The following is a 57,671-nucleotide window of genomic DNA, read 5'->3' as shown; positions in this document are numbered from 1 at the left end:
GCACGGGCACGGTGATGCCCACCGCGAGGGCGATCCTCGTGGCGAGCCTCATGACGCGCGTCCGCCCGGCGTCGGGGCGTCCTGGCCCTCCCGCAGGACGAAGCCGACGCCGCGCACCGTGTGCAGCATCCGGGGCCGCCCGTCCGCCTCCAGCTTGCGCCGCAGATAGCTGACGAACGTGTCGACGGCGTCCGTCCGCACCTCGAAGTCGTAGCCCCAGACCCGGTCCAGCAACTGGTCACGGGTGAGGACGAGCCCGGCGTTGCGGGCCAGCACCGCCAGCAGCTCGAACTCGCGCCGGGTGAGCCGGAGCGGCGTGCCGTCCAGCAGCGCCTCGTGCGCTTCCGGGCGGATCTCCAGCGCGCCCACCCGTACCCGGTCGGTGGCAGCCGGGGGACGGCGCCGCAGCAGGGCGTGCAGCCGCAGGACCAGCTCCTGCAGGGCGAAGGGCTTGACGAGGTAGTCGTCGCCGCCGGCCTGCAGTCCCGCGACCCGGTCGGAGACCTCGTCGAGGGCCGAGAGCATCAGCACGGGTATGTCGTTGCCGTCCGCGCGCAGCGCGCGGCACACCTCGATCCCACTCAGGTCCGGCATCGAGATGTCCAGGACCACCACGTCGGGGACATCCGCGCGCAGCTCGGCGAGTGCGGCGTGCCCGCCGTCCGCCAGGCTCACGGCGAAGCCGTTGAGCCGCAGCCCGCGCTCCAGGGAACGCCGGATGGCCGCGTCGTCATCGATCACCAGCACCTGGCCGCCACTTGCGGTCCTCATGGGCACACCACCTCCGGCGGCGCATCGTACGTGCCGGGCTTCAGGCCGGGTGGCGGTGCGGCGGAGCTGCAGTCGGACTTCCGGTGGTGTGACCGGCCGGCCGGACAGCGCTCGCGCCCGGCCGGGTCGGTGGCCGCCCGCGCCGTTCCGCGGCCGTCGGGGCCTGTGCGGCATGCGGTCGTGCCGTCGTCACTGTTGCCGTCGTTCGTCATCCCGGTCCTGGTCCCGACCCGAAGCGGGGGCCGGGGTGCGGCTGCCCGGCACATGCTCTCGCCGTGCGCGCGGCGGCCGGGAACTACCGCTGGAACACGCTCGGACCGGCCTCGGTGGCCTGGGGGTCGTTCTGTATGTCCATCGGGCCCGACCAGTCTCGCAGCGGGGGCCGGCCGACGAACCGGCCGAAGAACAGCGCGGCGGCCGTGGCGGCGAGCACCCCGGGCACCATCTCGTAGATGCCGGTCCGCAACGGGCCCAGCAGCGGGTCGATCTGCTTCCACAGCACGACGGTGAGCGCGCCCGTCACGATGCCCGCCATCGCCCCGGCCCGGGTCATCCGGGGCCAGTACAGCGACAGCAGGATCACCGGGCCGAAGGCCGAGCCGAAGCCCGCCCAGGCGTACGCGACGATGTCGAGCACGGCGCCGCCGCTGAGGGCGATGGCGTAGGCGACGACGGCCACGACCACCACCGTGGCCCGGCCCACCAGCAGCAGCGACGCCTCGGAGGCCCGCCGGTTGAAGAACGCCCGGTAGAAGTCCTCGGTGAGCGTGGTCGCGGAGACCAGCAGCTGGCTGTCCGCGGTGGACTTGATCGCGGCGAGCACCGCCACCAGCAGCAGGCCCGCGATCCACGGGTTGACCAGCTGGGCGGTGAGCGCAATGAAGATCGTCTCGGGGTTGTCCAGCGGCTCGTCCAGCGCCGCGATGCCCACCAGCCCGACCAGTGACGCGCCGGCCAGCGTGACGACCACCCAGGTCACCCCGATGCGCCGGGCCCGCGGGATGTCCCGGGTGCTGCGGATGCTCATGAAGCGGACCAGGATGTGGGGCTGCCCGAAGTAGCCGAGCCCCCAGGCCAGCAGCGAGATCACGGCGACCGCGCCGAGCGGTTGGCCGGACGTCCACAGGCCGTCCTCGAAGCCCGCCTTGGCACTCATGTCCAGCAGGGACGGGCTCCGGCCGGCCACCGCGTCACGGACGGCGTCGTAGCCGCCGAGCGCACCGATGGCGATCACCGGCAGGGCGATCGCCGCCAGGCACATCCAGGTGGCCTGCACCGAGTGCGTGACACTCACCGCCCGGAAGCCGCCGAGGAAGGTGTAGGCCACGATCACCACGGCGAAGGTGGTGAGCGCGACTTCGAAACCGCCGCCGAAGATCTCCTCGAACAGCACGCCCCCGGCGAGCAGTCCGCTCGCCACATAGACGGTGAAGAACACCACCACGACGGTCGCCGAGAGGAGACGCAGCATCCGGCTGCCGTCCTCGAACCGCTCCTCCAGATACGCCGACAGGGTCACCGAGTCGGCGGCCCGTTCGGTGTAGGTGCGCAGCCGCGGGGCGACGAGCCGCCAGTTGAGATAGGTGCCGAGGGCCAGGCCGACGGCGATCCAGGTGGCACCGACGCCCGTCGCGTACACGGCCCCGGGCAGCCCCAGGAACAGCCAGCCGGACATGTCGCTGGCCCCCGCGGAGAGAGCGGCCACCGGTGCGGGCAGGCGGCGCCCGCCGAGAGCGAACTCGGAGAAACTGCTCGTCTCCTGGTACGTCCAGATGCCCACCATGACCATGGCGAGGAGGAAGATTCCAAAGGTGAGCATGACCGGTATGGTCAGAGATGTCATCCGGGTTCTCCGTCGTACGGGCGCCGCCGTGTGGATGGATCGGGTTCTCCGGGTGGAGATCTCGCGGACAGTAGAGGCTTCATGGGGCCCGGACAAGAGTTCTGGCCAGTAGCCCGGCGTCCGTGACCGGACCGGGACCCGAGGCCGGAACGGAGCCCTCCGCGGCCCTCCGCCGGACGCTGCAATTGGCGGAAGCCACAGGACCCGGCGAGCGGGCGAGCGGCGCCGCTGGGGGAAGGTACAGAGAACGGTGCGGATGTTCGCCTCGGCCGGGTGCCATCAGCGATGATGGTCGAGGAGCCGCAGCCCGGTCCGCTCCGGATACGGTCCTGACTCCCCACCGGCCAAGCACGTAACATCGCAGGTGAGAGAGTTAGCATGCGTTTCCTCAATGATCAGAAGCCGCCGTACGACCTGACGTACGACGACGTCTTCATGGTGCCGAGCCGCTCCTCCGTGGGGTCCCGCCAGGCCGTGGACCTGTCCGCGCCCGACGGCACCGGGACCACCATTCCGCTCGTGGTCGCCAACATGACCGCGATCGCCGGCCGCCGGATGGCCGAGACCGTCGCCCGGCGCGGCGGGCTCGTGGTGATCCCGCAGGACATCCCGCTCGATGTCGTCACCGACGTCATCGGCTGGGTCAAGCAGCGCCATCACGTGCTGGACACCCCGATCGTGCTCGCTCCGACCGCGACCGTCGCCGACGGCCTGGCCCTGCTCCCCAAGCGGGCGCACGGCGCGGGCGTCGTCGTCGAGGACGGCCGGCCCGTCGGCGTGGTGACCGAGTCGGACCTCACCGGCGTCGACCGCTTCACCCAGCTGTCCGAGGTCATGTCCCGGGAACTGCTGGTACTCGACGCGGACATCGACCCGCGCGAGGCGTTCAACCGTCTCGATGCCGCGCACCGCAAGCTCGCGCCCGCCGTCGACCGGGACGGCCGGCTCGTCGGCATCCTCACCCGCAAGGGCGCGCTCCGGGCCACCCTGTACACCCCGGCCACGGACGCCGACGGCAAGCTGCGGATCGCCGCCGCGGTCGGCGTGAACGGCGATGTCGCCGGGCGTGCCAAGGCGCTGCTCGAGGCCGGGGTGGACACGCTCGTCGTCGACACCGCCCACGGCCACCAGGAGTCGATGATCGCCGCGCTGAAGGCGGTGCGCGGCCTCGACCCGCAGGTGCCGGTCGTGGCGGGCAACGTCGTGGCCGCCGAGGGCGTCCGCGACCTGGTCGCGGCCGGCGCGGACATCGTCAAGGTCGGGGTCGGACCGGGCGCCATGTGCACCACCCGGATGATGACCGGCGTCGGCCGGCCGCAGTTCTCCGCCGTGCTGGAGTGCGCCGCCGAGGCGCGGCGGCTCGGCAAGCACGTCTGGGCGGACGGCGGGGTCCGGCACCCGAGGGACGTCGCGATGGCGCTGGCCGCGGGCGCGTCCAACGTGATGGTCGGTTCCTGGTTCGCCGGGACCTACGAGTCGCCCGGCGACCTCCAGCACACCGCCGACGGCCGCCCGTACAAGGAGAGCTTCGGCATGGCCTCCGCGCGCGCCGTCCGGAACCGCACCAGCGAGGAGTCCTCCTACGACCGGGCGCGCAAGGGCCTGTTCGAGGAGGGCATCTCGACGTCCCGGATGTTCCTGGACCCGGCGCGTCCCGGGGTCGAGGACCTCATCGACTCGATCATCGCCGGCGTCCGCAGCTCCTGCACCTACGCGGGCGCGGACTCGCTGGAGGAGTTCCACGAGCGCGCCGTCGTGGGCGTCCAGAGCGCTGCGGGCTACGCCGAGGGCAAGCCGCTGCACGCCAGCTGGAGCTGACACTCCGTTCCGCTGCCCGAAGGGCGGGTGGCCTGCCGACCGGCAGGCCACCCGCCCTTCGGGCGTCCGTGGGCGGTGTGTCCGGTCCTCCCGCCGCGGGCCGCCGGGCCGGGCGGGGAGGAGACAGCCCCGCCCGACCCGGCGGCACTGCTGCCGGTCGCCGGTCGCCGGCCCGGGACGACGGCCGGTCGTGGCGGAACGTCAGCGCTGGATCGGCAGGGGCGGATCAGTGGACGGCGGCGCCGGTGTCCACCGGACGGTCCGGGGCCGGCAGCCCCGTCATGCCCGGTGGCAGCGCCGCCGTGTGCACGACGCCCAGCCGCTGGGTCGCCCGGGTGAGCGCGACGTACAGGTCGTTCACCCCGAACTCGGCCGGCTCCGCCACGATCACCGTGTCGAACTCCAGCCCCTTGGCCTGCCGCGGGTCGAGCAGGACGACCGGGCTGGTCAGATCGGGCACCGGGCCCGACGACGCGTCCGGCAGGGCGGCCGCCAGCGCGGCGATCCGGTCCGCCGGTGCGATCACGGCGGTCCGTCCCTCGGCGCGGCGCTCCCGCGCCACGGCCTCGGCGGCCGCGCGCGGCAGGTCCTCCGCGTGCACCGCCCAGGGGCGGGCGTCCGTGGACCGGATGGAGCGCGGCGGCTCGAAGGACGGGTCCGCCGCCCGGGCCACCTCGGCCGCGACCTCCATGACCCGGGCGGGCGTACGGTAGTTGACGCCCAGCCGGACGTGCTCCCAGCGGTCACCCACATACGGTGCGAGGATCGCCTCCCAGGACCCGCAGCCACCGGGCTCCGCGGTCTGCGCCGGGTCGCCGACCAGCGTCATCGAACGGGTCGGGCAGCGCCGCATCAGCAGCCGCCACATCATCGCGGACAGCTCCTGTGCCTCGTCGACGATGATGTGGCCGAACGCCCAGGTCCGGTCGGCGGCGGCGCGCTCGGCGGCGCTGCGGTGGTCGGCCTCCTCGTGGCGCTCGGCGAGCCGCTCCGCGTCGACCAGGTCGTGCGCGGCCAGCACCTCCGAGTCCTCGTCGTCGCGGTCCTCGAACTCCTGGGTGCGGGAGCCGTACGACAGGTCGAGCACCCCCTGGGCGTACGCGATCCGCTCCTGCCGCTCCGCCTCGGCCAGCGCCCGCGCCGCGGAGTCGTCCTCGCCCAGCAGCTCCGCCGCCTCGTCGAGCAGCGGGACGTCCGCCGGGGTCCAGGCGCCGCCCGTGCGGCGGATCGCGTCCGCGTCGGCCTCCGGGAGGTGGACCGGATCGGCGAGGAAGTCCGCGACCAGCTGCTGCGGGGTGATCATGGGCCACAGCTCGGCGATGGCGGCCCGGACGCCGGCGCTCGCGGCGATCGCCTTGCCCAGCTGGGCGATGTCGTCCGGACCGAGGAGGTTGGGACCGCCGAAGGGGTCGGCGCCGATCCGCTCGGTCAGCTGCGCCGTCAGTGCGTCGATGACGCGGAACGCGAAGTGCGGGCGGGCGAGATTGTGCGGCAGCCGGGTCGCACGCGCCGCCTCCCGTGCCCGGGACACCAGTTCGGCGTCGAGCCGGAGTTCGCCGTCGTCGTGCTCGATCACGATCTCCGGGTCGGGGAGCAGCTGCCGGTCCGCGACGAAGCGCGCCAGCGCGTCGGCCATCGCGGTGCCGCCCTTCACCGCGGCGGCCCCGGGGGAGTCGGTCCCGGTCGCGGTCACCCCGGGGAACAGCTCACCCGGCGTGGCCATCAGGACGCCCGTCTCGCCGAGCGAGGGCAGCACGGCCGCGATGTAGCCCAGGAACGTCGGGTTGGGGCCGACGACCAGCACGGCGCGCCGGGCCAGCAGCTCCCGGTGCGCGTACAGCAGGAAGGCGGCGCGGTGCAGCGCGACCGCGGTCTTCCCGGTGCCGGGGCCGCCCTCGACGACGAGGGCGCCGTGGTGCGGGGCCCGGATGATCCGGTCCTGCTCGGCCTGGATGGTCTGCACGATGTCCTGCATCCGGCCGGTGCGCGCCGCGCCCAGGGCCGCGAACAGCACGGCGTCGTCGTCGCCCTCGTGTCCGGTGCGCTCGGGGTCGGCGAGGTCCAGGATCTCGTCGTGCAGACCGGTGACCCGCCGCCCTTCGGTGGTGATGTGACGGCGGCGGCGCAGCCCCATCGGGGTGTGCCCGGTGGCGAGGTAGAACGGGCGCGCCACGTCGGCCCGCCAGTCGAGGACGAGCGGGGTGCGGTCCGCGTCGTCGCGCCGGATGCCGATCCGGCCGATGTGGTGGTCCGGGCCGTCACGGAAGGCGAGCCGGCCGAAGCAGAGCCCGTGCTCACCGGAGTTGAAGGCGGCCAGCAGCCCGGACTGCTCGGCCACCAGCACATCGCGCTCGATCCGCGCCTGGAACGTGCTGCCGGTCGGGGCCAGCGCTTCCCGCACCGCCGACTCGGCCCCGTCGCGCAGCTCGGCGAGGCGTTCATGAAGCAGATTCAGGAATTCCTGCTCGTCCTGCAATTCCGCGTTTGACAATTCAGCTCCCGCCCGGATATGATGACTTCATCAAGCTTTTCCATGTCCTTCTGTTCTGAGGGCATGGAATCCCTTAATATCGCAGAGAAAAGCCCCGGCCGTCAAATGCGGTCCGGGGCTTTTGTGGTGGTGGGTGCGGTGCACGGTTCCGCTGTGTCCGGTCGCCGCCAGGCCTTTCGTCCGCGGATTCCGGGATTCCGGGGTTCCGGGGTTCCGACGCCGGTGCATTCGGTGGTCCGCCCGATTTCCGGGGGGCCGGCGACCCGGTGCGCGACCGGCCGCCGGCTGCGGTGCGGAGCGGACGCCCCGGCACGTACTCCTCCGCCGGGTATCTGCGCGTCCTTTCCGCGCCCGTCCCTTCCATGCCGCGCCTTCCGTGCCGCGCCTTCCGTGGCGGACGAGGTATCACACCGGTGGTGCGAAGCCCGCGTTCCGCAGGGCGGTGACGACGGCCGCGGCGAGCCGCGCATGCCCGGCGTCGTTCGGATGCACCCCGTCCACCAGGTGGTCCGGTCCCAGCAGCGGGGCGCCCGGCAGGAGCGCCAGGTGCTTGTCGCCGGCCGCGACGCGTTCGCTCACCGCCGACTCCAGGGAGGCGCGGAGTTCGGACAGCGTGGCCCCGGCGTCGTTCGGCCGGTCCTCGGCCTCGGGGCGGAGCACCGGGGACACCACGAGCAGCGGGGTGTCCGGCCGGTGCTCGCGTACCAGCGCCAGGAAGAGCCGGGTCGTCTCGCGGAGCAGGTCCGGCGAGTGCGGGACGGCGGACCAGCAGTTGGTGCCGAAGGCCAGGGTCAGCACCTCGGCGGGCAGCGCCGCCAGCTGTTCGGCGCAGGCCAACTCGCCGCGGCCCGCGCCCGCGTAGCCGAGGTTGGTGTGGTCCAGCTCCAGGGCCTGGGCGGCCACCGCCGTCCAGGCCAGGGAGGGGCGGCTCGCGAACCAGCCCTCGGTGATCGAGTCGCCGTACACCGCCCAGCGGGGCCGCGGCGGCGCCGGGGCGACCGTTCCGGTGGCCGGGCCCGCGGACGGTCCGGCGGCCGGACGGACGCCGAGCAGCCGGGGGGAGAGGGACTCGGGCAGGTGGAGGGTGAAGGGGCCAGCGCCGCCGGGCAGCGGCACGCGCACGGTCGCGTCCGCGCAGGGACGGGCGGGGAACCGGACGAGCGCCTCGCCGGACCGATGGAGTTCGAAGGCCGGAGCCGGGTCGCGCAGCGCCTCCGCCGGGCCCGGTTCCCCTGCCGTGTACCGCACTTCCACGGCGGTCGCCCCGTCCGCCGTGAACTCCAGCCGGACGCCCGCCGGAATCTGCGCCCGCTCCCAGGTGTCCAGCGGCAGCCGCAGCCGGTCCTCGGGGTCGGCGCGCACCACCCGCCCCTCGTATCGCCAGGGGGCACCCCGGAGGAAGGGTTCCGGGTCGAGCCAGCCGTCGTGCATCGGTCACCGCCGTTCATCGGGTCGGAATGTCACCTCTACCCCGGAACGGCCGTCGGGCACCTGTGGCGCCGGCTCGGCTCCCGGTTCCGGTGCTGCGGTGAACTGCCCCCGGAATGCGGGATTTCCGGCTTCCCCGCGGATGGCGCCGGCCCCGGAAATTCAGTGGCCCGGGCCCCTCCCCGGTGGGACTCTGAGTCGATGGATGATGAATCGACCATCGACGATGCCGCTGTGTCCGCATTCGTGGAGCAGGGTTTTCTGCGGGTGGAGGGGGCGTTCTCCCGCGAGGTCGCCGCGGAGTGCCGGGAGATCATGTGGCGGGACATCGCCGGTGAGCCCGACGATCCGGCGACCTGGAAGGAGCCGGTCGTGCGGCTCGGCTTCTACGGGCAGGAGCCCTTCCGGACCGCCGCCGAATCGCCACGGCTCGGCACCGCCTGCGACACCCTCGCCGGAAAGGGGCGCTGGGCGCCGCGCGGTGTCCTCGGCACCTTCCCGGTGCGGTTCCGCAGCGACGACGAGCCGGGCGACGACGGCTGGCACATCGACGCCAGCTTTCCGGGGGACGACCCGGCCGACTACCTGGCGTACCGGGTGAACGTCTCGTCCAAGGGCCGCTGGCTGCTGATGCTGTTCCTCATGTCCGACGTGGGGGAGGACGACGCGCCCACCCGGATCCGCGTCGGCTCCCATCTGGATGTCGCCGCGCTCCTCGAACCCGCTGGTGAGGCCGGACTGCCGTTCATGGACCTCGCCCAGCGCGCGGTGCCCGCCACCGAACACCGGCCCGTCGCCCTGGCCACCGGCCGTGCCGGCGACGTCTACCTCTGCCACCCGTTCCTGGTGCACGCCGCCCAGGCGCACCGGGGCACCGAGCCGCGCTTCATGGCGCAGCCGCCGCTGGTTCCCCGGCCGGGGGAGGACCCGAGCATCGAACGGGCCGACGGGGACCACTCGCCGGTGGAAGCCGCGATCCGCCGGGGGCTCGGACGCTGACGCGGGGGCGGTGCGCAGCGCCGCGGGGCGCCGGCTCCGGCGGGTGCGCGGACCGGTTCCGCCCCGGCGCAGGCAGGTACGGGGACCGCTCCGGGCGCGGTGGCCCCGCCCCGCGTCCGGCCCGGTGGCCCGGCTGCCCGGTGCCCGGCCGCAAGCGGTCGGCAGACCGTCCGCCCCCGGAAGCGGAAGCTCCGGACGGCTTCGCGAAGAGGGCCGAAACCCGGGCGGAATCGCGCACTCCGGAGGTCTCGCGGCACTGTGTGACGGACCGGACGCGGAGCGGTCGAATTTGCTGATTCATGCGATGACCTGCAACGATTCTCCGTGCGTGCGACCTGGGCGCAACGATGGTGCATGAATGCGCAAGGTTCGTGCATTACGGGGCGGAGTACCCGCCTCATAGGGTCGTGCGCTGTACGTGGAGTGGCGGGGACCGCCTGCTCGGCGGTCTCCTCTCAGCTGCGGGCTCCTCTGCCGTGCCCGCACGGACCCGCCGCTGGGTCGCCGCCGCCTGACCGGCAGCGATGAAGGAGCCACCCCAAGTGTTGGACCACGGTTCAGCCCCAACCGCCGCGGACCGCGACCCGTCGCGGCCGGCGCCCGCAGGCTTCGGTGCCCGCCTCGTGCGACGCAAGCCCGTAGAACGTCTGGTGGCCGAGGGCGGCCAGGGCGAGGGCGGCTCGCTGCGGCGCTCGCTCGGCATGTGGCAGCTGACGATGATCAGCATCGGTGCCACCCTGGGCACCGGCATCTTCGTGGTTCTCGGCGAGGCCGTGCCGAAGGCCGGCCCCGCGGTCACCATCTCCTTCATCATCGCGGGGCTCACCGCGCTGTTCTCGGCGCTCTCCTACGCCGAGCTGGCGGGCACGATCCCGGTCTCCGGCTCCTCGTACTCCTACGCCTACGCCACCCTCGGCGAGCTCGTCGCCTGGGTCTGCGGCTGGTGCCTGATCCTCGAGTACGGGGTGTCCGTCGCGGCCGTGGCCGTCGGCTGGGGCGAGTACCTCAACGAACTGCTCAACGGGACGCTCGGCTTCACCATCCCGGACGCGCTCGCCGCCCCGCCCGGCGACGGCGGCATATTCAACCTGCCCGCGCTGCTCGTGGTGCTGCTCTCCATGGCGTTCCTGCTCGGCGGTGCCCGTGAGTCCGCCCGCGCCAACGCGATCATGGTCGCGGTGAAGATCGCCGCGCTGGTGCTCTTCTGCGCCGTGGCCTTCGCCGGCATCCGGGCCGGTAACTACACCCCCTTCATGCCGCTCGGCATGGCGGGCGTCAGCGCCGCGGGCGCCACGCTCTTCTTCTCCTACATCGGCTTCGACGCCGCCTCCACCGCCGGTGAGGAGGCCAAGGACCCCAAGCGCGACCTGCCGCGCGCGATCATGCTGTCGCTGATCATCGTCACCGCGCTGTACGTCCTGGTCGCCGCGGTCGCCGTCGGCGCCCGTCCGTGGAAGAAGTTCGAGGGCTCCGAGGCCGCCCTCGCCGGGATCATGAACGACGTCACCGGGCAGAGCTTCTGGGGCGTCCTGCTCGCCGCGGGCGCCGTCATCGCCATCGCCAGCGTCGTCCTGACCGTGCTCTACGGCCAGACCCGCATCCTGTTCGCGATGTCCCGGGACGGCCTGGTGCCGAAGGTGTTCTCCAAGGTCAACCCGCGGAGCGGCAACCCGCGCGCGAACACCGTGATCGTCTCGCTGTTCTGCGGCGTGCTCGCCGCCGCCATCCCGCTCGGCCAGCTGGCCGACGCCACCAGCATCGGCACCCTCTTCGCCTTCGCCCTGGTGAACATCGCGGTGATCGTGCTGCGCCGCACCCGGCCGGAGATGGACCGCACCTTCCGGGTGCCGCTGTCCCCGCTGCTGCCGCTGATCGGCTTCGGCTTCTGCGTGTACAACATGTTCAGCCTGGACTCCGTGACCTGGGCGGTCTTCGGAGCGTGGATGGCCGCCGGGCTTGTGTTCTACTTCGGATACGGCATGCGCCGTTCCCGATTGGCCACAGCAGAGAAGTGATCCACCCGCAGTGCGACTGAACGAACTCGACGAACGCATCGTCCACGCCCTCGCCGAGGACGCCCGCCGCAGCTACGCCGACATCGGCGCGGAGGTCGGCCTGTCCGCGCCCGCCGTCAAGCGGCGCGTGGACCGGCTGCGGGAGCAAGGAGCCATCACCGGCTTCACGGTGCGCGTCGACCCGGCCGCGCTCGGCTGGGAGACCGAGGGCTTCATCGAGATCTACTGCCGTCGGAACACCTCGCCCGAGTCGATCCACCGCGGCCTGTCGCGCTACCCGGAGGTGGCGTCCGCGTCGACCGTGACCGGTGACGCGGACGCCATCGTCCAGGTCTTCGCCTCCGACATGCGCCACTTCGAGCGGGTGCTGGAACGCATCGCCGGGGAGCCGTACGTGGAGCGGACCAAGTCGGTGCTCGTCCTCTCCCCGCTGCTGCGCCGCTACAGCTCGGGTTCGCCCGCCTGACCGGCCCCCGGCCGGCCCGGCCCCCGGAATCCTTCCCTCCCCGCGTACGCCGCCGTCCCACGGGATACCCGGCGGGTGTGGTGATCCGCCACGGGAATCCGCCGGGAAGGGGCCGCGTCCGTGTACTTCGTCGACACGCTGAGGACCGAGGGGCTGGGCAACCACAGCTATCTGGCGGGCGGGCACCGGACCGCCGTGGCGGTCGATCCACCGCGTGACATCGACCGGGTGATCGCCGCCGCCGCGCGCCGCGGGGTGCGGATCGGCTGGGTCGCCGAGACCCATGTGCACAACGACTACGTCACCGGCGGGCTGGAGCTCGCTCGCACGACGGGCGCCCGCTACCTGGTGCCCGCGGGGGCCGCGGTGGCGTACGCCCGGGAGCCGGTCGCCGACGGGGACACCGTCGCCGTCGACACGGGGCTGGAGCTGCGCGCGCTGGCGACCCCCGGCCACACGCCGCACCACACCGCGTACGTCCTCTCCGAGGACGGCCGGGCGGTGGCCGCGTTCACCGGCGGCTGTCTGCTCATCGGTGCCGTGGGCCGCACCGACCTGGTCGACCCCCGGCTGACCGAGCAGCTGGCCCGCGCGCAGCACGCCTCCGCGCACCGGCTCGCCGACGAACTGGCCGACGAGGTGCCCGTACTGCCGACCCACGGCTTCGGCAGCTTCTGCTCCTCCTCGCCGGTGACCGGCGACGAGACCACCATCGGTGCCGAACGCCGGCGCAACGCCGCGCTGCGGGAGGACGTGGACGGCTTCGTCACCGCCCTGCTGGCAGGCCTGGACGATGTGCCCGCCTACTACGCCCACATGGGCCCGGCCAACGCGGAAGGGCCTCCTCCGGTCGATCTGACACCGCCGCGGCCGGCCGACGCCGCCCTGATCGCGGACCGGCTGGCCGCCGGGGAGTGGGTGGTCGATCTGCGCAACCGGGTGGCGTTCGCCGACGGCCATGTCGCCGGCACGCTGAACTTCGAGGGCGACGGGCAGCTCGCCACCTATCTGGCCTGGCTGATCCCCTGGGGGAAGCCGGTCACCCTGCTCGCCGAGACGCCGGAGCAGATCGCCGGCGCCCAGCGCGAACTGGTCCGCGTCGGCATCGACCGACCCTCGGCGGCCGCCACCGGCGGGCCCGCCGACTGGCTGCGCGACGGCGAGGCGCCACGGTCCTTCCCCCACGCGGGCTTCGCCGATCTGGCCGCGCTCCGGGCGCGCGGGGCGCAGGACGTGGTGGTCCTCGATGTGCGCCGGGCGTCGGAGCGGGCCGAGGGACGGATCGACGGCGCGGTGCACATCCCCGTCCACGAACTCCACGGCCGCCTGGGCGAGGTGCCGCCGGGAACCGTCTGGGTGCACTGTGCGGGCGGCCTGCGCGCGGCGATCGCCGCCTCCCTGCTGGACGCGGCCGGACGGGACGTGGTCGCCGTCGACGACGGCTTCGACGCGGCGGGGGAGGCGGGCCTGCCGGTTCACCGGACGGCACGGTCCTGATCCGTCGTCCGGGCCTCACCCCCGTCTGTTCCGACGGGCTGCCCGCCCTTGCCTGCCCGGGCTTCCCGGGCCGCCGGATCGCTTCGTTCACCCCCGAGGGAGACCGTTCCGGCGCTCGAACCGGCGGCCCGGCACCCGCTTCGGATGCGGCCTCCCGATCGGGCCCGTCGTGAATGGGGCGAATGCCTACAGAGGTGACGGAGTGGCCCCTGGGGTCGCCGGGGCCGGAGTGACGTTCGTCATTTTGGCCGCCACCAGCGCATATTCCCTGCTCCCCGGCCGGATACGGTGCGGGTCCGGGCACGGTGACCCAGTGATCGCCGAGGCCCGGACCCCCTGCCTCCCGCACCCGTACCAGCCCCCGGGGAGATCATGCGCCGGCGTTCTGGCCAACCGACCATCCGCACGCGGATCGTGACCCTGACCCTGATCCCCACGGCCGCGCTGCTCGGTCTGTGGACGTTCGCCATGGTGACGATGACCGGGGACCTGCGGGCGCTGATCCGTCTGCAGGGGGTGTACGAGCAGTTCGGCACCCCGGTGGACACCGCGGTCGGCCAGATCCAGGTCGAACGGCGGCTGTCCGCCGAGTACCTGGGCGCGCGGAACGGCACCATGCGGATGGCCGATCTGACGAAGCAGCAGCGCCGCACCGACGAGGCCGTGCACGCCATGCGGGCCGCCGTGGGGCACCCGGAGCGGGTGGAGGGGCTCACCGAGCGCCAGCGCTCCTCCCTGAGCGCGATGGTGGACGCCGTGGAGGAGCTGCCCGCGCTCCGCGCGCGGGTGATCGACCGCAAGGTGAGCTGGGACCGCGCCGTCGACGGCTACACCGAGATGGTCGAGCCGACCTTCGCCGTCCAGTCCTCGCTGACCGCGCTCCAGGCCGGACACCTCGCCCGGGAGGCGCAGGTCGTCGTCGAGCTCGTCCGGGTGCGGGAGTTCGTCTCCCGGGAGGACGCCCTCGTGGCGGGGGCGAGGGCCGCCGGACGGTTCGACGCCCGGCAGTACCACGAGCTCACCGCCACCATCGAGGACCGGCGGGTGTTCCAGCGGACCTATGTCCCCGCCCTGCCGGAGGACTCCCGCGCGATGTTCGACGCGTTCGAGCGCAGCCGTTCCTACCGGTCCCTCACCGCCGCCGAGGACACCCTGCTGACGGTGGGCCGCGAGCGCGCCGGAAGGGCCGCCGCCGCCGCATCGTGGCGCACCACCACGGACCGCGCGGTCGACCGCTACATGCTGCTGTGCAGCGACGCCGCCCGGAACTCCGCGGCCCGCGGCCGGGGCTTCGCCGTCGAGGAGCTGCTCCGGGCCGGCGTCGCGGGCGGCGTCGGGCTGGCCGCGGTGGGCCTGTCCCTCTGGCTCTCGGTCCGCACCGGCCGCCGGATCGCCCGCCGCCTCGAGGACCTGCGGGACGCCGCCGACGTGCTGGCGACCCGTCAGCTCCCCGATGTGATGGCCCGGTTGAGCGCCGGTGAGGAGGTCGACGCCGCGGCCGCGGCCCCGCCGCTGTCCTACGGCGACGAGACGGCCGGCAGGGACGAGCTCGGCCAGCTCGGCAGCGCGCTGAACACCGCGCGCCGGGCCGCCGTGGAGGCGGCGGTCAAGCAGGCGAGTCTGCGCAAGGGCGTCTTCGCCGTGCTGCTGAACATCGCCCGGCGCAACCAGGCACTGGTGCACCGGCAGTTGAAGCTCGTCGATACCCTGGAGCGCCGGACCAACGACCCCGATGTGCTTCAGGAGCTCTTCCGTATCGACCATCTGACGACCCGGATGCGACGGCATGCCGAAGGCCTGATCATCCTCTCCGGTGCGGCCCCCGGCCGCCGGTGGCGCAAGCCGGTCCCGGTGGTCGATGTGGTCGGCGCGGCGGCCGGCGAGATCGAGGACTACGCGCGGGTGGTCGTGCCGCCCATGCCGGCGGTGGGCGTCGTCGCCGAGGCCGTGGCCGACGTCGTGCACCTGATCGCGGAACTCATCGAGAACGCCACGGTCTTCTCGCCGCCCCACACCCAGGTGACCATGCGGCTCGGGGACGCCCGGCACGGCGTCGTGCTGGAGATCGACGACCGGGGACTCGGCATGGACCTCGCCGAGCTGGAGGAGGCCAACCGCACCCTGGCGCGGGCCGGTGACTTCGACCCGGCGCAGGCCGAGCGGCTGGGGCTGTACGTGGTCGGCCGGCTCGCGGGCCGGCACGGGATCGGGGTCACCCTCTGCCGGTCCCCGTACGGTGGCACCACGGCCGTGGTGCTGCTGCCGCACACGATCCTCGCCGAGCTGCCCGCGGAGGGCCGGGGCGAGCAGCGGGGCGGCCGGAAGGACACGCCCGCGCAGGGGGCCCGGCCCGTGGCGGGGAACGCCTCGGAGGGCGACCGCACGCCGGGCGGCCCTGCCGCCCTGCCGAAGCAGGCCGACGGGGACGACCGCGCTGTGCCGGAGCCGGCCGACGGGGACGACCGGAGCGATGCGGCACCGGCCGCCGGGCCCGCCGCGGCCGCAGGCCCCGGCGCAGCCGCCGAGCCCGTAGCCGCCGGACCGGCATCCGCCGAGCCCGCACCGGACGCGCCCGCCCCTGCCGGGCCGGTGCCCGCCGAGCCGTCCGGAACGGACGGGCCCGGCGCCGCTCCGGCCGTTGAACACCACAGGCTTCCCCGGCGTATGAAGAGGCCGGAGCCCCTCCCGCAACGCGAGGCACCCGCCGCGGAGGCGTCCACGGACGCCGCCCGGACGACGACCGAGCGGACCGGGAGCGCGGGCTCCGGCAAACTGCCCACCCGGATCCGCCAGGCCAGCCTGGCACCCCAGCTGCGCACCGACACCCGGGCGCAGCCGGGGGGATCCCGGGGGGAGAGCACGACGGAAGGCCGGGGCGGAGAGGACAGCGGCGAAGAGGTCTCACCGGAGGAAATGGGCGCGATTTTCGGCGCCTTCCAGCGCGGACTCAGGCGGGGACGCGACAGTGAACCGCAGCAGCCGGACACCGACCACGGGAGCGAACAATGACAGGCGAGAAGCCGAACACCCCTGCCACGGCAGGTGAATTCGACTGGCTGCTCGACGATCTGGTGGCCCGCACCGACCATGTGCGCCAGGCCGTGCTGCTCTCCTCGGACGGGCTCGCCACCAGCTCCTCCGAGGGGATGCCCACCCAGGACATCGAGCACCTCGCCGCGGTCTGCTCCGGCTTCCACAGCCTCGCCAAGGGCGTGAGCGAACGGTTCGGGGCCGGATCGGTGCGGCAGACCATGGTCATGCTGGAGGACGCGTACCTCTTCGTCACCCAGGCCGGTGACAGCAGCTGCCTGGCGGTGCTCGCCGATGTGCAGACCGATGTGGGGCAGCTCGGGTACGAGATGTCGCTGCTCGTCAAGCGGGCCGGCCGCCACATGACCGCTCCCGCGCGCTCGGCGTCCGAGGCCGCCGGCAGATGACGGAATCCGACGACGGGGCGGCGCACTGGTACGAGGACGAGACCGGGCCCATGGTGCGCCCCTACACCGTGACCCATGGCCGGACCCGTCCCGACACCGACCGTCCCATCGACCTGATGGCACCGATCGCGGCCGTGGAGGGGGCCGAGCCGGAGCAGGCGCTCGACCATGCCCGGACCTCGCTGCTGGAGCTGATCCGGCGCGGTTCCCGCCCGCTCGCCGAGCTCGCCGCCGACGCCGACCTGCCCCTCACCGTCGTCCGGGTCCTGCTGGGCGACCTGGTCGACGCCGGGCTGGTCCGGATCGGCGCGGCCACCACCCCCGCCGAACAGCCCGACGCCGGGCTGCTCCGGGAGGTCGTCGCACGGCTGCGCGAGCTGTAGCACAACGATTCACCGCCAAGGCGCCCCCGCGCGCAATGGATCGTGCGGCAGTGGCAATGGACGTGCCTTGTCCGGCTGTGAACGCGGACCGTACCGTCGATGCGTCACCCCGACAGTCCCGCACGTCCCAGCGAAGAGGTTCCATGGCGCCGCTGCGCATCGCGCTGTTCCAAGGCCCCGGCGGCGTCCCGCACACCCGCGAGGACAGCCTGGCCGCGCTCTCCGACGCCGCCCGGCGGGCGGCCGGGGCCGGTGCCCGGCTGCTGGTCACCTCCGAGCTGTACCTCACCGGGTACGCCGTCGGCGACGCCCTGCCGGACCTCGCCGAGGAGGCCGACGGCCCCTCCGCCCGGCGCGTCGCGGAGATCGCCGCCGAGCACGGGGTGGCCATCGTCTACGGCTACCCTGAGCGCAGTGGCTCCGCCCTGCACAACGCGGCCCAGCTGGTCGGCGCCGACGGCACCCGCCTCGCGAACTACCGCAAGACCCACCTCTTCGGCGACTTCGAGACCGGATCCTTCGTCCCCGGCGACCGGGCGGTCGTCCAGGCGGACCTCGACGGCGTCCGTGTCGGCCTGCTGATCTGCTACGACGTCGAGTTCCCGGAGAACGTCCGGGCGCACGCCCTGGCCGGCACCGAGCTGCTGCTCGTCCCCACCGCGCTGATGCGCCCGTACGAGATCGTGGCGCAGACGGTGCTGCCCACCCGCGCCTGGGAGAGCCAGCTCTACATCGGGTACGCCAACCGCTGCGGCCCCGAGGGCGACTTCGACTTCGCCGGGCTGAGCTGCCTCGCCGCGCCCGACGGGACGGTCCGCGCCCGGGCCGGCGCCTGTGGTGACCTCGTCGTCGCCGACGTCGACCCCGAGCTCCTCAAGGCCTCCCGCGCGGAGAACACCTACCTCAGCGACCGCCGCCCCGAGCTGTACGGCTCGCTCGGCTGACCCGGTCCGCCCCCACCCCCGCCAGCACGTTCCCCCCCCCGCAGTAGGAGAGTCCCGCCGATGACGTCCACGGTGCCCACCGCCGTCCACGACGAGCAGCACGCCGAAGCCCAGGCCGAGCCCCCCATCACCATGTTCGGCCCGGACTTCCCGTACGCCTACGACGACTTCCTGGCCCACCCGGCCGGTCTCGGCTCCATACCGGCGACGGAGCACGGCGCGGAGGTCGCGGTCATCGGCGGCGGCCTGTCCGGCATCATCGCGGCCTACGAGCTGATGAAGATGGGCCTCAAGCCGGTCGTCTACGAGGCGGACCGGATCGGCGGGCGGCTGCGCACGGTCGGCTTCGAGGGCTGCGACGAGAACCTGACGGCCGAGATGGGCGCCATGCGCTTCCCGCCGTCCTCCACCGCCTTCCAGCACTACATCGACCTGGTGGGCCTGGAGACCAAGCCGTTCCCGAACCCGCTGGCCCCGGACACCCCGTCGACCGTCGTCGACCTCAAGGGCGAGTCCCACTACGCCACCTCGGTCGAGGAACTGCCCGAGGTGTACACCCAGGTGATGAACGCCTGGAACGCCTGCCTCGACGAGGGCGCCGACTTCTCGGACATGCAGCGGGCGCTGCGCGAGCGCGACGTCCCGCGGATCCGGGAGATCTGGGCCCGGTTGGTGGAGAAGCTGGACAACCAGACCTTCTACGGCTTCCTCTGCGAGTCGGAGGCCTTCAAGTCCTTCCGGCACCGGGAGATCTTCGGGCAGGTCGGCTTCGGCACCGGCGGCTGGGACACCGACTTCCCCAACTCCATCCTGGAGATCCTGCGCGTCGTCTACACCGGCGCCGACGACGACCACCGCGGCATCGTCGGCGGCAGCCAGCAGCTCCCGCTGCGGCTGTGGGAGCGTGAGCCGGAGAAGATCGTCCACTGGCCGTACGGCACCTCGCTGCAGTCGCTGCACGGCGGGGACCCGCGCCCCGCCGTGACCCGGCTGCACCGCACGTCGGGCAACCGGATCACCGTCACCGACGCCACCGGCGACATCCGCACCTACCGCGCGGCGATCTTCACCGCGCAGAGCTGGATGCTGCTGAGCAAGATCGACTGCGATGACTCGCTCTTCCCCATCGACCACTGGACGGCGGTGGAGCGCACCCACTACATGGAGTCCTCCAAGCTGTTCGTCCCGGTGGACCGGCCGTTCTGGCTGGACAAGGACGAGGACACCGGCCGCGACGTGATGAGCATGACGCTCACCGACCGCATGACCCGCGGCACCTACCTGCTGGACAACGGGCCGGACGAGCCCGCCGTCATCTGCCTCTCCTACACCTGGTGCGACGACAGCCTCAAGTGGCTGCCGCTGAACGCCAATGAGCGGATGGAGGTCATGCTCAAGTCGCTGTCGGAGATCTATCCGAAGGTCGACATCCGCAAGCACATCATCGGCAACCCGGTGACGGTGTCCTGGGAGAACGAGCCCTACTTCATGGGCGCCTTCAAGGCCAACCTGCCCGGCCACTACCGCTACCAGCGGCGGCTGTTCACCCACTTCATGCAGGACCGGCTGCCCGAGGACAAGCGGGGCATCTTCCTGGCGGGCGACGACATCTCCTGGACGGCCGGCTGGGCCGAGGGCGCGGTGCAGACGGCCCTCAACGCGGTCTGGGGCGTGATGCACCACTTCGGCGGGGAGACCGACGCCACCAACCCCGGCCCCGGCGACGTGTACGACGAGATCGCGCCCGTCGAGCTGCCGGAGGACTGACCGGCACCGGCGCCCGTGAACCCGGGCCGCCGCCGCGTGAACGGCGCGGCGGCGGCCCGTATCCATGCCCCGGGGCCGAGCGGGCACGGGGGCTCCGGGCAGCGGGACCGGGCGGGTCAGCGCAGCGGCGTCAGCAGGAAGCGCCCGACCAGGCCCACCCCTTCGTCGATCCGTTCGGTGAACTCCTCGGCCAGCTCGTCCAGATGACGCAGGCTCCACAGCACCCGGGCGGCCGCCCAGGCTCCGGAGCGGGCCCGCTCCAGACTCCACGACCCGGCCAGATGGGTCATCGGGTCGGCGATGTCCAGCAGGTCGGGGCCGGGCATCAGGTCCTCCCGGATCCGCTCCTCCAGGGCCTCCAGCACATCGCCGACCCGTTCGAAGTCCGCTTCCAGTGCCGCCGGTTCGCAGTCCAGCGTGTGGCAGGTGTCGACCACGGCCAGCGCCAGGTCGTGCCCCACATGGGCGTTGATCCCGGCGAGCGCGAACTGCAGCGGGTGCACCCCCGGATGACGGCGGTGCCGGAAGAGCGGCCGCCAGCACGCCGGGGGCCGGAGCCCGGCCGTCTCGGCGTCCACCGCCGCCAGATAGCGGCGGGCGAAGCGGGCCGCCAGCTCCGAGGCGAGGAACGGGGTCCGGAACCAGCCCGTGGACCCGCGCCGGGCGATCTCCTCGGTGACCGTCAGATAGACCCGGTTGAAGACGGCGACGCCGTCCCGCTCCGGCAGCGCCGCGTCCAGCACACGCATCCGCGCGGCGACCTCGTCCAGGGCCGGGGCGGCCCCCTCGGGCGGCGCCGGAGGGACCTCCCCGTCCAGCGCCGGGGCGGAAGGGAAGCGCGTCGTCGTCATGCGCACAGGGTGACAGGACGTACCGGCGGAAACGGCCCTTACGGAACAGTGTGACCGGAACGGCGTAACCGGGGGTATCGTGCGCGCCGGCCTGTGGGTGGGGCCCGCTGTCCGGCCCGGCTCCGGCGCACGTCGGCGCGGAGGTCCCGTGTCCGTCCGCCGGGGCCTCCAGCCCTGCTTCCGGTTCCCCGGGGTGACCCGGGCGGTGCGGTGGCCGGAGTCGCAGACGGGCCCGATGCGGGGGAACGCGCCCGGCTGAATTACCGTGGCTCCGTTTTCGGTCGGATCGACACAGCGCCCGCAGGGGCACGTCAGGAGTTCGCACATGCGCCTCGGAGTGGGTTGGAAGCTGCACGGTGACGGGAGGACTCCCGCCCCGGGCGCGGTGGTCCGTCCCGACGAGCGGCTGTCCTGGGGGCGCACCATAGGCCTCGGTGCCCAGCACGTGGTGGCCATGTTCGGCGCGACCTTCGTGGCACCCGTCCTGATGGGCCTCGACCCGAACCTCGCCGTCATGGTCTCCGGCGTCGCCACGATCTTCTTCCTGCTGGTCACCCGCGGGAGGATCCCCAGCTACCTCGGCAGCAGCCTGTCCTTCGTCGGGGTCGCCGCGATCATCGCGAAGGAGGGCGGCTCCGCCGCCACCCTCACCGGCGCGCTGCTCGTCGTCGGCGCCGTGCTGTTCGCCTGCGGCATGGCCGTACGGGCACTGGGGGCCCGGGTCATCCACGCGGTGCTGCCGCCCGCGGTGACCGGTGCGGTCGTGATGCTGATCGGCTTCAACCTGGCCCCGGTCGCCGCGGGCACCTACTGGCCCACGGACCAGTGGACGGCCCTGGCGACCCTGCTGTTCACCGGCTTCGCCCTGGTCGCGCTCCGCGGCTTCTGGAACCGGATCGCCATCTTCCTGGGGCTGGTCTTCGGCTACGTCCTCTCCTGGGTGCTGGACCGGATCTTCGGGCAGATCAACTCGCCCATCGGCGGCGGCAAGGCCACCGACCACTGGCGGCTCGACCTCGGCGGCGTCGCCCAGGCGGACTGGGTGGGGCTGCCCACCCTGCACGCGCCCAGCTTCGAGGTGTCGGCCGTGCTCGTCGCCCTGCCGGTCGTGATCGCCCTGATAGCCGAGAACGCGGGGCATGTGAAGGCGGTCGCCGAGATGACCGGCGACTCGCTGGACGACCGGATGGGCACGGCCATCGCCGCCGACGGTGCCGCGTCCGTGCTGTCGACCGCGGTCGGCGGCCCCGCGACCACCACCTACGCCGAGAACATCGGCGTGATGGCCGCCTCCCGCGTCTACTCCACGGCCGCCTACTGGGCCGCCGCCCTCTTCGCGATCCTCTTCGGGCTGTGCCCGAAGTTCGGCGCGGTCATCGCGGCCGTGCCCGGGGGCGTGCTCGGCGGCATCACCGTCATCCTCTACGGCATGATCGGCCTGCTCGGCGCCAAGATCTGGATCGAGAGCGGGGTCGACTTCGGCAACCCGCTCAACCTGGTGCCCGTCGCGGCCGGAGTGATCGTGGGCATCGGCAACGTCACCCTGGAGTTCACCGACTCGTTCTCGCTCAGCGGCATCGCGCTCGGCACCATCATCGTCCTCACCGGCTACCACGCCCTGCGGTACTTCGCCCCGGCTCACATGAAGCAGGAGAAGGCCCTGTTCGACGCGGCGGTGCCGGGCGACGAGGAGCCGGAGCGGGTGTAGGACCCTTCAGCCCGCTGCCCCGCTGCCCCGCTGCCCCGCTGCCCCGCTGCCCCGTCGATCCACGCCGATCCGGCGGGGGCGGACGGGCCGGGCAGTGGGGGTGCCCGGTCGAGTGGGCGGGGCGACCTGCCCGTCGCGCCGTGGCCGCGATGGCCGCGGGAGCCCGTACGGATCTACCGTGGAGACATGTCCAGGGACGTCAGGCGGCCGGGCGCAACCCGACCGGGGACGGCCTGTAGCGCGTGCGGGCAGCCCGTCGACACGGTGATCCGCGGACGCCGGAAGGTTCTGGGCGCCTTCGTGCCGGTGTGGGGCCCGGGGCCCTGCCACAACCCCGACTGCGCCCGGAGCGAGCCCCCGCGGTCGGCCGGCCCGGGCCACGGTCCGGACACGGCGGAGGACACCGGGGCAGGGTCGGAGGACACCGGCGCAGGGCCGGACGAGGGGCCACCCGGCCTGCGGACGCCGCCGTCCACACCGGGAACGCCCGCCCCCGGAACGCAGCCGCCCTCGCCCTGATCCGGTGCCGGGTGCCCCGTCTCCGGTAGCCGGGGGACCGGTTCGGCGCCCGGCGGCCCGGACCCCGCCCGCATCACCGCCGTTCGGCAGGTGCCTCCCGGACCGTCGGCGCCGCGCCGCGCCCCTCCGTCCGCAGCACCCCGGCCCCCAGCACCAGCCCGGAGGCCAGCACGGTGACCAGCCCGAACGACACCGTCAGGGAGGTCGCGTCGGCGATCGACCCGATCGCCGACGGGGCGAGCAGGCCCGAGGTGTAGGTGATCGTCGCGACGCCCGCGATGGACTGGCTCGGGGCGGGCCCGCGGCGGCCCGCCGCGGCGAAGGCCAGTGGCACGACGACGGCGATGCCCATCCCGATCAGCGCGAAGCCCCCGAGCGCCATCACCGGGTGGGCGGCCAGGACGACCAGCAGCCCGCCCGCCGTCGCGAGCACCCCGCCGGCCCGTACCGTCCGCACCGGGCCGAACCGCCCCACCACGGCGTCCCCCACCAGCCGGGCCGCCGCCATGGTGCAGGCGAACGCGGTGGTCGAGGCCGCCGCGAGCCCGGCCGAGGTGCCGAGTACGTCCCGCAGATACACCGCCGACCAGTCCAGGCTCGCGCCCTCCGCGAACACCGCGCAGAACCCCACGGCGCCGATGGCCAGCGCCGAGACCGGGGGCAGCGCGAAGCGCGGCGGCGGATGCTCGTCCGGGGCGCTGCGCAGATCGAGCACCCCCTGACAGGCCACGGCCCCGAGTGCGGTGAGCACCACCGCGGCGACGGCCAGATGGGTCCGGGCGTCCACGTCGGTGTGCGCCGCGGCGGTCCCCGCGGCCGAACCGGCCAGGGCGCCGACGCTCCACATGCCGTGCAGCCCCGACATGATGGGCCGGCCGAGCCGCTCCTCGGTCTCCACCCCGAGGGCGTTCATCGCCACATCGGCCATCCCCGCCGTGGCCCCGTAGACGAACAGCGCGCAGCACAGCGCGGGCATCGAGGTGCTCAGCGCGGGCAGGGCCAGGGAGCCGGTCCACAGCGCGAGCAGCCCGCGCAGCGCCGCCCGCGCGCCGAAGCGATGGCTGATCCGCCCCGCCAGCGGCATCGACACCGACGCACCGATCGCGGGCAGGGCCAGCGCGATCCCCAGCTGCCCCGCACCGATGCCGGTGTGCTCCTGGATCCACGGCACCCGGGTGGCGAAGCTCCCGGTCACGGCCCCGTGGACGGCGAAGACCGCGGCGATCGCGAACCGCGCCCGGCGCAGCCGCCACCGCGGCAGGCCGCCGTCGGGGGCTCCGTCCCCCCGGTGCGATGCGCCGAAGCTCTCCATTCGGCTCATCCTCCCCACCGGGCCGGTGCCCAACCACGCCTCCGGTGAGAACGGGGTGGGCACGCCGCCGGGCGGGAACCCCGCCCGGCGGCCGATAATCGAAGACATGGAGGCGCGGCTCGACGACGTCAGCGGCCCCGCCCGGCTGGCCGCTCCCGACGAGGGCATCACACCGGAGGAACTGGCCCTCGCCGCCCGCAATCACGCCATGCCGCTGGAAGCCCTCCGCTACGACGTCACCCCGCCCGGCCTGCACTACGTCCTGGTCCACTACGACATTCCGCATGTGCCGCCGGACCCCTGGACGCTGTCCGTGGAGGGCCATGTCGGGCACGCGCTCGGCTTCGACCCGGCCGATCTGCACGACTACCCGGCCGTCACCCAACGGGTCACCCTGGAGTGCGCCGGCAACGGCCGCGCCCGGCTGGAACCGCGCCCCGTGAGCCAGCCCTGGCTGCTCGGGGCCGTCGGAACCGCCGACTGGACCGGCGTACCGCTGCGGCTGCTGCTCGACGAGGCCGGGGTCCGGCCCGGCGCCGTCGACGTGGTCTTCACCGGCGCCGATCACGGCGTGGAGCGCGGCGTCGAGCAGAACTACCGGCGCAGCCTGCCGCTGGAGGTGGCCACCGGCGACGACCCCGAGGTGCTCGTGGCGTACGCGATGAACGGCGAGCCCCTGCCGCCGCAGCACGGCCACCCGCTGCGCCTGGTCGTCCCCGGCTGGTACGGCATGGCCCACGTGAAGTGGCTGCGCGACATCTTCGTCGCGGACACGCCCTTCACCGGCTACCAGCAGACCGAGGCGTACCGGATCCGTCAGGAGGCCGACGAGCCCGGTGAACCCGTGACCCGGATCGCTCCCCGAGCCCTCCTCGTACCGCCCGGGTTCCCCGACTTCATGTCCCGGGTCCGGGTCGTCCGGCCCGGTGCGGTGCCGCTCGAAGGGCGGGCCTGGTCCGGCCGCGCCCCGGTCACCGCCGTCGAGGTGAGCACCGACGACGGCCGGACCTGGGTCCCCGCCCGGCTGGCGCCCGGCCCCACCCACCGCTGGGCCTGGTGCGGCTGGCACCACACCTGGACGGCGACGCCCGGCCGCCATGTGCTGGCCGTCCGCGCCACCGACGCCGAGGGGCACGGCCAGCCGCTCGAACAGCCCTGGAACCGTGGCGGCTTCGCCAACAACCTGGTGCAACGCGTCCCCGTGGTCTGCCCGGAGGCCACGGAGCGTCCGCCGGAGTGACCGAGTGCACAGGAATCCGGTCTCCTCCCCGGCCCGGGACCATGGCAGACTGGCTCTGTACCAGTGACGTCAGCGCACTCCGGGGTCGGTGAAAGTCCGAACCGGCGGTTACAGTCCGCGACCCGTCCGCATCCAGCGGCCGGTTGACCAGGTGAAATTCCTGGACCGACGGTTAAAGTCCGGATGGGAGGCAGTGCGCGGCGGGCGAAACACCGGTGCGCCGCCGCTCGGCGGAGCCGTTCTCCTGTGGGGGCGGATCCGTGCATCCCGGCCTCGGCGTTCCCGATGTTGCGTTCCGCTGTTGTCATCTCGACAGCCCCGGAGTCCGTGCCCGAAGAGGCAGGAGGACCCGGTGGCCACCGCAGCCCCCGATGAAGTCGCGGCGATGCGCCGTGCCATCGCACTCGCTGCCCGCGGACTCGGCTCCACCAGCCCCAACCCCGTCGTCGGGTGCGTCGTGCTGGACGCCGCCGGACGGACCGTGGGCGAGGGCTGGCACCGGCGGGCCGGCGGCCCGCACGCGGAGGTCGAAGCGCTGCGCGAGGCCGGGGAGCGGGCCCGTGGCGGCACCGCGCTGGTCACTCTGGAGCCCTGCAACCACACCGGCCGCACCGGACCCTGTGCCCGGGCCCTCCTCGACGCCGGGATCGCCCGGGTCGTGTACGCCGTCGCCGACCCCAACCCGGCCGCCACCGGCGGCGCCGCGACACTGGCCGCCGCCGGGGTCGACACCGGGGCCGGGCTGCTCGCCGAGGAGGCCGAGGCGGGCAACCTCGCCTGGCTGACCTCCGTGCGCCGCGGCCGGCCGTTCGTCCGCTGGAAGTACGCCGCCACGCTCGACGGCCGGGTCGCCGCCGCCGACGGCACCAGCCGCTGGATCTCCTCGCCGGAGTCCCGCGCCGACGTCCACCGGCTGCGCGCCCACGCCGACGCCGTGATCGTCGGATCCGGCACCGCGCGCGCCGACGATCCGCAGCTCGGCGCCCGCCTCCGGGACGCCGCGCTGCTGGACTCCGAGGTCACCCAGCCGCTGCGGGTCGTCGTCGACACAGGCGCCACCGCCGTCAAGCCCGGCGCCCGGGTGCTCGACGGCACGGCGCCCACGCTGATCGCCGTGGCCGACGACGCCGACGCCGGGCACCTCGACGGACTCGCCCCCGTGCTCCGGCTGCCACGGGCCGCCGGCCGGGGCCTGAGCATCCCCGCCCTGCTCGCCGCCCTCCACGAGCGCGACGTGCGCTCGGTCCTGCTGGAGGGCGGGCCGACCCTCGCCGGGGCCTTCACCGCCGCGCACGCCGTCGACCAGGTCGTCGGCTACCTCGCTCCGGCCCTGCTCGGCGCCGGGCCCGCGGTCCTCGCCGACGCCGGAATCGGCACCATCGCCCAGGCGTTGCGGCTCGACATCACCGAGACCGCCCGGCTCGGCCCCGACCTGCGCATCACCGCCGTTCCCACCGCCACCGCCATCGCTCCCGAGGAGAACTGACGTGTTCACCGGAATCGTCGAAGAACTGGGTGAGGTCACCGCCGTCGAGCTGCTCGGCGACGCACCGGACGGCGCCGAGGGCGCCGCCGCCCACTCCGCTCGCTTCCGACTGCGCGGCCCCGTCGTCACCGAGGGCGCCAAGCACGGCGACTCGATCGCCGTCAACGGCGTCTGCCTCACCGTCGTCGACACCGCCGACGGCGAGTTCACCGCCGATGTGATGGCGGAGACCCTGAACCGGTCCAGCCTCGGCGCCCTCACCACCGGCTCCCGGGTCAACCTCGAACGGCCCATGGCGCTCGGCGGACGGCTCGGCGGCCACCTCGTCCAGGGACATGTGGACGGCACGGGCACCGTCCTGGAGCGGACGCCCGCCGAGAACTGGGAGATCGTCAAGATCTCGCTCCCGGACGGCCTCGCGCGGTACGTCGTGGAGAAGGGCTCCATCACCGTCGACGGCATCAGCCTCACCGTCGTCGACGCGGGCGGCGACTTCTTCACCGTCAGCCTGATCCCCACCACACTCGCCCTCACCACCCTCGGCATCAAGCAGCCGGGCGACCCGGTCAACCTCGAGGTGGACGTCCTCGCCAAGTACGTCGAGCGGCTGCTCGGCGCGGGCGCCGGCACCGCCGGAGCGGCTGCGGCGATCACTGCGGAGGCCGCGCGGTGAGCGCCGTCGACTGGCTCAACGGCCAGGCCTTCGTGGCCTTCGACCAGAAGGTCATCTGGTCCGACATGATCGGCAACACCATCGGCCTGGCCGCCCTCGCCCTGGGCTGGCGCCGCTCCATCTGGACCTGGCCCGCCCAGCTGCTCTCCGGCGTGATCCTCGTCGCGGCCTATGCGTCCGCGCAGCTCAGCGGCGGCGTCGGTAAGCAGCTGCTGGTCATCGGTGTCGCCGTCTGGGGCTGGACGCAGTGGCGGCGCGGCCGGCGCGACCACGGCGGGGAGGTCGCCGTACGGTTCGCCACCGGGCGCGAGCGGCTGGTCCTCCTCGGCGGGACCGTGGCGGGCACCCTCGCCGTCGGAGGCCTCTTCACCGCCCTCCCCGAACTGTCCTGGAACCCCTGGCCCGACGCGTACATCTTCGTCGGCACCCTCGCGGCGATGGTCGCCCAGGCCCGCGGCCTGGTCGAGTTCTGGTTCGCCTGGGTCCTGGTCGACCTGGTGGGCGTCCCCCTCGCCTTCAGCAGCGGACTGGCCTTCTCCGGCCTGGTCTACGTCGTCTATCTCGTGCTCGTCCTGTGGGGCATGCGCGACTGGTGGCTGCGCTCGCGCGCGAGCCGTGCCACCGCCCTGGAAGGAGCAGCGGCATGACCGCACTGCAGAGCTGGTACGACAGCGAGGACCTGGCCCTCGACCCCGTCGAGCGGGCGATCGCCGACATCGCCGCCGGACGCCCGGTCGTCGTGGTGGACGACGAGGACCGCGAGAACGAGGGCGACCTCGTCGTCGCCGCGGAGAAGGCGACCCCCGAGATCGTCGCCTTCATGATGAGCGAGTGCCGCGGACTGATCTGCGCCCCCATGGAGGGGCCGGACCTGGACCGCCTCGACCTGCCCCAGATGGTGGAGACGAACACCGAGTCGATGGGCACCGCGTTCACCGTCTCCGTCGACGCCACCGCCGCCCACGGCATCTCCACCGGCATCTCCGCCGCCGACCGGGCCACCACGCTGCGGCTGCTCGCCGACGGCGCGGCCACCGCGGACGACTTCGTCCGCCCCGGCCACATCTTCCCGCTCCGCGCCCGGCCCGGCGGGGTGCTCGTCCGCAGCGGGCACACCGAGGCCGGCGTCGACCTCGCCCGGCTCGCCGGCCTGCGCCCGGCCGCCGCGATCGTCGAGATAGCGGCCGAGGACGGCACCATGATGCGGCTGCCGGAACTGGTCCCCTTCGCCCGCAAGCACGGTCTGGCGATCATCTCCATCGAGGACCTGATCACCTACCGCCGCTCGGCCGAGCCCACCGTCCGCCGCGAGGCGGAGACCCGGCTGCCCACCGCCTTCGGCACGTTCCGGGCGCTGGGCTACCGCTCCACGGTCGACGGGGTCGAGCACATCGCCCTCGTCCAGGGCGACCTCGGCGACGGGGAGGACGTCCTGGTCCGGGTGCACTCCGAGTGCCTCACCGGGGACGTCTTCCACTCGCTGCGCTGCGACTGCGGCCCGCAGCTGCACGCCTCGCTGGGCCGGATCACCGACGAGGGCCGGGGCGTGGTCATCTACCTCCGGGGTCACGAGGGCCGCGGCATCGGACTGCTGTCCAAGCTCCGCGCCTACGAACTCCAGGAGCGCGGCCGCGACACCCTGGACGCCAACCTCGAACTCGGGCTGCCGGCCGACGCCCGGGACTACGCCGCCGGCGCGCAGATCCTCGCCGACCTGGGCGTGCGCAGCGTCCGGCTGATGACCAACAACCCCGAGAAGAGCTCGGCCCTCGTCCGGCACGGCCTCCGGGTCACCGGCCGTGAGCCGATGCCCGTCCAGGCGGGCGAGCACAACCTCCGGTACCTGCGCACCAAGCGGGACCGGATGGGACACGAACTGCCGTGGCTGGACGAGGGCGCCTCCCTCGCCCCGCTGGGCGGACACCCGTCCTCCACCTGCGGCAACCAGTGACACACCGCGGTACCCCCGCACCACAACGCAGTACCCGCACGAGAACGCAGCATCCGCACGAGAACGCAGTACCCGCACGAGAACGCAGCACCCGCACGAGAAGACTCCGGTACAGCACCGGACCGACTCCGGTACAGCACCGGACATCAGCACCGAGGAGAGACGTGAGCGGTAAGGGCGCCCCCGAACTGTCCGTGAAGAACTGCGGCGACCTGCGTGTGGCCGTGATCGCGGCGCAGTGGCACGAGAAGGTGATGGACGGCCTCGTCGACGGCGCGCTGCGCGCCCTGCACGAGCTGGGCATCGACGAGCCGACCCTGCTGCGCGTGCCCGGCAGCTTCGAGCTGCCGGTGGTCGCCAAGGTCCTCGCGGACCGCGGCTACGACGCGATCGTCGCGCTCGGGGTGGTCATCCGCGGCGGCACCCCGCACTTCGACTACGTGTGCCAGGGCGTCACCCAGGGCCTCACCCAGGTCTCCGTCGACACCGGTGTCCCCATCGGCTTCGGCGTCCTGACCTGCGACGACGAGGCCCAGGCCCTGGACCGCGCCGGCCTGCAGGGATCGAACGAGGACAAGGGGCACGAGGCGGTCACCGCGGCCGTCGCCACCGCCACCACCCTGCGCACCGTCGCCGAGCCCTGGCGCTGAGGCACCGCACAGGCGGCGGGCGCTGCCCGGCGTCCGGACCCGACCCGGTAAATTGAAGGCACCATGGCGAACAAGACATTCGAGGAGCTCTTCGCCGAGCTCCAGCACAAGGCCGCCACCGGCGACCCCAGCACCTCCCGTACCGCCGAGCTCGTGGCCGCGGGCGTGCACACCATCGGCAAGAAGGTGGTCGAGGAGGCCGCCGAGGTGTGGATGGCCGCCGAGCACGAGGGCGAGGACCGCACCGCGGAGGAGATCTCCCAACTCCTCTACCACCTTCAGGTGATGATGGTCGCCCGGGGCATCTCCCTCGACGACGTATACGCTCATCTCTGAGCAGCGACGGGGGGAGGGGCGTCCGGCCCTTCCCCTCGTGCCGCTTCCCACCGCGACACCACCAGGCACCACCCCCGAACGTGAAGGAAACCGCTCCATGCTGCGCATCGCCGTCCCCAACAAGGGTTCACTGTCCGAGCCTGCGTCGGCGATGCTCCATGAGGCCGGCTACAAGCAGCGCAAGGACCGCCGGGAGCTGGTCCTGGTGGACGCCGACAACGGCGTGGAGTTCTTCTTCCTCCGCCCCCGGGACATCGCCGTCTACGTCGGTTCCGGCCGGCTCGACATCGGCATCACCGGCCGCGACCTGCTGCTGGACTCCGGCGCGGACGCCGAGGAGATCCTCCAGCTCGGCTTCGCCGGCTCCACCTTCCGCTACGCGACCCGGCCGGGCACGGCCAAGGACGTCGCCGACTTCGGCGGCATGACCGTCGCCACCTCGTTCTCCGGGCTGGTCACCCAGCACCTCGCCGAGAACGGCGTCGACGCCTCCGTCGTCCGCCTCGACGGCGCGGTCGAGACCGCCATCCAGCTCGGCGTCGCCGAGATCATCGCGGATGTCGTGGAGACCGGCACCACGCTGCGCAACGCCGGACTGGAGATCATCGGCGAGCCGATCCTGCACTCCGAGGCCGTCGTCATCCGGCGCACCGGCGCCCCGCTCGACGACCCGAAGATCCAGCAGTTCCTCCGCCGCATGCAGGGCGTCCTCGTCGCCCGCCGCTACGTGATGATGGACTACGACATCCGCGTCGAGCACGTGGAGCGGGCCGTGGCCCTCACCCCCGGGCTCGAATCGCCCACCGTCTCCCCGCTGCACCACGAGGGCTGGGTGGCCGTCCGTTCCATGGTCCCGTCCAAGGACGCCCAGCGGATCATGGACGAGCTCTACGAGCTCGGTGCCCGGGCGATTCTCACCACCGGCATCCACGCCTGCCGCCTCTGAGACGTCCTCCTGCCTCCGAGGCGTCCACACGCCTCGGAGGTGTCCGCCCGCTTCCGAGGCGTCCGCGCCACCCGCACCGCCGTCTCCGCCGCACGAGAAAGACCGCCCCCTGTGTCCGCGCCCGCGCCCCTGCCCGAGCTCCCTGTGCTGCCCGTCACGTTCCGGCCCACCCGCACCCGGGTGGTCCTGCTCACCGTGGGCGCGGCACTCTTCGCGGTGCTCGTCGTCGTCGCCCTGCTCCTTCCCGCGCTGACGGCGGGGGAGCGGTCCGTCTTCATGATCACCGGGCTGTTCTTCTTCCTGGTGCTCCTGCTGCTCAGCCGCCCCAAGGTGGTCGCCGCGCCCGACGGGGTGACCGTCGTGAATCTCACCACCACCCGCCGCCTGGAGTGGGCGGAGGTGCTGCGGGTCAACCTCCGCCCCGGCGACCCCTGGGTCCACCTGGACCTGGCGGACGGCACCAGCCTGCCCGCGATGGGCATCCAGCCCGGCATTGCGAAGGCCCAGGCCATCAGCGACGCCCGTACGCTGCGGGCACTGACCGAGGCGTACGGCACCGGGCAGGACGCGGCCTGAACCCGGCGGGCCGGTCCGTCAGTGGACCGGCCCGCGCCCGGGTGCCTTCGCAGGCGAATTCCCAATGATTACTCTGTCTTCTGGCGGCGCGATGGGCGCGCCCCGCCCCGCACCGACCGTGCCGCGCGAATATGCGGGCCGCGGGGCCACCTGCTAACCGAGGAGTGACACCCCCCGGCGATGGACGGATCGTCCTGTAGTACCTGCGCCGCCCCTCCGATGGAGGCGGCGGCATGACCCTCCCTCTTCTGCTGCTCGCTGCGGCATTTGTCCTGATTTTGGCCAACGGTTTCTTCGTCGCCGCCGAATTCGGACTCGTCACCGTGGAACGGCCCGAGGCCGAGCGCGCCGCCGCCGAAGGCGACCGCCGCGCCGGCACGGTGGTGAAGGCCCTGCGCGAGCTCTCCTTCCAGCTCTCCGGCACCCAGCTCGGCATCACCATCACCTCGCTGGTCGTCGGCATGCTGGCCGAACCGGCCCTCGCGGACCTCCTCGCCGGGCCGTTCGCCGCCACCGGCCTCCCTGACGGCGCCGTCCCCGGTGTCGCCGTGGTCGTCGGCATGCTGACCGCGTCCGCGGTCCAGATGGTCGTCGGCGAACTGGTGCCCAAGAACTGGGCGGTCTCCCGGCCGCTCCAGGTGGCCCGGTTCGTGGCCGGCCCGCAGCACGCCTTCTCCCGCTTCTTCCGGCCGGTCATCGCGCTGCTCAACACCGTCGCCAACCGGCTGGTCCGGCTGCTGGGCGTCGAGCCGACCGAGGAGCTGGCGTCCGCCCGCACCCCCGACGAACTCGTCTCCCTCGCCCGGCACTCCGCGCAGGCCGGAGCCCTGGAGCAGGACACCGCCGATCTGTTCGTGCGCACCCTCTCCCTCGGTGAGCTCACCGCGCAGCACGTGATGACCCCGCGGGTGCGGGTCAGCGCCCTGCAGTCCTCGGCCACCGCCGAGGACGTCCTCAACCTCACCCGGGCCACCGGCCTCTCCCGCTTCCCCGTCTACCGGGAACGCCTCGACGAGGTCGTCGGCATGGTCCACCTCAAGAACGCCCTCGCCGTCCCCGCCCACGAGCGGCTGCGCACCCCCGTCGGGCGCATCGCGGTCGCCCCGCTGCTCGTCCCGGAGACCCTGCCGGTGCAGCCGCTGCTGGAGCAGCTCCGCAGTGAGCAGCCGATAGCCGTGGTCGTCGACGAGTACGGCGGCACCGCCGGTGTCGTCACGCTGGAGGACATCGTCGAGGAGCTCGTCGGCGAGGTCCGCGACGAGCACGACGGGGACGACCTCCCCGAACTCGCCGCCGTCCCGTCCGAGGACGCCACCTGGGACGCCGACGGCAGCTGCCGGGTCGACACCCTCCGCCGGATCGGCCTGGAGGCGCCCGAGGGACCGTACGAGACGGTGGCCGGCCTGGTCGCCGATCTGCTGGGCCGGATTCCCGCCCCGGGCGACACCGCCGAGCTGCCCGGCTGGCGGCTGCGGGTGCGGATGGTCGAGCACCACCGCGCCGAGCGGGTCCGTATCGTCCGGCAGGACAGCGGGAAGGCGGACCGGCGATGAGTCTGCTGCAACTTCTCTTCGCGCTGCTGCTCGTGCTGGGGAACGGCTTCTTCGTGGGCGCCGAGTTCGCCCTGGTCTCCGTCCGGCGGAGCCAGATCGACCCGCTCGCCGCGGAAGGCTCCGCCCGCGCCCGCACCGTCATCCAGGGGCTGGAGAGCCTGCCCCAGATGATGGCGGCCGCCCAGTTCGGCATCACCGTCTGCTCGCTGACGCTCGGCGCGGTCGCCGAGCCGACCGTGGCGCACCTGCTGGAGCCGGTGTTCCACGCCGTGCACCTCCCCGAGGGGGTGATCCACCCGCTCGGCTACGCCATCGCGCTCGCCGTCGTGGTCTTCCTCCACCTCGTCATCGGCGAGATGGTGCCGAAGAACCTCGCCATGGCGGCCCCCGAGAAGACCGCGCTGTGGCTGGCTCCGGCCCTGGTGGCCTTCGCCCGGCTCTGCCGTCCGGTCACCGCGTTCTTCGGCGCCTGCGCCCGGGCCGTCCTCCGGGCCTTCGGGGTCGAGCCCAAGGACGAGGTGGAGGCGGTGTTCACCAGCGAACAGCTCGGCCACCTGCTGGAGGACTCCCGCCAGGCGGGGCTGCTCGGCCCGGGGGAGCAGGAGCGGCTCTCCGACGCCCTGGAGCTGGGCAGCCGCCCGGTCACCGAGGTGCTGCTCGACCGAGCGGCGCTCGTCACCGTGGACCCGTCGGCGACGCCGCGGAGCGTCGAGGAACTGACCGTGCGCACCGGCTACTCGCGCTTCCCGGTGGTCGCTCCCGGCGGCGCCTTCATGGGCTACGTGCATGTGAAGGACGTGCTGGAGCTGGAGGAGAACGACCGTGCCGTGCCGCAGCGCGTCTGGCGGCCGATGACCACGCTCCGGGCCGAACTCCCGCTGGACGACGCCCTGACCGTGATGCGCCGGGCGGCCACCCACCTCGCGCAGGTGGCCGACGCCACCGGCCGGGTGCTGGGGCTCGTCGCCCTGGAGGACGTGCTGGAAATGCTCGTCGGCGAGGTCCGGGACCCCGCACACCGCGGCACCCGGCCGGCACCGGCCCGCCCGCAGGGCGCGAGCGCGCCGGAGACGGCGGACGGGCAGCGCGCCGTACCGCGGCCGGAGCAGGTGTCGGGCGGGAAGCTGCCCGGTGACCAGCGGCCCAGCGAGCAGGGGGCGATGGCGCGCTGACCGCGCCGTCCGGTGCCCGGCGTCCGGCCGGGCACCGGACGCCCCTCCGTCCTGATGCGCTGCGTGGTGTGCCGGGGCCGGAGAGCGGAGCGGCGTCGCGAAGTCCCGTACGAGGCACGTTTCCTGCCGGTCGGCCGCCACCGCGTCCGCCGCATGCCTCCCGGCAGCGCGGTGCACCGGGCCGGAGACCGGAGCGAGTCGCGGCCACCGGCGGTGCCGCTCGACGCCGGCGCCGCCCACCGGCGAACGGCTGCCCGTCGGCGAACGGCCGCCAGGCCGTGGCGCGGTGGGCCGAAAAGCGGATGCGGATCGAGAATCCGGTTGGCAGCCTGGGACCATGAACGAACCGCATGCCTCCGCCGACCGCCCCACGCCCTCCGGTACCGCGGACTGGATCACCACGCCCGTCACCGCGGACCTCCTGCGGGGTGCGCTCGACCTGGAGCGGACCGAGCACGGGGTGCTGCCGCACCGGCTGCCCGCCCGGGCCCGCGCCCAGTGCGGTGACAGGCAGCTGGCCCTCGCGGAGTCCCAGCCCTCCGGCGTCCGGCTGGTCTTCCGCACCCGGGCCACCGCGGTCGAGCTGGACACCCTCCGCACCAAACTGGCGTACCAGGGCGCCCCGGACCGCCCGGACGGTGTGTACGACCTGCTCGTCGACGGCAGCCCGGCCGGGCAGGCCGGCACCACCGGCGGCAACGTCCTGCTGCTGGACATGGCCACCGGAGCGGCCGAGAAGCGGCCCGGTCCGGTCGGCACCGTCCGCTTCCCCGCGCTGCCCGACGGGATCAAGAACGTCGAGATCTGGCTGCCCCACAACGAGATCACCGAACTGGTCGCGCTGCGCACCGACGCCCCCGTCGAAGCCGTGCCGGACCACGGCCGCAGCGTCTGGCTGCACCACGGCAGTTCGATCAGCCACGGCTCCAACGCCGCGAGCCCCGCCACGACCTGGCCCGCGCTGGCCGCCTCGCTCGGCGGGGTGGAACTGATCAACCTCGGCCTGGGCGGAAACGGCTTCCTCGACCCGTTCACCGCCCGCGCCCTGCGGGACACCCCCGCGGACCTGATCAGCATCAAGATCGGCATCAACCTGGTCAACCACGATCTGATGCGGATGCGTGCCTTCACTGCCGCGGTGCACGGCTTCCTCGACACCATCCGCGACGGGCATCCCACCACTCCGCTGCTGGTCGTCTCGCCCGTCCTGTGCCCGATCCACGAGGACACCCCCGGGCCCAGCGTCATGGATCTCGGTGAACTCGGCGAGGGCAGGCTCCGGTTCACGGCGGCGGGTGACCCCGCGGAACGCGCCGCGGGGAAGCTGACGCTCACCGCCATCCGGGACGAGCTCGCCCGCATCGTGAAGCAGCGGGCCGCCGACGACCCCAACCTGCACCACCTCGACGGCCGGGACCTCTACGGGGACGCCGACTTCGCCGAACTGCCGCTGCCGGACGGGCTCCACCCGGACGCCGCCACCCACCGCCGGATCGGCGAGCACTTCGCCGCGCTGGCCTTCGGCGCCGGTGGTGCGTTCGCCGGTACCCGGGCCTGAGCTGCCCGCCACCGGAACCGCGCCCGGCGCCCTCGACCGCTGGGCGCGGAGGCCGGGTCGAGGGGCACGTCAGCCGCGCGGCGGTGCCTCCGGCGGCCCGAACCCCGTCGGACCGCGGCCCGACAGCACCTCCCCGTACGCCTGCATCAGGTCCGGCAGCCGGAGCGTGGCGAGGTCCTCGCGGGTCGGCGTGCCGCTGTAGCCGGACAGCCGCAGGTCCCGGTAGGCGCAGCTCTTCTCGTACAGCGTGCGCAGGAAGCGGCCGTTGCCCAGCTCGTCGATCCAGCCCTGGTCGACCACGTGCCCGCTGATGCTGCGCAGTTCCTCGACGGCTTCCTCGTCCCAGCAGTCGCCGTTCTCGGCGGCCAGGACCTCGCCGATCCGGGTCAGCTCCAGCGGCCGGTAGCTGGGGAAGTCGACCCGGGTGGTGAACCGGGAGCCCAGCCCCGGGTTGGTGGTCAGCAGGCGGTCCATGCCCTCCGGGTAGCCCGCGAGTATGACCACCAGGCGGTCGCGGTTGTCCTCGGCACGCTTGAGGAGAACCTGTAAGGCCTCGTCGCCGTAGGCGTCGCCCTTGCTGTAGCCGGTGTTGGAGAGGCTGTACGCCTCGTCGACGAAGAGCACCCCGCCCAGCGCCGAGTCGATCAGCTCATTGGCCTTCACGGCCGTCTGCCCGAGGAACTCGCCGACCAGATCGGCCCGTTGGGCCTCAACCAGATGGTCGCCGCCGAGCAGCCCCAACGCGTAGAAGACCCGGCCGAGGATGCGCGCGACCGTCGTCTTCCCCGTCCCGGACGGGCCGGAGAACACGAAGTGCCGCTTCGGCGGCTGCACGGGCAGGCCCTGACCGGCCCGCAGCCGGGCCATGTGGAGCTGCGCCGACAGCGCCCGGACCTGGCGCTTCACCGGCTCCAGCCCCACCATCCGCTCCAGTTGCCCCAGCGCCTGCTGGAGCAGGACGGGGTCGGGCGGGCCGGTGGGGAGCCGCCCCGGCTTCGGCTGGACCGGCAGGATCACCTTCTCGCGGACACCGTCGGCGTCCACCGGCGCCATCCCGGGGATCAGGTCGTCGGCGTCCGGCGCCGTGGACAGATCGCGGCCGTCGGCGGGGCTGTCCGGGATCAGCAGATCCGGGTCGGTCGTCGCGTCCAGCACATCCTGGCCGATACCGGCGAGCGAGACCGCGGCGAGGTCCCCGGCCTCGTCCAGCCCGTCGCCCTCGGAGATCGCGGCCAGCCGGGCGGCGGTGTCCATGAACGCCGGGTCGACCCGGTGCACGGCCCGGTAGAGCGGCAGGGCCGCGGCGCTGCGGCCGGTCCCCTCGTGCGCCCGGGCCAGCCAGTACCGCAGCTCCTTGCGCTGCGGCTGTTCGCTGCGGCACCGCATCAGGGCCGCCGACAGCAACGGCTCGGCCTGCCCGTACATCTCCAGCCGCACCCGCGCCATGCCGCCGAACAGCCCCGCCTCGATGCCCAGCACCGGGTCGTCCAGCAGCGGCTGGGTGTGCCGTACGAGCTGTTCCCAGTCCTTGACCAGGTAGGCGCGGCAGGCGTGCAGGAAGCGCACCTGGCGGTCGGTGTCCACCGGCGGGCAGCCGGCCAGCGCCCCGTCCAGCTCCGGGACGTGCCGGCCGTCCAGCCAGTGGGATGCGTGCGCCAGCAGCAGATCGCGTGGACTCTCCAGCACCGGCTGTACCCACCAGCCCAGCCAGTACCAGGAGTTGAGCGTCCGCCGGTGGCGGGAGCGCTGCTCCCCGAACCGGTCCCGGTGGAGGTGCATCCGCAGCAGCGCGTTGGTCGTGTCGACCCGCAGGGCGTGCAGGCCCAGCCAGGCGTCGGCCATCCCCGGGTCGATCCGCACCGCCGCCCGGAACTCCTCCTCGGCCTGTGCGTACGCCCCCATCGTGTAGGCGTCGACGGCGCGCAGCCAGGCGAGGTCGGCCGGGGCGTCCGAGCCCTGCTGCATGCCGAAGTCCATCAGGCCCCCCACAACCATGCCCCCGTGGTGTGCCGCCGGGCGTCTGCCGGGCGACTGACGTGCCGAACCGCCGCACTGTGGACGGGAGTTGTCGCATCTCCCGTCCGCATCGTACCTGCGGTATCGCCGTCGGCCGAAGGGTGGCGCGCGTACCGGAGCGGACGCGGAGGGGTGCCGGCGGGTGGGGGAGTGCGCGCCGGATGGTGACCCTGGGTGAGGAGAGGTGCCGGTGGAGTGCCCGAAATGACGTGCCTGTCCGGCCGGGGCAGAACGAAGCCCCCGGTCACGGGGGAACAACCGGGGGCTTCGCGTCTGTGGGGGCTCCCGAAGAAGCCGCACGTTGAAAACGTAAGACCTGTACGGCCCCCGGGTCAAGCCGAGTTGAGGCAGTTGCCCGGAGATCTCCCGTGTCCGCCCGGGCGAGCCACGGCCAGGTGACTACGGAGGGTGAGGGAGTGAACCGTTCATGCGGTCACAGCAGGCCCCGTCCGCACCACATACCCCTCCGCCCCCTGACGCACCAGAAGATCGGCGTACGGCCGCGACGGATCGGCGGAGAAATGCTGCCGCTCCGCCCGGACCCAGCCGTCCCAGAAGGCCGACAGCTCCGGGCCGTCCCGCAGCCTGCCGCGTTCCCAGGAGGTGTGCTCGGGCACCTCCATCCACAGCAGGCACGCCAGGTACGGCCGCAGCGCCCGGCGCCCGGACCCCACTCCTTCGAGGAGCACCACCGGCGCCGGCGCGACGTCCTCCTCACGGGTGAACCGTCGCAGCACCCAGTCGTAGACGCCGTACCGCGCGGTGGCCCCGCCGGACAGTGGCGCCAGGATCTGCTCCCGCACCCGGTCCGTCCAGGCGAACAGCTCCTCATGGGTCGCCAGATCGTCCAGCCGCACCACCGGTGCGCCCCCGAGCGCCGCCGCGAGCCGGCCGGCGAAGGTGCTCTTGCCGGAACCGGCGTGGCCGTCGACCGCGATCAGCCGCACCGGCCCGCAGGACGGGGGCAGCGCACGCAGCCGGGCCGCGGGGGCGTCGAGCCGGCCGGGAGTTCCTGGCGGGGGATGGTCCACATGGCTCACCCTACGGGCCCGTCCGGCCCGCCCCGCCGGGCCCCCGCCCGCGGCCGGACCTCCCCGCGGGCGCGGCGGATCTCCACCCGTACGGGGGCGGCGACGCGCCCCCATCCTCTGGCCGAAGCCTGCCGGGAGCGGCGATAGTTGAAGAGCTGTCGTGCACCTGTAGCCCACCGGATGACGACTGGGGGTCCTCCCGCCATGACCAGACCCACTTCACGCCGCACCCTGCTGACCGCCGCACTGGCGGCCGCCGCCGCCGGGGCCGCCCACCCGGCGCTCGCCGCTCCCGCCGCCCCGCGCGGCACCGCGACCGACACCACCGCGGCCACCGGCGCCGGCTCCCGCCCGGACGCCGCCGGCCCGGCCACCGCTGCGGGGAAGGGGGTGGCCCGGGTGGACTACCACGGCTGGACCACGTACACCGACTGGCGGTCCGGCACCGCCAAGGGCACCCGCGCCGTGGCCGGGTCCCGGCACGGCCTCGTCATCGGCACCCCGGCGGGGCGGACGGAGTACACGGATCCGCACACCGGCAAGAAGACCACCTGGGAGTACGCGACCTGGACCGGCCCGGTCCGCAGGCTCGCCACCCCCGCGAGCGAACTCGTCGCCTCCTGGAACGCCCACGCTCCGGCCGGCACCTGGATCCTGGTCGAACTGCGCGGCACCTACACCGACGGCACCAACACCCCCTGGTACGTCATCGGCCGCTGGGCAAAGGGTGACGGGGACATCCGGCGCACCTCGCTGGACGACCAGACCGACGGCCGGAGCACGGTCTGGACCGACACCCTGTCGATCGACGACACCGCGAGCACCCTGCGCATCGCCTCGTACCGGCTGCGGCTCACCCTCTACCGCAAGCCCGGCACCGGCAGCACACCGAAGGTCTGGCGGCTCGGCGCGATGGCGTCCGACATCCCCGACCGCTTCACCGTGCCCGCCTCCACGCCGGGGGACGGCGCGGGGAAGGAGCTGAGGCTCCCGCGCTACTCCCAGAACATCCACGTCGGGCAGTACCCGGAGTACGACAACGGCGGCGAGGCCTGGTGCAGCCCGACCTCCTCGCAGATGGTCATCGAGTACTGGGGCCGCAAGCCGACCGAGGACGACCTCGCCTGGGTCAAGCCGGAGTACGCGGACCCGCAGGTCTGCCACGCCGCCCGGTACACCTTCGACTACCAGTACGCGGGCTGCGGCAACTGGCCGTTCAACGCCGCCTACGCCGCCACCTACCGCGACATGCAGGGCGTCGTCACCCGGCTCGGCTCCCTCGGCGACGTGGAGAAGCTGATCGGCGCGGGCATCCCCGTCATCACCTCCCAGTCCTTCCTCAAGGAGGAACTGGACGGTGCGGGCTACGGCACGGCGGGCCACCTGATGTGCCTGGCCGGCTTCACGGCAACGGGCGACGTGATCGCCCACGACCCGGCCGGCAGCAGCAACGACGACGTGCGGCGGGTGTACAAGCGGCGGCAGTTCGAGAACATCTGGCTGAGGACCAAGCGGTACAACGCGAACGGCCAGGTCAGGAGCGGTTCCGGCGGTGTCTGCTACCTCTACTGGCCGGCTAAGGCATCACCAACTCAGCACCAGGTACTCGCCGAGTTGGGAATCCGCTGAGCATGTGCTGCCCGAGGGTGGTCTCGATGACCTGACGGCAGCGTTCACTCCCGTCGAGGGGCAGGTGGCCGTAACGGTCCACCGTGATCTTGATCGAGCTGTGGCCCATCCACCGCGACACTTCGTGTATGGACACACTGCGACGGGTCGTCCCGTCGGACGGTGATGTTGTAGCTCGAAATTCCGGCCTACAGCCTGCGCCTCGACAGCGTGACATTGCCAACTCATCGTAGTTGCGATTCATGGTGCAATAAGCGCGGCGATGGGCCCGGACGGTGAGTCCGGGGGATGTCCCATGGCCAAAACGGTCGCCCGTCGTGGCCTGCTCGTCGGCGTGGACCTCGCTGTGGCCGGCGGGGGTGGGACGGCACGTTGCTCAGCTTCGGCGGAGGCTTTCGCCGGTCGTCGTTCTCGACCCACGTTCGTAGGCTGGGAGGCAACGTGCTCGTATCCCCGCGTCACGCACCAGGGTGCGCACCGACCGGCCACCGGTAGGACGAGTCCGAAGGGCGGCGCCGGTACGGCCATGGGGACTCGTCGTCCGAGGCGGGACTCATCGGACGTTGGTGTTTGCCCGTGTGCAGAGGGGCCCGCCCAGTACGTGCCGCTCAGCCGGCCCGGCACGGTCGGGAATCCACCCTCTACAGGGTCATCGCGAACCGATGGGTGCCGTGTTGATCCCCGGAAGTCAACCTCGGCGTGACGACGAGAGTTCGCGCGTCGAGGGAGTGCCCGCGGTGCAAGGAGAGGGTGCCGTCGGTGAATCGGCCCGTGGGGTCGGTTCCGAAAGCGCCTCCTCCATCGAGGTATTCGGTTCCCAGGTCGTCCAGGGCCTCCAGTGACAGGAAAACCGGCGGGCCGGCTTCGGGCACTGGTCCCTCGGGCTCGTGAAGTCACCTGTCAGGTAGTGGCGGTGTGACGTGGTAGGCGAGTTCGATCGATTCCTCCGTCGCTTTGAGGCGTCGGACGACCAGCTCATGCCGACCGTTCAGGACGGTGAAGGCCGTCCCGCTTCCTCTCTTGCTCACGAGTGCTCCTGCGAGGTGTGCATGTCTTCGGCTCCGTCCGATTCTCTGTCGGGCGCGGGCTCAGGGGGACGTAGTACGTGTCGCCCGCTCGTGGTTGTGTGGGGACCTCCTCGGCCAGGGGTTTCATGACCGTGTGCGGGGCGCCGCCGGCGAGTGCCGATCGACCCGGGAGGTGGGGGCGGCCGGCTTCGCCATGTGGAGCGCCGAGGCCGTCGGCAGGCTGTGCCATCGCCATCGCCATCGTGCCTCCGGCGACAGGCTGCGCGTCCTCAAGGTGAGGTGGACCGGTCCGGCACGCAGTCGGCGAATGGCGGAGGCTACGCCCGAGACGACCAGTCCTGCGCAGGCCAGCGTGGCCAGAGAGACCAGATCTGCGCGATGCAAGGTGAGCTCGCCGGCCGTGTTGACAATGAATCCATCGAGGAAGAGCCAGGAGATCACCCCGATCCCTGTCGCGGTGGGAGGCCTGGCCGCCATCGCGACGAGCACGGTGAGGGCGAGAAGGAGGCCCAGCGGCCACGCCGAACGGGGGTCCGCGCCCGTCAGGGCGAGTAGGACGGCCGGCAATGCGGCGGCCACCCCTGCCATCGGCAGCGCCAGGTCCAGGAGCAGTGGGTCACGTCGTGTGGAGCTCATGGGATCGCCTCCTGGCGCGACCACGAGTGGTGCAGCCACGATCAGTGTCCGCCGCTGGCGACATGCTGCTGGGTATCCCCGTGGATATTGACGCGCTGATGATGGCGGGAGCCCGGTCCCTGACGAGCCCTTGATGCCTGATGGCGGCTCGGAAGGCGTTGATCCCGAGCGCGAGTGGTGAGGTGCCCGCCCACTGGGCCGGTGACCGACCCGGGTGGCCGAGGGGCGCTGTCCGTGGCGGTTTCGGTCATGGCACTCGGTTGAAGGAACCTCGCCTGCCCGGAGTGTCTGCTGCGACGCGACGTGCCGGACGCCGTCAAGGAGGCGTCAAGGCCATGGCTGCGACCGTTAGGGAGCTGTCAAGGACGTCATTACTCGCCGGTAGGAGGGGTTTCCTTCCTTGTGGCGTCCGCAATTCCGCGGACCCGGTCTCTGTCCGGAAAAGTCCTAGGAGTGCACGGTGGCCGACGTGGCCTTCGTTGTCACCACGATCGCGGTCTTCGCGCTGGTGGCGCTCATCGCCAAGGGGGTGGCGAAGCTGTGACCGTCGAGAACGTTGTCGGCCTGGTCGTGGCGGTTGCCCTGCTGGGCTATCTCGTCCTCGCCCTCATTTTCCCGGAGAGGTTCTGAGCACGACATGAGCCCTGCCCTCGCCGGTGTGCTCCAACTGCTCGCGCTGATAGCGGCGCTTGCTCTGGCGTACCGCCCTCTTGGCGACTACATGGCCGCGGTGTACAGCTCCGGCAAGCACCTGCGCGTCGAGAAGTGGATCTACCGCGTCATCAGCGCCGATCCGGACACCGAGATGCGGTGGCCCGCGTATCTGCGCGGCGTACTCGCCTTCTCCGCCATCGGCGTCCTCTTCCTGTACCTGCTGCAGCGCGTCCAGGGCGGCCTGCCCGGCTCGCTCGGCTTCGCGTCGATCGATCCGGACCAGGCGTTCAACACCGCCGCGTCCTTCGTCTCCAACACCAACTGGCAGTCGTACTACGGCGAGCAGGCCATGGGCCACGTCGTGCAGACCGGCGGCCTCGCGGTGCAGAACTTCCTCTCCGCCGCCGTGGGGATCGCGGTCGCGGTGGCGCTCGTCCGGGGCTTCGCCCGCTCCCGCACCGGGGAACTCGGCAATTTCTGGGCCGACCTGGTGCGCGGGACCGTCCGCATCCTGATCCCGATCGCGGTGGTCGGCGCGGTCGTCCTGGTCGCGTGCGGCGCGATCCAGAACTTCGCCGGCATCCACGACGTGGGCACGCTCACCGGCGGCACCCAGCAGGTCAACGGCGGTGCGGTGGCCTCCCAGGAGGTCGTCAAGCTGGTGGGCACCAACGGCGGCGGCTACTTCAACGCCAACTCCGCTCATCCCTTCGAGAATCCGACCGGCTTCTCCAACCTCTTTCAGGTCTTCCTCATCCTGCTCGTCCCGTTCGCGCTGACCCGGACCTTCGGGAGGATGGTCGGCAACGTTCGGCAGGGTTACGCGATCCTCGCCACGATGGCCACGATCTGGCTGGCCTTCGCCGGGCTGATGATGTGGACCGAGTTCCACCACGGCGGACCGGCCCTGCAGGCCGCAGGCGGTGCGATGGAAGGCAAGGAGACCCGCTTCGGGGTCGGAGCCTCCTCGATCTTCGCGGTGAGCACCACGCTGACCTCGACCGGTGCGGTGGACTCCTTCCACTCCTCCTTCACCGGGTTCGGCGGCGGCATCACCCTGCTGGGCATGATGCTCGGCGAGATCGCGCCCGGCGGTGTCGGGTCCGGCCTCTACGGCATGCTGATCATGGCCGTCATCGCGGTGTTCATCGCAGGCCTCATGGTCGGCCGCACCCCGGAGTACCTGGGGAAGAAGCTCGGCACGCGCGAGATCAAGCTCGCCGCCTGCTACATCCTCGTCACCCCGGCCCTGGTGCTCTGCTTCACCGCACTGTCGATGGCACTGACCGCGCCGCAGGAGTCGATCTCCAACACGGCCGCGAACGCGGTCGGCCACAGCGGAGCGCACGGCTTCTCCGAGGTGCTCTACGCCTACACCTCCGGCTCCAACAACAACGGTTCCGCCTTCGCCGGGCTGAGCGCCGACACGCCCTGGTACAACACCACGATCGGCCTGGCCATGCTGCTCGGCCGCTTCATTCCGATGGTGTTCGTCCTGGCGCTGGCAGGGTCCCTCGCCGAGCAGAAGCCGGTGCCCGAAACCGCGGGCACCCTCCGGACGGAGAAGCCGCTCTTCGCCGGACTCCTGGTCGGCACGATCATCATCATCACCGGCCTCACCTACTTCCCGGCACTGGCCCTGGGCCCGCTGGCGGAAGGGCTGGCGTCATGACGCACGACACCACGCACGAGGAGCACCGCTCCATGTCCACCGCTCCTCCCACCCCGGCGCCCCATCAGGACACACCGGTCGGTCACGGGCCCGGCCGGGTCGGCGGCGGCCTGTTCGACCCCCGGCAGCTGCTCCGCTCCCTGCCGGACGCGTTCCGCAAGCTCGACCCGCGGGTGATGGCCACCTCCCCGGTGATGTTCGTGGTCGAGATCGGCTCGGTGGTCACCACGGCGCTGGCGATCACCGACCCGTCCGACTGGTTCGGCTGGGTCATCACCGCCTGGCTGTGGCTGACGGTGATCTTCGCCAACCTGGCCGAGGCGGTGGCCGAAGGCCGCGGCAAGGCCCAGGCGGACACCTTGCGCAAGGCCAAGACCGACACCGTCGCCCGCCGCCTCGACGGCACGACCGAGGCGCGGGTGCCGGGCGCCGAACTGCGTATCGGTGATCTCGTCGTGTGCGAGGCCGGCGACACTATCCCCGGCGACGGAGACGTCGTCGAAGGCGTCGCCTCGGTCGACGAGTCGGCCATCACCGGTGAGTCCGCCCCGGTGATCCGGGAGTCCGGTGGTGACCGCAGCGCGGTCACCGGCGGTACGAAGGTGCTCTCCGACCGGATCGTCATCAGGATCACGACCAAGCCGGGCGAGACCTTCATCGACCGGATGATCTCTCTGGTGGAGGGGGCCGCCCGGCAGAAGACGCCCAACGAGATCGCGCTGAACATCCTTCTCGCGTCCCTCACCATCGTCTTCCTCCTCGCGGTGGTCACCCTCCAGCCCTTCGCGATCCATGCCGGGGCCGAACAGTCCCTGATCGTGCTCACCGCGCTGCTGGTCTGCCTGATTCCCACGACGATCGGCGCGCTACTCTCCGCTATCGGAATCGCCGGTATGGACCGGCTTGTTCAGCGCAATGTACTCGCCATGTCCGGCCGGGCGGTCGAGGCCGCCGGCGACGTCTCCACACTTCTGCTGGACAAGACCGGCACCATCACGCTCGGCAACCGCCAGGCCGCCGAGTTCCTGCCGCTCCGGGGCGTCACGGCCGCCGAGCTCGCTGACGCGGCCCAACTCTCCTCCCTCGCCGATGAGACACCCGAGGGCCGCTCGATCGTGGTCCTCGCCAAGGAGAAGTACGGCCTGCGCGAACGGCACCAGGGCGAGCTGGCCCACGCCGAGTGGGTACCCTTCACGGCGCAGACCCGCATGTCCGGTGTGGACGTCGACGGCCACAAGGTCCGCAAGGGCGCCACCGGCTCCGTCATCGCCTGGGTCCAGGAACGCGGCGGGACGGTCGGCGACGACGCCGACGAGAGGGCCAACACCATCTCCGAGGCCGGTGGCACGCCGCTGCTCGTCGCTGTGGAGGATGCCGACGGGCCCCGCGTCCTGGGCGTCATCCACCTCAAGGACGTCGTCAAGGACGGCATGCGGGAACGGTTCGACGAGCTGCGCAACATGGGCATCAGGACCGTCATGATCACGGGCGACAATCCGCTGACCGCCAAGGCGATCGCGGACGAGGCGGGCGTCGACGACTTCCTCGCCGAGGCGACGCCCGAGGACAAGATGGCGCTGATCAAGCGGGAGCAGGCCGGCGGCAAGCTGGTCGCGATGACCGGCGACGGCACGAACGACGCCCCGGCGCTGGCCCAGGCGGATGTCGGGGTGGCCATGAACACCGGTACCTCGGCCGCCAAGGAGGCCGGGAACATGGTGGACCTGGACTCCAACCCGACCAAGCTGATCGAGATCGTGGAGATCGGCAAGCAGCTGCTCATCACCCGCGGAGCACTGACCACCTTCTCCATCGCCAACGATGTGGCGAAGTACTTCGCGATCATTCCCGCAATGTTCGCCGTGGCCTATCCGGGGCTGGACAAGCTCAACATCATGGGTCTGGCCTCTCCGGAGTCCGCGATCCTCTCCGCGGTGATCTTCAACGCCCTGGTCATCATCGCGCTGGTGCCGCTCGCCCTGCGGGGTGTGCGCTACCGGCCGATGAGCGCCGACCGGATGCTCCGCCGCAACCTCGGCATCTACGGCCTGGGCGGCCTGGTGGCGCCCTTCATCGGCATCAAATTCATCGACCTGCTCATCTACCTCGTACCGGGCATCGGGTGACCGCCATGAACAACACCGTCGGCAACACCGCACGGCTGGCCGGGGCAGCGCTGCGCGCCCTTCTCGTACTGACCCTGATCTGCGGAGTCGTCTACCCGCTGCTGATCACCGGTGTGGCCCAGGCCCTGTTCCACGACAAGGCCAACGGGTCAGAGGTGACGAAGGACGGCAAGGTCGTTGGCTCCACGCTCTACGGCCAGCCCTTCGACCTGCCGAAGAAGCACCCCCAGGACGCCGACGAGGCGCCCCGGCCGGACCCGAAGTGGTTCCAGCCCCGGCCCTCCGCCGCGGGCCCGAACACCGTCAACACGCAGTACAGCATCCTGCTGTCCGGCGCCTCCAACCTCGGCGCCGACAGCAAGGTCCTCAAGGACACCGTCACCGAACGCCGCGCGGCCTACGCCGAGTTCAACGGTGTCGAGGAGCGGCAGGTCCCGGTGGACGCCCTCACGGCCTCCGCCTCCGGGGTCGACCCCGACATCTCACCGGAGAACGCCCGACTCCAGGCCGCACGCGTCGCCCGGACCAACCACCTGGACGAAGGCCGGGTCGAACAACTGGTGAAGGACCACACCGACGAGCGCACCGCCGGATTCCTCGGCGAGCCGCATGTCAACGTCCTTCAACTCAATATCGCGCTGAAGGACCTGACCCGGCACTGACTGGCACGACAGCGGGAGTCGGGAACTGCGGGGGCTTCCCCCTCTCTCGCTCCCGCTGTCGGGAGGACCGATCCTCGGCGCTTCTCGCTTCTTGTTCGTGCACAGAGGAAGGCGGAACAGCGATGACCCGGGTACTGGTGGTCGAGGACGAACCACCGATCGTACGAACCCTTGTCATCAATCTGAAGGCAAGACGGTACGAGGTGGACGCTGCCCCTGACGGTGCCACCGCTCTGCTGATTGCCGCGGAGAACCGGCCCGATGTGATTCTGCTCGACCTCGGGTTGCCCGATATGGAGGGAACCGAGGTCATCAAGCGCCTGCGCGGATGGAGCCGGGTTCCGATCCTGGTGGTCTCGGCCCGGCAGACGTCCGACGAGAAGGTGGAAGCCCTCGACGCGGGTGCCGATGACTACATCACGAAGCCCTTTGCGATGGACGAGCTGCTGGCCCGGCTGAGGGCAGCGGTTCGCCGCACCCGTGCGGAGGAGACCGCCGGCGAAACGGCGATGGTGCAAACCGATTCCTTCACCATCGATTTGTCCGCGAAGAAGGTGACCCGGGAGGGCCGTGATGTGCGCCTCACGCCCACGGAATGGCACTTGCTCGAAGTGCTGATCCGAAATCCCGGGAGCCTGGTCAGCCAGAAACAGCTGCTCGGTGAGGTATGGGGTCCCTCCTGTACCACTCAGGGAAATTACCTGCGGGTGTATCTGGCGCAACTGCGGCGCAAGCTGGAGCCGGATCCTTCCTGTCCCCGGCACTTCATCACACATCCGGGTATGGGATATCGCTTCGAGAAATGAATGCTGAAATCTCCGCAGAAAGCGCGGCCGGGGTGATGAGCAGCCCGGCTGTAGAGTCGACGAACAGCATGGATCAGCTTTCTCTGAGGATATGAGGAACATGAGACGCGGCACGCTCAGGATCTATCTAGGTGCGGCACCGGGTGTCGGAAAGACCTACGCCATGCTGTCCGAGGCCCACCGCAGAGTTGAGCGGGGCACCGACTGCGTTGTGGCCTTCGTCGAGCACCACGGTCGGCCGCGCACCGAGGTCATGCTCCACGGTCTCGAACAGGTCCCGCGCTGCGAGCTGGAGTACCGCGATAGCACTTTCACCGAGATGAGTGTGGACGCCGTGCTGGAGCGCCGGCCGTCGGTGGCTCTTGTCGACGAGATGGCGCACACCAACGTTCCCGGTTCCCGCAACGCCAAGCGCTGGCAGGACATCGAGGAATTGCTGGACGCCGGCATCGACGTCATCTCCACCGTCAACATCCAGCATCTGGAGTCGCTGGGCGACGTGGTGGAGACGATCACAGGGGTCCGGCAGCGCGAGACCGTCCCTGACGAGGTGGTGCGCCGGGCCGACCAGATCGAGCTGGTCGACATGTCGCCGCAGGCCCTGCGCCGCCGGATGGCGCACGGCAACATCTACACCTCCGACAAGGTTGACGCGGCGCTGTCGAACTACTTTCGGCCGGGCAACCTCACGGCCCTGCGGGAGCTTGCCCTGCTCTGGACCGCTGACCGGGTCGACGCGTATCTGCAGCAGTACCGCTCCGAGCACGACGTCTCCACCATCTGGGGTTCTCGGGAGCGCATCGTCGTCGGGCTCACCGGCGGCCCCGAAGGCCGAACCCTCATCCGCCGTGCCGCTCGCATGGCCACCAAGGGCGCCGGCGGCGAGGTCATGGCGGTGTACATCTCCCGCAGCGACGGTCTGACCTCCGCATCGCCTCAGGAACTGACGGTCCAGCGCACCCTGGTGGAAGACCTGGGAGGGACGTTCCATCACGTCATCGGGGACGACATCCCCGAGGCCCTGCTCGAGTTCGCCCGCGGAGTGAACGCCACACAGATCGTCCTCGGCTCGAGCCGCCGCAAAGCATGGCAGTACGTGTTCGGGCCGGGTGTCGGTGCAACCGTCGCCCGCGAGTCCGGGCCGGACCTGGATGTCCACATCGTCACCCACGACGAAGTCGCCAAGGGGCGCGGGCTCCCCGTCGCCCGGGGGGCGCGGCTCGGGCGTACCCGCATCGTCGCCGGCTGGCTCGTCGCCCTGGCGGGCCCGCTCCTGCTCGCCCTGCTGCTCAACACCCTCGGCCCGGGGCTCGGTCTCGCCAACGACATGCTGCTGTTCCTGGCGCTGACCGTGGCAGCCGCGCTGCTCGGCGGTCTCCTTCCCGCCCTGGCATCCGCGGCGCTGGGGTCACTGCTGCTGAATTACTTCTTCACGCCGCCTTTGCACCGCTGGACCATCGCCGATCCGAACAACATCGTCGCCATCGTGATCTTCTTCGGGGTTGCCGTTGCGGTGGCATCCGTGGTCGACCTTGCCGCCCGGCGCACTCATCAGGCAGCCCGGCTGCGCGCGGAGTCCGAGATCCTCTCCTTCCTGGCCGGGAGTGTCCTGCGGGGGGACAACAGTCTCGAGGCTCTGCTGGAACGAGTGCGAGAGACGTTCGGAATGGACTCGGTGGCCTTGCTGGAGCGTGCGGGCGATGTTGCTCCGTGGGCTTGCGTGGGCAGTGCCGGCCCGAGGCCCGCGGGGCGCCCCGAGGACGCGGACGCCGACATGCCTGTCGGCGAACACATGGCCCTGGCACTCAACGGTCGGGTTCTTCCCGCTGAGGACCAGCGGGTGCTCGCCGCCTTTGCCGCCCAAGCTGCCGTCGTCCTGGACCGTCAGCGGCTGGTGGGGGAGGCGGAGCGGGCCCGGGAGCTCGACGAGGGGAATCGTATCCGCACCGCCCTGCTTGCCGCTGTCTCCCACGACCTGCGCACTCCGCTGGCCGGGATCAAGGCCGCGGTCACCTCGCTGCGCTCCGACGACGTGGCCTGGTCCGCCGAGGACGAGGCCGAACTGCTCGCCGGAATCGAGGAGGGTGCGGATCGGCTGGACCACCTCGTGGGGAACCTGCTCGACATGTCCCGGCTGCAGACCGGTTCCCTCAGTCCGCTGATCCGTGAGGTCGACCTGGATGAGGTGGTGCCGATGGCGCTCGGTGGTGTGCCCGAGGGGAGCGTGCACCTGGATATCGCGGAGAACCTGCCGATGGTGAACGTCGACCCCGGGCTGCTGGAGCGCAGCGTGGCCAACATCGTGGAGAACGCCGTCAAATACAGCCCCGAGGACTCAAAGGTGCTTGTCTCCGCGAGTGCGATCGGTCTGCGTGTCGAGGTGCGCGTGATGGACCGTGGCCCAGGAGTCCCGGATTCCGGGAAGGACCGTATCTTCGAGCCCTTCCAGCGGTACGGGGACGCGCCGTGCGGCGCCGGAGTCGGGCTCGGTCTTGCCGTGGCTCGGGGCTTCATCGAGGCCATGGGCGGCACGCTCTCCGCTGAGGACACGCCCGGCGGCGGTATGACCATGGTGCTGAGCCTGCGCTCCGCCAAGGGCCGTCCGCCGGTACACCCCGACCTTCCGCCTTCGGCCTCGACCTGACTCCGTGTCCAGTGCCTCCGGCCCTGAGGAGGGGGGACGTCAATGCCTCTCGCGGAACGGGCCCTGAAGAGGTGTTCCTGGCCTGTGCCTGTGGGCACCCGGTGAGAAATTCTGAGCCGGGGCGTTTCCTTCTCCCGTCCGGCGCATGAGATCGTACGTTTCGACCTGTCACGCGAAAGCGCTGCGGTGCCCGATGGGGCACGACGATGGAAGGAGCCCGTCGGCGGTGGGGCCCCACCGCCGACGGGCCGAGCGCAGGCAGGGCGATGCCGGACCGCCTGCGCTCCCACCTCGGGAGCGTGTCAGGCCCGGGTGGGGGAATGTGAGGGTGCGGACGGGGGGAGCCGCCCGCCCCTGGGGACTTCGGGTGTCCCTGACTGTGAATCTAGCGGATGGCAGTATCGGTGGGATCCGGGCCGCCCTTTCCTTTGCGGATTACTGACGGGCTTTCGCTCAGCGGTGCTGAAATGGCGTCGAGATCTCGTGGTCGTGCTCGTTACTGTTCATGAGAGGCGCCACGACGTCAGGTCCTGGTTCCGGATGCTCCGGAACGGGCGACAACACCTTGCGACGGTCGCGATATCAAGGTCGCGTCAGAATTCGTGTCGGCGCATCAAGCGTCCGCTGGGGAGGGCCATCCACAGCACACCGAACATGTGCGACATGGTCATATCTGGTCAGCGCGCGTACTCGCAGACACCTGCCAGGACTGCCGCGCAGAGTTCTCATTTCGTGTCACCTGGATGAGGGGATTCGGCTGCCGCTCCTATGCGCGAAGCGTGCTTCGAGCGGGGTATGGGCAGAAGGCGGCAGGAACGAGACAGTTGAAGACACCGGAGGGGTTCCCTCCACTCGCTCCGCCTCCGGAGCCGGCTGGACACCGACGGTGCTCAAGACGCCGCACCAGCTCCCAGTCGTGATGAAGTCGACCCAGGCTTTCCGGGACCGGATGGGCAGCAGAGGGCGGCTACTGGCAGAGGGCTGTTGCTCGGTCTCGAGCCGGTGGCCGACTGCTTCGTGAGCCCCCTTCAGGTGTCCTGTCCTGCAGCGTGAAGCCCAAACAGCCCCCGCGCCAGGTTCGCTCCGCGCAGGCGGAGTGGGTCCGAGGAGGACCGCAGTGCCGGAACGGGGATGGCCGTGCGGAAGGATGCCGCAGGGGGAGAACGCCTTTCGGCCGGATCACGTCGGGGGCGGTGTGGGCGTCCACGGCGGCGGGGAACACGCAGACGGGCCACGATGTCCATGAGCGCGGCAGAACCGGGGCCACCGATCATGTGCAGCGGTCGCAGCCGGGGCGACAGCCGCAAGCGTCGGTCTCAGGCGCCGATGTGGTTGCAGCCGCAGTGGTGGGCGCGCAGCAGCCCTTGCCCTTCCATGCGTCTCGGCCTTCCTTGACCGCGATGGCGGTGATGACGAGAGCGGCCATCGGGTCGGCCCACGACCAGCCCACGGTGGCGTTGAGGAGCAGGCCGGCCAGGAGGACGGCGGACAGATAGGTGCACAGGAGTGTCTGCTTGGAGTCGGCGACCGCGCTGGCGGAGCCGAGTTCGCGGCCGGCCTTGCGCTGGGCGGCCGACAGGAACGGCATGACGGCCAGGGACAGCGCGGCGATGACGATGCCGGGGACGGAACGTTCGGCCTCACCGGCGCCGGCCAACGTGCGCGCTGCCTCGACGCTGACGTAGGCGGCCAGCGCGAAGAACGACACCGCGATGACCCGCAGGGTGGTCTTCTCCCTCGCCTCGCGCACGGCGTGCTCCCGCGCCGAGAACTGCCAGGCGACGGCCGCCGCGGAGGAGACCTCGATGACCGAGTCCAGCCCGAAGCCGATCAGCGCGGTGGAGGAGGCGATCGTCCCGGCGGTGATCGCGACGATCGCCTCAATGACGTTGTAGGTGATCGTCGCTGCGGCCAGCAGCCGTATCCGTCGAGCCAGGACGTCCCGGCGGGCCGGGCCTATGCCCGTGGATATCCCGGCGGTCATCAGCAGCAGCCCTTGTCGTCAGCGTCCACACAGGCCTTGTCGGCCTCGACAGCCACCACGGCGGTGCGCAGGTCGTCCAGCGCATGGCCGAGACGTTCGTCAGCGAGTTCATAACGGGTGCGGCGGCCGACCGGCACCGCAACGACCAAGCCGCAGTCACGCAGGCACGCCAGGTGATTCGACAGTCTGGTCCGAGAAATCTCCAGGGTGTCGGCGAGATCGGCGGGGTGGGCCGGAGCCTCGCGCAGTGCGAGGAGAATCCGGCAGCGGATGGGGTCGGCGAGGGCGCGGCCGAACCGCGCCAGGACCTCGATGTCAGCAGCGAGAGTCAGCACACCAGCGACAGTACACGAAATCCTGAATCCAAAGATCCGTGAACCATTGATCACTCTGCTGCACTTCTCACTCTTCCGCCGCCTGCGGAGGGCGCGGTGGCGCCCCCGGCCTCCGCAGGCTTCGACGACGCTGCTTCCCGTGCCGGTGCCTTGTCAGGGCAGGTCGGACAGCTGGAACCGCAGTCGGCAGATCACCGCGTCCGTGTCCCGGCGTACCGCGTGGGCGACGACCGCGCCGCGCTGGTTCTGCAGCAAGCGCTGCCACAGCCGGGCGGGTTCGACCTCCGGGATGAGGACGGTGATCCGGGTACCGGGAAGCGTCTCGGACAGCTCCCGGACATAGGCGGTGATGGGCCGGCCGAGCGACCGGTGGGCCGACTCCAGTTGCACCAGGGGGACGCCGGGGTTCCACAGTGCCCAGTCCATCACCAGCGCCTCGGTCCGGGTTCGGTCCTCGGGGTCGGTGTGGCGGACGGTGATCGCGCGCACCTCGTCGCCGAGGGACACGGCGGCAGTCAGTGCCTCACTGGTCAGCCGGCTCAGCGAGGAGACGGGGACAATGACCAGCGAGCGGTCGCGGTGCGGGGTCTCCGGGATGCGGCCGAGGCCGAGGCGCTCCCCGATACGCGTGTACGCACGATGCACGATCTCGAACGTGGCGACCAGCAGCGGCAGTGCGAGAACGATCAGCCAGGCTCCCTCCTGGAACTTGCCGGCTGTGACGACGACGGCGCTGACGCCGGTAAGCAGTGCGCCGACCCCGTTGAGCAGGGCCTTTCCTTTGCATCGACGGCCGCGGACGCGGCGCCAGTGGATGACCATGCCGGTCTGGGCGACGGTGAAGCCGATGAAGACGCCGATCGCGAAGAGGGGGACCAGGGTGTTGGTGTCGCCTCCGGAGAAGACCAGAAGCAGTGCCGAGACGGCGGCCAGGGCCAGAATGCCGTGGCGGTGGACCTGGCGGTCGGCTTTCAGCCCGAAGACGTGCGGCAGATAGTTGTCGCGTGCCAGCAGCTTGAGGAGGACCGGGAGCCCGCCGAAGGAGGTGTTGGCCGACAGTGCCAGCAGCAGCATGGTCGCGAACTGGATGAGGTAGAAGCCCATGTTGTGACCGATGGACGCGTCGGCGAGCTGGGCGAGGACGGTGACGCCTTCGACGGGCTGGAGTCCGAATCGGGAGATCAGGACGGAAAGGCCGATCAGCATCACCCCGAGCAGGGCGCCCAGGGCCACTTCGGCATGCTGCGCTCGCCGGGCCGCGGGTGACCGGAACGACGGTACGGCGTTGGCGATGGCCTCGACCCCGGTCAGTGCCGAACAGCCCGAGGCGAAGGCCTTGAGCAGCAGCAGCGCACCGACGGTGGTGGCGTTGTCGGCGAGGGCCGAGGCGTGACCCGCGGCGGCCTCGGTGGAAGCGGGGCTGTCCCGGAAGAGGCCGACCGTGATGAGGACCAGGATCGAACCTATGAAGACCGCGGTCGGCACGATGAAGGCCCGGGCGGAGTCGACGATCCCGCGGAGATTCACGCCGGTGATCAGGACCAGCACACCGAGGCACAGCCACAGCCGGTCCTCGTAGAGCGCGGGGAAGGCCGAGGTGAGCGCGGCGACTCCGGCCGTGACCGCGACGGCGACATTGAGGACGTAGTCCAGGACGAGGGAGGCGGCCGCGACCAGGCTGGTACGCCGTCCCAGGTGTGCTTTCGCCACCGCGTAGCTGCCGCCGCCGTCCGGGAACGCGGCGATCACCTGACGGTAGGAGGCGACGAGCACGGCCAGCAGAAGGGCGATCGCCACGGTGACGGGGAGCGTGAAACCGAGCCCATAGCCGCCTGCCGAAGCCAGCACCAGGACGATGGCCTCGGGCCCGTAGGCCACGGAGGCCATCGCGTCGAGCGAGAGCGCGGCGAGGCCCGTCACCGCAGTGAGCTTGTGACGGGCGTCGCTATCGGGGGGTTCCTCTGCGTTGGGCGCGGCGCCGGATTCGGTGGCAAGAACGGACATACGAAGACTCCTCCTGTCAAAGGTCAGCCCAGGGTGAGCCCGGATCGCGTCGGCTGCATGCAGCGTTTGCGCGTTCTTGGCGCGAAGCGGAAGGGTCTTAACGTCCTTTTGGCGGATGCCCGGACCCGTGGATATGCGACCAGCGGTTGCCGCGGCGCCGGGTCCACGGAGCGCCACTTCTCGCCTGACTCTGAGGAGCGCACCATGGCCGGGGCCTCACACCCCTTCGGCGGCGGGAAAGGACACCACCATGGTCAGCCCGCCCCCAGGCGTGTCCTCGGGCGAGAGGGTGCCGCCCATCGCCTCGGTGAGCCATGGGCCAGCGCGAGGCCGAGGCCGAGCCCGGCGGAGTTGTCGCGGTCGTCGAGGCGCTGAAAGGTAGTCGGCGCCCAGGGGACACAGGCGAGGCATCGGAGCCGGCCGTGGCGATCAGTCGGTCGGCCGCGGCCTGCGCCTCCTCGGGGGTGCGGCCGTGCAGCAGAACGGTGGCTCCTCGCTTGGCGAGCAGGCGGGCGGTCTCGTAGCCGATGCCGGAGGTGGCGCCGGTGACGAGGAACTGGGAGCACCCCGGCGCCGAGCCGACGGCCCTGATCCCGGAGACCGAAGTCCGCCCGTCTCCGGGCAGCACATCCTTCAGAACCAGCGCGGCTCGGTAGTCGCCCACGCCGTAGACGGGACACCGACGCTGTGATCGACTGCGCTTCGGCATCTCCACAGAGGCCCGCTGACACCTGCTGACGCGCTGTTGTCGGCGGTTTGACGAGTCCTGTACGCCGCCGACAAGAAGATGCCAATTCCCCGGCGCTCAGCGGTGGATGACGAGGAAAGGGCAGTAGTTTCCTGCCTGTTGCGCTGCCGGAGACCTGACTCGCATAACGACGGCCGAGGGGCTCCATGTGGAGGGTCCCGGCAGCGCCACCCACTCCCCAGCCCGCATCCCCGTCCGCCGTGCGGGCAGGGGATGCCCGATCGGTCCGGCGTCACGGGCGGTACGACGGTCCTGTCGGACTCGGTCGTCGTCCGGGTCACCTCCCGCCCCGGCAACAGCTTCGTCGACCGCATGATCCGCTTGGTCGAGGGCGCCTCCCGGCAGAAGACCCCGAACGAGATCGCGCTGAACATCCTGCTGGCCGCGCTCACGGTGATCTTCATCCTCGTGGTCGTCGGCCTGGCACCGATGGCCGCCTACGCGAAGGCGGCCCAGTCGACCACCGTCCTGGTTGCGCTGCTCGTCACCCTGATCCCCACCACCATCGGCGCCCTGCTCTCTGCGATCGGCATCGCCGGCATGGACCGCCTCGTGCAGCGCAACGTCCTGGCCATGTCCGGCCGGGCCGTCGAGGCCGCAGGAGACGTGAACACCCTCCTCCTCGACAAGACCGGCACCATCACCCACGGCAATCGGGAGGCCGCCGCTCTCATCCCGCTGCCGGGCGTCCACCACGGCCAGCTGGCGGAGGCCGCTCAGCTGACCACCTTCTCGATCACCAACGATGTGGCGAAGTACTTCGCCATCATCCCGGCCATGTTCACCGCGGCCCACCCGGGCCTGGAGGGGCTGAACGTCATGGGCCTCCACAGTCCCCAGTCGGCGATCACCTCGGCGATCATCTTCAACGCGCTGATCATCATCGCGCTCATCCCGCTGGCCCTGCGCGGCGTCCGCTACAAACCGGCCTCGGCCCATGGCCTGCTGCGCCGCAACCTTGCCGTCTACGGCGTCGGTGGCCTGATCCTTCCCTTCGTCGGTATCAAGCTCATCGACCTCGTCGTGTCCGCCCTTCCCGGCCTCGGATGAATCTCGTCAGGAGCCTTTCGAGCAGCCGCATGAGTCCTTGAGGCGGCCACCGCGACCGGTTGGATGAATGAGGTGACTCCGGTCAGCGAGGCGACGACCGGACAGCGTGTCCGACACGGCCTGCCCCGCCGACATCGCCGACCGTGAGGCGCCGGCGGCCGCCCCCGTTATGTTCTTCGTGGTCCTGCAAGAGGGCCGCTGGCCTCCGGGCCCGGTATGACTGTTGCCCCCTGTCGAAGGGATGACCTGGGGGGTG

Annotated in this window: 43 protein-coding genes, 3 pseudogenes and 1 riboswitch (1 of these 47 running past the window's edge); of the genes and pseudogenes, 31 read left to right on the top strand and 15 right to left on the bottom strand. The window is 71.8% G+C overall.

The features are described from left to right. The 3 genes from ACFYYR_RS31140 to putP all read right to left on the bottom strand — a co-directional run. On the bottom strand, nucleotides 1–52 hold the 5' end (the start) of the coding sequence (locus tag ACFYYR_RS31140; protein WP_388861091.1) for a sensor histidine kinase. 1,502 nt of this gene lie to the left of the window's left edge; the window shows 52 of its 1,554 coding nt (coding positions 1–52); its start codon is at nucleotides 50–52; its stop codon lies off the left edge, out of view. Then, nucleotides 49–771 (bottom strand): response regulator transcription factor, encoded by a 723-nt coding sequence (locus ACFYYR_RS31135; RefSeq protein WP_388861088.1) that lies wholly within the window; start codon nucleotides 769–771, stop codon nucleotides 49–51. The genes ACFYYR_RS31140 and ACFYYR_RS31135 overlap by 4 nt, the downstream gene beginning before the upstream one ends. A 295-nt stretch (nucleotides 772–1,066) precedes the next feature. Continuing rightward, the gene (putP, locus tag ACFYYR_RS31130) at nucleotides 1,067–2,614 is read right to left on the bottom strand and encodes a sodium/proline symporter PutP (protein ID WP_388861084.1); all 1,548 of its coding nucleotides are present in this window, start codon (nucleotides 2,612–2,614) and stop codon (nucleotides 1,067–1,069) included. Nucleotides 2,615–2,992: 378 nt separating this feature from the next. Between putP and ACFYYR_RS31125 the strand changes: the two genes are divergently transcribed. Continuing rightward, the gene (locus tag ACFYYR_RS31125; protein WP_388861080.1) at nucleotides 2,993–4,432 is read left to right on the top strand and encodes a GuaB1 family IMP dehydrogenase-related protein; all 1,440 of its coding nucleotides are present in this window, start codon (nucleotides 2,993–2,995) and stop codon (nucleotides 4,430–4,432) included. Nucleotides 4,433–4,658: 226 nt separating this feature from the next. Here ACFYYR_RS31125 and ACFYYR_RS31120 read toward each other — a convergent pair whose 3' ends face one another. Next, nucleotides 4,659–6,908, bottom strand: coding sequence for a HelD family protein (locus ACFYYR_RS31120; RefSeq protein WP_388861130.1), 2,250 nt, complete (start codon nucleotides 6,906–6,908; stop codon nucleotides 4,659–4,661). A gap of 420 nt (nucleotides 6,909–7,328) precedes the next feature. Continuing rightward, nucleotides 7,329–8,354 (bottom strand): SGNH/GDSL hydrolase family protein, encoded by a 1,026-nt coding sequence (locus ACFYYR_RS31115; RefSeq protein WP_388861077.1) that lies wholly within the window; start codon nucleotides 8,352–8,354, stop codon nucleotides 7,329–7,331. 198 nt (nucleotides 8,355–8,552) lie between these two features. Between ACFYYR_RS31115 and ACFYYR_RS31110 the strand changes: the two genes are divergently transcribed. The 9 genes from ACFYYR_RS31110 (at nucleotide 8,553) to ACFYYR_RS31070 (ending at nucleotide 19,859) form a co-directional block, all read left to right on the top strand. Then, entirely contained in the window at nucleotides 8,553–9,350 is a 798-nt protein-coding gene (locus tag ACFYYR_RS31110; protein WP_388861074.1) for a phytanoyl-CoA dioxygenase family protein, read from the top strand. 542 nt (nucleotides 9,351–9,892) lie between these two features. Beyond that, complete coding sequence (locus ACFYYR_RS31105; protein ID WP_388861071.1) at nucleotides 9,893–11,365, top strand: amino acid permease; 1,473 nt, start codon at nucleotides 9,893–9,895, stop codon at nucleotides 11,363–11,365. A gap of 10 nt (nucleotides 11,366–11,375) precedes the next feature. Beyond that, nucleotides 11,376–11,831 (top strand): Lrp/AsnC family transcriptional regulator, encoded by a 456-nt coding sequence (locus ACFYYR_RS31100; RefSeq protein ID WP_351514878.1) that lies wholly within the window; start codon nucleotides 11,376–11,378, stop codon nucleotides 11,829–11,831. A gap of 120 nt (nucleotides 11,832–11,951) precedes the next feature. Then, the gene (locus ACFYYR_RS31095; RefSeq protein ID WP_388861067.1) at nucleotides 11,952–13,328 is read left to right on the top strand and encodes a rhodanese-like domain-containing protein; all 1,377 of its coding nucleotides are present in this window, start codon (nucleotides 11,952–11,954) and stop codon (nucleotides 13,326–13,328) included. A gap of 414 nt (nucleotides 13,329–13,742) precedes the next feature. Continuing rightward, nucleotides 13,743–16,337, top strand: a complete 2,595-nt coding sequence (locus ACFYYR_RS31090; protein ID WP_388861064.1) for a nitrate- and nitrite sensing domain-containing protein — start codon at nucleotides 13,743–13,745, stop codon at nucleotides 16,335–16,337. Further along, a complete protein-coding gene (locus ACFYYR_RS31085) occupies nucleotides 16,334–16,765 on the top strand; it encodes a roadblock/LC7 domain-containing protein (protein WP_388861061.1) in 432 nt (143 codons plus the stop codon). The genes ACFYYR_RS31090 and ACFYYR_RS31085 overlap by 4 nt, the downstream gene beginning before the upstream one ends. Further along, nucleotides 16,762–17,148: a DUF742 domain-containing protein gene (locus tag ACFYYR_RS31080; RefSeq protein WP_388861058.1), complete on the top strand. Its 387-nt coding sequence runs from the start codon at nucleotides 16,762–16,764 to the stop codon at nucleotides 17,146–17,148. Before ACFYYR_RS31085 ends, ACFYYR_RS31080 begins: the two co-directional genes overlap by 4 nt. 143 nt (nucleotides 17,149–17,291) lie before the next feature. Then, nucleotides 17,292–18,092: a carbon-nitrogen hydrolase family protein gene (locus ACFYYR_RS31075; RefSeq protein WP_388861055.1), complete on the top strand. Its 801-nt coding sequence runs from the start codon at nucleotides 17,292–17,294 to the stop codon at nucleotides 18,090–18,092. A gap of 60 nt (nucleotides 18,093–18,152) precedes the next feature. Next, a complete protein-coding gene (locus tag ACFYYR_RS31070; protein ID WP_388861052.1) occupies nucleotides 18,153–19,859 on the top strand; it encodes a flavin monoamine oxidase family protein in 1,707 nt (568 codons plus the stop codon). Between the two features lie 116 nt (nucleotides 19,860–19,975). Here ACFYYR_RS31070 and ACFYYR_RS31065 read toward each other — a convergent pair whose 3' ends face one another. Continuing rightward, nucleotides 19,976–20,710, bottom strand: a complete 735-nt coding sequence (locus ACFYYR_RS31065; RefSeq protein ID WP_388861049.1) for a DUF5995 family protein — start codon at nucleotides 20,708–20,710, stop codon at nucleotides 19,976–19,978. A gap of 325 nt (nucleotides 20,711–21,035) precedes the next feature. On the opposite strand from ACFYYR_RS31065, the gene ACFYYR_RS31060 reads away from it, so the two are divergent. After that, nucleotides 21,036–22,418 (top strand): uracil-xanthine permease family protein, encoded by a 1,383-nt coding sequence (locus ACFYYR_RS31060; protein WP_388861046.1) that lies wholly within the window; start codon nucleotides 21,036–21,038, stop codon nucleotides 22,416–22,418. A gap of 592 nt (nucleotides 22,419–23,010) precedes the next feature. On the opposite strand, the gene ACFYYR_RS31055 is transcribed toward ACFYYR_RS31060, so the two are convergent. Continuing rightward, nucleotides 23,011–24,249, bottom strand: coding sequence for an MFS transporter (locus ACFYYR_RS31055; RefSeq protein WP_388861043.1), 1,239 nt, complete (start codon nucleotides 24,247–24,249; stop codon nucleotides 23,011–23,013). Nucleotides 24,250–24,355: 106 nt separating this feature from the next. Between ACFYYR_RS31055 and ACFYYR_RS31050 the strand changes: the two genes are divergently transcribed. The 12 genes from ACFYYR_RS31050 (at nucleotide 24,356) to ACFYYR_RS30995 (ending at nucleotide 36,390) form a co-directional block, all read left to right on the top strand. Then, complete coding sequence (locus tag ACFYYR_RS31050; RefSeq protein ID WP_388861040.1) at nucleotides 24,356–25,489, top strand: sulfite oxidase; 1,134 nt, start codon at nucleotides 24,356–24,358, stop codon at nucleotides 25,487–25,489. Nucleotides 25,490–25,559: 70 nt separating this feature from the next. Next, nucleotides 25,560–25,690, top strand: a riboswitch (FMN riboswitch). Nucleotides 25,691–25,874: 184 nt separating this feature from the next. Further along, complete coding sequence (gene ribD / locus ACFYYR_RS31045) at nucleotides 25,875–26,975, top strand: bifunctional diaminohydroxyphosphoribosylaminopyrimidine deaminase/5-amino-6-(5-phosphoribosylamino)uracil reductase RibD (protein WP_388861127.1); 1,101 nt, start codon at nucleotides 25,875–25,877, stop codon at nucleotides 26,973–26,975. 1 nt (nucleotide 26,976) lies between these two features. Then, the gene (locus tag ACFYYR_RS31040) at nucleotides 26,977–27,648 is read left to right on the top strand and encodes a riboflavin synthase (RefSeq protein ID WP_388861037.1); all 672 of its coding nucleotides are present in this window, start codon (nucleotides 26,977–26,979) and stop codon (nucleotides 27,646–27,648) included. Beyond that, complete coding sequence (locus ACFYYR_RS31035; RefSeq protein WP_388861034.1) at nucleotides 27,645–28,295, top strand: nicotinamide riboside transporter PnuC; 651 nt, start codon at nucleotides 27,645–27,647, stop codon at nucleotides 28,293–28,295. The genes ACFYYR_RS31040 and ACFYYR_RS31035 overlap by 4 nt, the downstream gene beginning before the upstream one ends. After that, on the top strand, nucleotides 28,292–29,599 hold the full coding sequence (locus ACFYYR_RS31030) for a bifunctional 3,4-dihydroxy-2-butanone-4-phosphate synthase/GTP cyclohydrolase II (protein WP_388861031.1): 1,308 nt from the start codon (nucleotides 28,292–28,294) through the stop codon (nucleotides 29,597–29,599). The genes ACFYYR_RS31035 and ACFYYR_RS31030 overlap by 4 nt, the downstream gene beginning before the upstream one ends. 164 nt (nucleotides 29,600–29,763) lie before the next feature. After that, nucleotides 29,764–30,249: a 6,7-dimethyl-8-ribityllumazine synthase gene (gene ribH / locus ACFYYR_RS31025; protein ID WP_351514905.1), complete on the top strand. Its 486-nt coding sequence runs from the start codon at nucleotides 29,764–29,766 to the stop codon at nucleotides 30,247–30,249. A gap of 63 nt (nucleotides 30,250–30,312) precedes the next feature. Beyond that, the gene (locus tag ACFYYR_RS31020) at nucleotides 30,313–30,585 is read left to right on the top strand and encodes a phosphoribosyl-ATP diphosphatase (RefSeq protein WP_388861028.1); all 273 of its coding nucleotides are present in this window, start codon (nucleotides 30,313–30,315) and stop codon (nucleotides 30,583–30,585) included. A 97-nt stretch (nucleotides 30,586–30,682) separates the two neighbouring features. Further along, on the top strand, nucleotides 30,683–31,531 hold the full coding sequence (gene hisG, locus ACFYYR_RS31015; RefSeq protein ID WP_388861025.1) for an ATP phosphoribosyltransferase: 849 nt from the start codon (nucleotides 30,683–30,685) through the stop codon (nucleotides 31,529–31,531). Nucleotides 31,532–31,642: 111 nt separating this feature from the next. Beyond that, the gene (locus ACFYYR_RS31010; protein WP_388861022.1) at nucleotides 31,643–32,107 is read left to right on the top strand and encodes a PH domain-containing protein; all 465 of its coding nucleotides are present in this window, start codon (nucleotides 31,643–31,645) and stop codon (nucleotides 32,105–32,107) included. 233 nt (nucleotides 32,108–32,340) lie between these two features. After that, nucleotides 32,341–33,660, top strand: a complete 1,320-nt coding sequence (locus tag ACFYYR_RS31005) for a hemolysin family protein (RefSeq protein WP_388861019.1) — start codon at nucleotides 32,341–32,343, stop codon at nucleotides 33,658–33,660. Continuing rightward, nucleotides 33,657–34,832 (top strand): hemolysin family protein, encoded by a 1,176-nt coding sequence (locus ACFYYR_RS31000; RefSeq protein ID WP_388861016.1) that lies wholly within the window; start codon nucleotides 33,657–33,659, stop codon nucleotides 34,830–34,832. The genes ACFYYR_RS31005 and ACFYYR_RS31000 overlap by 4 nt, the downstream gene beginning before the upstream one ends. Nucleotides 34,833–35,169: 337 nt before the next feature. Then, a complete protein-coding gene (locus ACFYYR_RS30995) occupies nucleotides 35,170–36,390 on the top strand; it encodes a GDSL-type esterase/lipase family protein (protein WP_388861013.1) in 1,221 nt (406 codons plus the stop codon). A gap of 69 nt (nucleotides 36,391–36,459) precedes the next feature. Here the strand turns inward: ACFYYR_RS30995 and ACFYYR_RS30990 are convergent, their stop codons facing one another. Further along, nucleotides 36,460–38,367, bottom strand: a complete 1,908-nt coding sequence (locus ACFYYR_RS30990) for an AAA family ATPase (protein WP_388861124.1) — start codon at nucleotides 38,365–38,367, stop codon at nucleotides 36,460–36,462. A gap of 464 nt (nucleotides 38,368–38,831) precedes the next feature. Then, on the bottom strand, nucleotides 38,832–39,437 hold the full coding sequence (locus ACFYYR_RS30985; protein ID WP_388861010.1) for a uridine kinase: 606 nt from the start codon (nucleotides 39,435–39,437) through the stop codon (nucleotides 38,832–38,834). 204 nt (nucleotides 39,438–39,641) lie between these two features. On the opposite strand from ACFYYR_RS30985, the gene ACFYYR_RS30980 reads away from it, so the two are divergent. Beyond that, nucleotides 39,642–41,066, top strand: a complete 1,425-nt coding sequence (locus ACFYYR_RS30980) for a peptidase C39 family protein (RefSeq protein WP_388861006.1) — start codon at nucleotides 39,642–39,644, stop codon at nucleotides 41,064–41,066. 1,151 nt (nucleotides 41,067–42,217) lie between these two features. Here ACFYYR_RS30980 and ACFYYR_RS30975 read toward each other — a convergent pair. Beyond that, entirely contained in the window at nucleotides 42,218–42,730 is a 513-nt protein-coding gene (locus ACFYYR_RS30975; protein WP_388861003.1) for a hypothetical protein, read from the bottom strand. A 540-nt stretch (nucleotides 42,731–43,270) separates the two neighbouring features. Here ACFYYR_RS30975 and kdpF point away from each other — a divergent pair. From kdpF to ACFYYR_RS30945, 6 genes are all read left to right on the top strand, one after another. Further along, on the top strand, nucleotides 43,271–43,360 hold the full coding sequence (kdpF, locus tag ACFYYR_RS30970; RefSeq protein ID WP_037770757.1) for a K(+)-transporting ATPase subunit F: 90 nt from the start codon (nucleotides 43,271–43,273) through the stop codon (nucleotides 43,358–43,360). 7 nt (nucleotides 43,361–43,367) lie between these two features. Then, on the top strand, nucleotides 43,368–45,056 hold the full coding sequence (kdpA, locus tag ACFYYR_RS30965) for a potassium-transporting ATPase subunit KdpA (protein ID WP_388861000.1): 1,689 nt from the start codon (nucleotides 43,368–43,370) through the stop codon (nucleotides 45,054–45,056). Then, a complete protein-coding gene (gene kdpB / locus ACFYYR_RS30960) occupies nucleotides 45,053–47,182 on the top strand; it encodes a potassium-transporting ATPase subunit KdpB (protein WP_388860997.1) in 2,130 nt (709 codons plus the stop codon). Before kdpA ends, kdpB begins: the two co-directional genes overlap by 4 nt. Nucleotides 47,183–47,187: 5 nt before the next feature. After that, nucleotides 47,188–47,844 (top strand): potassium-transporting ATPase subunit KdpC, encoded by a 657-nt coding sequence (gene kdpC, locus ACFYYR_RS30955; protein ID WP_388860994.1) that lies wholly within the window; start codon nucleotides 47,188–47,190, stop codon nucleotides 47,842–47,844. Nucleotides 47,845–47,966: 122 nt separating this feature from the next. Further along, entirely contained in the window at nucleotides 47,967–48,650 is a 684-nt protein-coding gene (locus tag ACFYYR_RS30950; RefSeq protein WP_388860991.1) for a response regulator, read from the top strand. A gap of 100 nt (nucleotides 48,651–48,750) precedes the next feature. Beyond that, entirely contained in the window at nucleotides 48,751–51,294 is a 2,544-nt protein-coding gene (locus tag ACFYYR_RS30945) for a DUF4118 domain-containing protein (protein ID WP_388860988.1), read from the top strand. 1,270 nt (nucleotides 51,295–52,564) lie between these two features. Here the strand turns inward: ACFYYR_RS30945 and ACFYYR_RS30940 are convergent. From ACFYYR_RS30940 to ACFYYR_RS30920, 5 genes and pseudogenes are all read right to left on the bottom strand, one after another. After that, entirely contained in the window at nucleotides 52,565–53,278 is a 714-nt protein-coding gene (locus ACFYYR_RS30940) for a cation transporter (protein WP_388860985.1), read from the bottom strand. Beyond that, complete coding sequence (locus ACFYYR_RS30935; protein ID WP_388860982.1) at nucleotides 53,278–53,613, bottom strand: ArsR/SmtB family transcription factor; 336 nt, start codon at nucleotides 53,611–53,613, stop codon at nucleotides 53,278–53,280. Before ACFYYR_RS30935 ends, ACFYYR_RS30940 begins: the two co-directional genes overlap by 1 nt. Before the next feature lie 153 nt (nucleotides 53,614–53,766). Next, nucleotides 53,767–55,617: an APC family permease gene (locus ACFYYR_RS30930; protein WP_388860979.1), complete on the bottom strand. Its 1,851-nt coding sequence runs from the start codon at nucleotides 55,615–55,617 to the stop codon at nucleotides 53,767–53,769. Between the two features lie 216 nt (nucleotides 55,618–55,833). After that, nucleotides 55,834–55,994, bottom strand: a pseudogene (locus tag ACFYYR_RS30925) (ATP-binding protein); the annotation flags it as partial. 92 nt (nucleotides 55,995–56,086) lie between these two features. Beyond that, nucleotides 56,087–56,326, bottom strand: a pseudogene (locus ACFYYR_RS30920) (hypothetical protein); the annotation flags it as partial. Between the two features lie 258 nt (nucleotides 56,327–56,584). On the opposite strand from ACFYYR_RS30920, the pseudogene ACFYYR_RS30915 reads away from it, so the two are divergent. Further along, a pseudogene (locus ACFYYR_RS30915) lies at nucleotides 56,585–57,415 on the top strand (hypothetical protein); the annotation flags it as partial. Nucleotides 57,416–57,671 lie beyond the last annotated feature (256 nt).

Origin of the sequence: Streptomyces sp. NPDC001922 (assembly GCF_042891165.1) — a bacterium.
Lineage (GTDB): Bacteria > Actinomycetota > Actinomycetes > Streptomycetales > Streptomycetaceae > Streptomyces.
Note: the sequence above shows the minus strand (reverse complement) of the source record. Positions and strands in the feature narration are given on the sequence as shown.

Excerpts from the sequence above, each read along its gene's own strand:
- ACFYYR_RS31135 (WP_388861088.1), bottom strand. The coding sequence starts at position 771 with ATGAGGACCGCAAGTGGCGGCCAGGTGCTGGTGATCGATGACGACGCG.
- putP (WP_388861084.1), bottom strand. The coding sequence starts at position 2,614 with ATGACATCTCTGACCATACCGGTCATGCTCACCTTTGGAATCTTCCTC.
- ACFYYR_RS31125 (WP_388861080.1), top strand. The coding sequence starts at position 2,993 with ATGCGTTTCCTCAATGATCAGAAGCCGCCGTACGACCTGACGTACGAC.
- ACFYYR_RS31115 (WP_388861077.1), bottom strand. The coding sequence starts at position 8,354 with ATGCACGACGGCTGGCTCGACCCGGAACCCTTCCTCCGGGGTGCCCCC.
- ACFYYR_RS31110 (WP_388861074.1), top strand. The coding sequence starts at position 8,553 with ATGGATGATGAATCGACCATCGACGATGCCGCTGTGTCCGCATTCGTG.
- ACFYYR_RS31085 (WP_388861061.1), top strand. The coding sequence starts at position 16,334 with ATGACAGGCGAGAAGCCGAACACCCCTGCCACGGCAGGTGAATTCGAC.
- ACFYYR_RS31080 (WP_388861058.1), top strand. The coding sequence starts at position 16,762 with ATGACGGAATCCGACGACGGGGCGGCGCACTGGTACGAGGACGAGACC.
- ACFYYR_RS31075 (WP_388861055.1), top strand. The coding sequence starts at position 17,292 with ATGGCGCCGCTGCGCATCGCGCTGTTCCAAGGCCCCGGCGGCGTCCCG.
- ACFYYR_RS31070 (WP_388861052.1), top strand. The coding sequence starts at position 18,153 with ATGACGTCCACGGTGCCCACCGCCGTCCACGACGAGCAGCACGCCGAA.
- ACFYYR_RS31065 (WP_388861049.1), bottom strand. The coding sequence starts at position 20,710 with ATGACGACGACGCGCTTCCCTTCCGCCCCGGCGCTGGACGGGGAGGTC.
- ACFYYR_RS31060 (WP_388861046.1), top strand. The coding sequence starts at position 21,036 with ATGCGCCTCGGAGTGGGTTGGAAGCTGCACGGTGACGGGAGGACTCCC.
- ACFYYR_RS31055 (WP_388861043.1), bottom strand. The coding sequence starts at position 24,249 with ATGGAGAGCTTCGGCGCATCGCACCGGGGGGACGGAGCCCCCGACGGC.
- ACFYYR_RS31050 (WP_388861040.1), top strand. The coding sequence starts at position 24,356 with ATGGAGGCGCGGCTCGACGACGTCAGCGGCCCCGCCCGGCTGGCCGCT.
- ribD (WP_388861127.1), top strand. The coding sequence starts at position 25,875 with ATGCGCCGTGCCATCGCACTCGCTGCCCGCGGACTCGGCTCCACCAGC.
- ACFYYR_RS31030 (WP_388861031.1), top strand. The coding sequence starts at position 28,292 with ATGACCGCACTGCAGAGCTGGTACGACAGCGAGGACCTGGCCCTCGAC.
- ACFYYR_RS31020 (WP_388861028.1), top strand. The coding sequence starts at position 30,313 with ATGGCGAACAAGACATTCGAGGAGCTCTTCGCCGAGCTCCAGCACAAG.
- hisG (WP_388861025.1), top strand. The coding sequence starts at position 30,683 with ATGCTGCGCATCGCCGTCCCCAACAAGGGTTCACTGTCCGAGCCTGCG.
- ACFYYR_RS31005 (WP_388861019.1), top strand. The coding sequence starts at position 32,341 with ATGACCCTCCCTCTTCTGCTGCTCGCTGCGGCATTTGTCCTGATTTTG.
- ACFYYR_RS31000 (WP_388861016.1), top strand. The coding sequence starts at position 33,657 with ATGAGTCTGCTGCAACTTCTCTTCGCGCTGCTGCTCGTGCTGGGGAAC.
- ACFYYR_RS30995 (WP_388861013.1), top strand. The coding sequence starts at position 35,170 with ATGAACGAACCGCATGCCTCCGCCGACCGCCCCACGCCCTCCGGTACC.
- ACFYYR_RS30990 (WP_388861124.1), bottom strand. The coding sequence starts at position 38,367 with ATGGACTTCGGCATGCAGCAGGGCTCGGACGCCCCGGCCGACCTCGCC.
- ACFYYR_RS30980 (WP_388861006.1), top strand. The coding sequence starts at position 39,642 with ATGACCAGACCCACTTCACGCCGCACCCTGCTGACCGCCGCACTGGCG.
- ACFYYR_RS30975 (WP_388861003.1), bottom strand. The coding sequence starts at position 42,730 with ATGAGCTCCACACGACGTGACCCACTGCTCCTGGACCTGGCGCTGCCG.
- kdpA (WP_388861000.1), top strand. The coding sequence starts at position 43,368 with ATGAGCCCTGCCCTCGCCGGTGTGCTCCAACTGCTCGCGCTGATAGCG.
- kdpB (WP_388860997.1), top strand. The coding sequence starts at position 45,053 with ATGACGCACGACACCACGCACGAGGAGCACCGCTCCATGTCCACCGCT.
- kdpC (WP_388860994.1), top strand. The coding sequence starts at position 47,188 with ATGAACAACACCGTCGGCAACACCGCACGGCTGGCCGGGGCAGCGCTG.
- ACFYYR_RS30950 (WP_388860991.1), top strand. The coding sequence starts at position 47,967 with ATGACCCGGGTACTGGTGGTCGAGGACGAACCACCGATCGTACGAACC.
- ACFYYR_RS30945 (WP_388860988.1), top strand. The coding sequence starts at position 48,751 with ATGAGACGCGGCACGCTCAGGATCTATCTAGGTGCGGCACCGGGTGTC.
- ACFYYR_RS30940 (WP_388860985.1), bottom strand. The coding sequence starts at position 53,278 with ATGACCGCCGGGATATCCACGGGCATAGGCCCGGCCCGCCGGGACGTC.
- ACFYYR_RS30930 (WP_388860979.1), bottom strand. The coding sequence starts at position 55,617 with ATGTCCGTTCTTGCCACCGAATCCGGCGCCGCGCCCAACGCAGAGGAA.